44 protein-coding genes and 2 pseudogenes (2 of these 46 only partly in view) are annotated in these 57,671 nt (G+C 63.1%); 28 read left to right on the top strand and 18 right to left on the bottom strand.

Annotated features, from left to right (window positions below):
• Together PspTeo4_RS09125 and PspTeo4_RS09130 are read left to right on the top strand one after the other, a co-directional pair.
• A protein-coding gene (locus PspTeo4_RS09125; protein ID WP_322363348.1) for a VCBS domain-containing protein crosses the window boundary here: on the top strand, positions 1 to 9,016 show its 3' portion. It extends 1,517 nt beyond the left edge of the window; the window shows 9,016 of its 10,533 coding nt (coding positions 1,518-10,533); its start codon lies beyond the left edge, outside the window; the stop codon is at positions 9,014 to 9,016.
• A gap of 37 nt (positions 9,017 to 9,053) precedes the next feature.
• The gene (locus PspTeo4_RS09130; protein ID WP_322363350.1) at positions 9,054 to 10,562 is read left to right on the top strand and encodes a TolC family protein; all 1,509 of its coding nucleotides are present in this window, start codon (positions 9,054 to 9,056) and stop codon (positions 10,560 to 10,562) included.
• A 28-nt stretch (positions 10,563 to 10,590) separates the two neighbouring features.
• On the opposite strand, the gene PspTeo4_RS09135 is transcribed toward PspTeo4_RS09130, so the two are convergent.
• Positions 10,591 to 11,259, bottom strand: coding sequence for a response regulator (locus tag PspTeo4_RS09135; RefSeq protein ID WP_322363351.1), 669 nt, complete (start codon positions 11,257 to 11,259; stop codon positions 10,591 to 10,593).
• Positions 11,256 to 12,650 (bottom strand): ATP-binding protein, encoded by a 1,395-nt coding sequence (locus PspTeo4_RS09140; protein WP_322363352.1) that lies wholly within the window; start codon positions 12,648 to 12,650, stop codon positions 11,256 to 11,258. The genes PspTeo4_RS09135 and PspTeo4_RS09140 overlap by 4 nt, the downstream gene beginning before the upstream one ends.
• A 152-nt stretch (positions 12,651 to 12,802) precedes the next feature.
• Between PspTeo4_RS09140 and PspTeo4_RS09145 the strand changes: the two genes are divergently transcribed.
• The 3 genes from PspTeo4_RS09145 to PspTeo4_RS09155 are packed head-to-tail and all read left to right on the top strand — an operon-like array spanning position 12,803 to position 18,511.
• Positions 12,803 to 13,990 (top strand): efflux RND transporter periplasmic adaptor subunit, encoded by a 1,188-nt coding sequence (locus PspTeo4_RS09145; protein ID WP_322363353.1) that lies wholly within the window; start codon positions 12,803 to 12,805, stop codon positions 13,988 to 13,990.
• 10 nt (positions 13,991 to 14,000) lie between these two features.
• The gene (locus PspTeo4_RS09150) at positions 14,001 to 17,138 is read left to right on the top strand and encodes an efflux RND transporter permease subunit (protein WP_322363354.1); all 3,138 of its coding nucleotides are present in this window, start codon (positions 14,001 to 14,003) and stop codon (positions 17,136 to 17,138) included.
• Positions 17,138 to 18,511, top strand: coding sequence for an efflux transporter outer membrane subunit (locus PspTeo4_RS09155; protein WP_322363355.1), 1,374 nt, complete (start codon positions 17,138 to 17,140; stop codon positions 18,509 to 18,511). The genes PspTeo4_RS09150 and PspTeo4_RS09155 overlap by 1 nt, the downstream gene beginning before the upstream one ends.
• Positions 18,512 to 18,523: 12 nt before the next feature.
• On the opposite strand, the gene PspTeo4_RS09160 is transcribed toward PspTeo4_RS09155, so the two are convergent.
• Positions 18,524 to 19,015 (bottom strand): GNAT family N-acetyltransferase, encoded by a 492-nt coding sequence (locus tag PspTeo4_RS09160; protein WP_322363356.1) that lies wholly within the window; start codon positions 19,013 to 19,015, stop codon positions 18,524 to 18,526.
• A 440-nt stretch (positions 19,016 to 19,455) separates the two neighbouring features.
• Between PspTeo4_RS09160 and PspTeo4_RS09165 the strand changes: the two genes are divergently transcribed.
• Positions 19,456 to 20,124 carry a class I SAM-dependent methyltransferase gene (locus PspTeo4_RS09165; protein WP_322363358.1) on the top strand — a complete coding sequence of 223 codons (669 nt, stop codon included), beginning with the start codon at positions 19,456 to 19,458 and terminating at the stop codon, positions 20,122 to 20,124.
• An 87-nt stretch (positions 20,125 to 20,211) separates the two neighbouring features.
• Here PspTeo4_RS09165 and PspTeo4_RS09170 read toward each other — a convergent pair whose 3' ends face one another.
• Complete coding sequence (locus PspTeo4_RS09170; RefSeq protein ID WP_322363360.1) at positions 20,212 to 21,093, bottom strand: hypothetical protein; 882 nt, start codon at positions 21,091 to 21,093, stop codon at positions 20,212 to 20,214.
• Positions 21,094 to 21,310: 217 nt separating this feature from the next.
• Here PspTeo4_RS09170 and PspTeo4_RS09175 point away from each other — a divergent pair, with 217 nt between their 5' ends.
• The 4 genes from PspTeo4_RS09175 to PspTeo4_RS09190 all read left to right on the top strand — a co-directional run bounded on the left by PspTeo4_RS09175 (position 21,311) and on the right by PspTeo4_RS09190 (position 25,336).
• The gene (locus PspTeo4_RS09175) at positions 21,311 to 22,291 is read left to right on the top strand and encodes an aliphatic sulfonate ABC transporter substrate-binding protein (RefSeq protein WP_322363361.1); all 981 of its coding nucleotides are present in this window, start codon (positions 21,311 to 21,313) and stop codon (positions 22,289 to 22,291) included.
• 16 nt (positions 22,292 to 22,307) lie between these two features.
• The gene (locus PspTeo4_RS09180) at positions 22,308 to 23,699 is read left to right on the top strand and encodes an LLM class flavin-dependent oxidoreductase (protein ID WP_322363362.1); all 1,392 of its coding nucleotides are present in this window, start codon (positions 22,308 to 22,310) and stop codon (positions 23,697 to 23,699) included.
• 106 nt (positions 23,700 to 23,805) lie between these two features.
• Positions 23,806 to 24,642: a bifunctional allantoicase/(S)-ureidoglycine aminohydrolase gene (locus PspTeo4_RS09185; protein ID WP_322363363.1), complete on the top strand. Its 837-nt coding sequence runs from the start codon at positions 23,806 to 23,808 to the stop codon at positions 24,640 to 24,642.
• Between the two features lie 88 nt (positions 24,643 to 24,730).
• Positions 24,731 to 25,336 (top strand): START domain-containing protein, encoded by a 606-nt coding sequence (locus PspTeo4_RS09190; RefSeq protein WP_322363364.1) that lies wholly within the window; start codon positions 24,731 to 24,733, stop codon positions 25,334 to 25,336.
• A gap of 21 nt (positions 25,337 to 25,357) precedes the next feature.
• On the opposite strand, the pseudogene PspTeo4_RS09195 reads toward PspTeo4_RS09190, so the two are convergent.
• The 5 genes and pseudogenes from PspTeo4_RS09195 to PspTeo4_RS09215 form a co-directional block, all read right to left on the bottom strand.
• Positions 25,358 to 26,105, bottom strand: a pseudogene (locus tag PspTeo4_RS09195) (ABC transporter permease).
• On the bottom strand, positions 26,105 to 27,310 hold the full coding sequence (locus PspTeo4_RS09200) for an ABC transporter substrate-binding protein (protein ID WP_322363366.1): 1,206 nt from the start codon (positions 27,308 to 27,310) through the stop codon (positions 26,105 to 26,107). Before PspTeo4_RS09200 ends, PspTeo4_RS09195 begins: the two are co-directional and overlap by 1 nt.
• Positions 27,297 to 28,118 carry an ABC transporter ATP-binding protein gene (locus tag PspTeo4_RS09205; RefSeq protein WP_322363368.1) on the bottom strand — a complete coding sequence of 274 codons (822 nt, stop codon included), beginning with the start codon at positions 28,116 to 28,118 and terminating at the stop codon, positions 27,297 to 27,299. Before PspTeo4_RS09205 ends, PspTeo4_RS09200 begins: the two co-directional genes overlap by 14 nt.
• The gene (locus PspTeo4_RS09210; protein ID WP_322363369.1) at positions 28,115 to 29,179 is read right to left on the bottom strand and encodes an acyl-CoA dehydrogenase family protein; all 1,065 of its coding nucleotides are present in this window, start codon (positions 29,177 to 29,179) and stop codon (positions 28,115 to 28,117) included. Before PspTeo4_RS09210 ends, PspTeo4_RS09205 begins: the two co-directional genes overlap by 4 nt.
• A 48-nt stretch (positions 29,180 to 29,227) precedes the next feature.
• Positions 29,228 to 29,788 carry a carboxymuconolactone decarboxylase family protein gene (locus PspTeo4_RS09215; RefSeq protein ID WP_322363370.1) on the bottom strand — a complete coding sequence of 187 codons (561 nt, stop codon included), beginning with the start codon at positions 29,786 to 29,788 and terminating at the stop codon, positions 29,228 to 29,230.
• 102 nt (positions 29,789 to 29,890) lie between these two features.
• Between PspTeo4_RS09215 and PspTeo4_RS09220 the strand changes: the two genes are divergently transcribed.
• Positions 29,891 to 30,802, top strand: a complete 912-nt coding sequence (locus PspTeo4_RS09220) for an AraC family transcriptional regulator (protein ID WP_322363371.1) — start codon at positions 29,891 to 29,893, stop codon at positions 30,800 to 30,802.
• 509 nt (positions 30,803 to 31,311) lie between these two features.
• The gene (locus tag PspTeo4_RS09225) at positions 31,312 to 31,926 is read left to right on the top strand and encodes a hypothetical protein (RefSeq protein WP_322364824.1); all 615 of its coding nucleotides are present in this window, start codon (positions 31,312 to 31,314) and stop codon (positions 31,924 to 31,926) included.
• Positions 31,927 to 32,008: 82 nt separating this feature from the next.
• Here the strand turns inward: PspTeo4_RS09225 and PspTeo4_RS09230 are convergent.
• The 3 genes and pseudogenes from PspTeo4_RS09230 to PspTeo4_RS09240 all read right to left on the bottom strand — a co-directional run.
• A pseudogene (locus PspTeo4_RS09230) lies at positions 32,009 to 32,170 on the bottom strand (chorismate mutase); the annotation flags it as partial.
• A 20-nt stretch (positions 32,171 to 32,190) separates the two neighbouring features.
• Positions 32,191 to 33,366 carry a M20 aminoacylase family protein gene (locus tag PspTeo4_RS09235; RefSeq protein ID WP_322363373.1) on the bottom strand — a complete coding sequence of 392 codons (1,176 nt, stop codon included), beginning with the start codon at positions 33,364 to 33,366 and terminating at the stop codon, positions 32,191 to 32,193.
• Between the two features lie 3 nt (positions 33,367 to 33,369).
• The gene (locus tag PspTeo4_RS09240; RefSeq protein WP_322363374.1) at positions 33,370 to 34,689 is read right to left on the bottom strand and encodes an MFS transporter; all 1,320 of its coding nucleotides are present in this window, start codon (positions 34,687 to 34,689) and stop codon (positions 33,370 to 33,372) included.
• Between the two features lie 381 nt (positions 34,690 to 35,070).
• Between PspTeo4_RS09240 and PspTeo4_RS09245 the strand changes: the two genes are divergently transcribed.
• Entirely contained in the window at positions 35,071 to 36,204 is a 1,134-nt protein-coding gene (locus PspTeo4_RS09245; protein ID WP_416196914.1) for a porin, read from the top strand.
• Here PspTeo4_RS09245 and PspTeo4_RS09250 read toward each other — a convergent pair.
• The 3 genes from PspTeo4_RS09250 to PspTeo4_RS09260 form a co-directional block, all read right to left on the bottom strand.
• A complete protein-coding gene (locus PspTeo4_RS09250) occupies positions 36,201 to 37,100 on the bottom strand; it encodes a LysR family transcriptional regulator (protein ID WP_322364826.1) in 900 nt (299 codons plus the stop codon). The two genes, PspTeo4_RS09245 and PspTeo4_RS09250, sit on opposite strands and share 4 nt — an antisense overlap.
• Before the next feature lie 351 nt (positions 37,101 to 37,451).
• Positions 37,452 to 38,306 carry an alpha/beta hydrolase gene (locus PspTeo4_RS09255; RefSeq protein ID WP_322363375.1) on the bottom strand — a complete coding sequence of 285 codons (855 nt, stop codon included), beginning with the start codon at positions 38,304 to 38,306 and terminating at the stop codon, positions 37,452 to 37,454.
• A gap of 46 nt (positions 38,307 to 38,352) precedes the next feature.
• Positions 38,353 to 39,333: an MBL fold metallo-hydrolase gene (locus tag PspTeo4_RS09260; protein ID WP_322363376.1), complete on the bottom strand. Its 981-nt coding sequence runs from the start codon at positions 39,331 to 39,333 to the stop codon at positions 38,353 to 38,355.
• A gap of 231 nt (positions 39,334 to 39,564) precedes the next feature.
• Between PspTeo4_RS09260 and PspTeo4_RS09265 the strand changes: the two genes are divergently transcribed.
• Positions 39,565 to 40,440: a LysR family transcriptional regulator gene (locus tag PspTeo4_RS09265; RefSeq protein WP_322363378.1), complete on the top strand. Its 876-nt coding sequence runs from the start codon at positions 39,565 to 39,567 to the stop codon at positions 40,438 to 40,440.
• 130 nt (positions 40,441 to 40,570) lie between these two features.
• On the opposite strand, the gene PspTeo4_RS09270 is transcribed toward PspTeo4_RS09265, so the two are convergent.
• Complete coding sequence (locus PspTeo4_RS09270; RefSeq protein ID WP_322363379.1) at positions 40,571 to 41,290, bottom strand: tellurite resistance TerB family protein; 720 nt, start codon at positions 41,288 to 41,290, stop codon at positions 40,571 to 40,573.
• Between the two features lie 312 nt (positions 41,291 to 41,602).
• On the opposite strand from PspTeo4_RS09270, the gene PspTeo4_RS09275 reads away from it, so the two are divergent.
• Both PspTeo4_RS09275 and PspTeo4_RS09280 read left to right on the top strand, forming a co-directional pair.
• The gene (locus PspTeo4_RS09275) at positions 41,603 to 42,196 is read left to right on the top strand and encodes a GNAT family N-acetyltransferase (protein ID WP_322363381.1); all 594 of its coding nucleotides are present in this window, start codon (positions 41,603 to 41,605) and stop codon (positions 42,194 to 42,196) included.
• The gene (locus PspTeo4_RS09280) at positions 42,193 to 42,552 is read left to right on the top strand and encodes a cupin domain-containing protein (protein WP_322363382.1); all 360 of its coding nucleotides are present in this window, start codon (positions 42,193 to 42,195) and stop codon (positions 42,550 to 42,552) included. The genes PspTeo4_RS09275 and PspTeo4_RS09280 overlap by 4 nt, the downstream gene beginning before the upstream one ends.
• A gap of 20 nt (positions 42,553 to 42,572) precedes the next feature.
• Here PspTeo4_RS09280 and PspTeo4_RS09285 read toward each other — a convergent pair whose 3' ends face one another.
• Positions 42,573 to 43,070: an HIT family protein gene (locus PspTeo4_RS09285; protein ID WP_322363384.1), complete on the bottom strand. Its 498-nt coding sequence runs from the start codon at positions 43,068 to 43,070 to the stop codon at positions 42,573 to 42,575.
• A gap of 72 nt (positions 43,071 to 43,142) precedes the next feature.
• Positions 43,143 to 43,685: an Rrf2 family transcriptional regulator gene (locus PspTeo4_RS09290; protein WP_322363385.1), complete on the bottom strand. Its 543-nt coding sequence runs from the start codon at positions 43,683 to 43,685 to the stop codon at positions 43,143 to 43,145.
• A 278-nt stretch (positions 43,686 to 43,963) separates the two neighbouring features.
• Between PspTeo4_RS09290 and PspTeo4_RS09295 the strand changes: the two genes are divergently transcribed.
• The 12 genes from PspTeo4_RS09295 to PspTeo4_RS09350 form a co-directional block, all read left to right on the top strand.
• Complete coding sequence (locus PspTeo4_RS09295) at positions 43,964 to 45,166, top strand: NAD(P)/FAD-dependent oxidoreductase (protein ID WP_322363387.1); 1,203 nt, start codon at positions 43,964 to 43,966, stop codon at positions 45,164 to 45,166.
• 245 nt (positions 45,167 to 45,411) lie between these two features.
• Positions 45,412 to 47,022 (top strand): methyl-accepting chemotaxis protein, encoded by a 1,611-nt coding sequence (locus PspTeo4_RS09300; RefSeq protein ID WP_416196945.1) that lies wholly within the window; start codon positions 45,412 to 45,414, stop codon positions 47,020 to 47,022.
• 533 nt (positions 47,023 to 47,555) lie between these two features.
• Complete coding sequence (locus PspTeo4_RS09305; RefSeq protein WP_322363390.1) at positions 47,556 to 48,617, top strand: 3-deoxy-7-phosphoheptulonate synthase; 1,062 nt, start codon at positions 47,556 to 47,558, stop codon at positions 48,615 to 48,617.
• A gap of 78 nt (positions 48,618 to 48,695) precedes the next feature.
• The gene (locus PspTeo4_RS09310; protein WP_023380733.1) at positions 48,696 to 48,977 is read left to right on the top strand and encodes a peptidylprolyl isomerase; all 282 of its coding nucleotides are present in this window, start codon (positions 48,696 to 48,698) and stop codon (positions 48,975 to 48,977) included.
• A 16-nt stretch (positions 48,978 to 48,993) separates the two neighbouring features.
• Positions 48,994 to 50,838, top strand: a complete 1,845-nt coding sequence (locus PspTeo4_RS09315) for an extracellular solute-binding protein (protein ID WP_322363392.1) — start codon at positions 48,994 to 48,996, stop codon at positions 50,836 to 50,838.
• A complete protein-coding gene (locus tag PspTeo4_RS09320) occupies positions 50,835 to 51,893 on the top strand; it encodes a microcin C ABC transporter permease YejB (protein ID WP_322363394.1) in 1,059 nt (352 codons plus the stop codon). Before PspTeo4_RS09315 ends, PspTeo4_RS09320 begins: the two co-directional genes overlap by 4 nt.
• On the top strand, positions 51,893 to 52,909 hold the full coding sequence (locus tag PspTeo4_RS09325; RefSeq protein WP_322364827.1) for an ABC transporter permease: 1,017 nt from the start codon (positions 51,893 to 51,895) through the stop codon (positions 52,907 to 52,909). Before PspTeo4_RS09320 ends, PspTeo4_RS09325 begins: the two co-directional genes overlap by 1 nt.
• Before the next feature lie 171 nt (positions 52,910 to 53,080).
• Positions 53,081 to 54,463 carry a sigma-54 interaction domain-containing protein gene (locus PspTeo4_RS09330; protein WP_322363396.1) on the top strand — a complete coding sequence of 461 codons (1,383 nt, stop codon included), beginning with the start codon at positions 53,081 to 53,083 and terminating at the stop codon, positions 54,461 to 54,463.
• Between the two features lie 278 nt (positions 54,464 to 54,741).
• Positions 54,742 to 56,133 (top strand): GntP family permease, encoded by a 1,392-nt coding sequence (locus PspTeo4_RS09335; protein ID WP_322363397.1) that lies wholly within the window; start codon positions 54,742 to 54,744, stop codon positions 56,131 to 56,133.
• Positions 56,134 to 56,143: 10 nt separating this feature from the next.
• Complete coding sequence (hbdH, locus tag PspTeo4_RS09340; RefSeq protein ID WP_322363399.1) at positions 56,144 to 56,914, top strand: 3-hydroxybutyrate dehydrogenase; 771 nt, start codon at positions 56,144 to 56,146, stop codon at positions 56,912 to 56,914.
• A gap of 57 nt (positions 56,915 to 56,971) precedes the next feature.
• Positions 56,972 to 57,451, top strand: coding sequence for a serine protease inhibitor ecotin (gene eco, locus PspTeo4_RS09345; RefSeq protein ID WP_322363401.1), 480 nt, complete (start codon positions 56,972 to 56,974; stop codon positions 57,449 to 57,451).
• Positions 57,452 to 57,594: 143 nt separating this feature from the next.
• Positions 57,595 to 57,671: the 5' portion of an acetoacetate--CoA ligase gene (locus PspTeo4_RS09350; RefSeq protein WP_322363403.1), read on the top strand. It continues 1,882 nt past the right edge of the window; 77 of the gene's 1,959 nt are visible here — the first part of the coding sequence; the start codon lies at positions 57,595 to 57,597; the stop codon falls past the right edge of the window.

Here is a 57,671-nt window from a genome sequence, read left to right on the forward strand (position 1 = left end):
GGCCAACCCGGATGCCTTCATCAGCAGCTACAGTATCCATTACGACACCCTCAGCGCCGCCAGCAATACCCAGGTCAGCTTCTACGTACCCGAGATCGACGCCAATGGCCGGCCAGTGATCGACCCGGCCACCGGCAACCCGGTCACCATCAGTTTCGGCACCGCCACCGTGACCGGCGACTGGAACCCGCTGGACCCACGCGATCGCCCGACCGACCCGGATGGCTACCCGTTCAGCGAAACCGGCAACGGCCAGGGCATCACCTTCGTGGCCAAGTCCATCACCCTGCTCAAACAGGTGAACCTGCAAAACGACGTGGGCACCCCTGGGCTGACGCCCGGCGACACCCTGCGCTACATCATGGACGTGGCGATTTCCGACTTCTTCGCCTTCGGCGAGAACATCCTCGAGCAAGGGCGCTTCACCGTCACCGACCTGCTCAGCGATGGCCAGACGTTCAGCCTGGGCAACCCGCCGACCATGGTCATCCAGGCCAATGGCGTGTCCCAGAGCATTGCCTTGATCTACACCCAAACGGCCAACGCCGACGGCAGCACCACGCTGGTGTTTGACATCGCCGAGTCCATCCGCCGGGCCACTTCAGGCGCTGGCGTCTCGGCCTTGTTCGGCGACCTGTACGGCAACGACACGCAACAAAACGGCGCCACCCGTTTGAGCATCGTCTACGACGCGGTGATCGACACCACCTATACCACCGACCATCCGCCCCACGACCAGCTCAACGAAGGCGACAGCATCGGCAACAATGCCACGGTGGCCGCCACCGTGTTGCGGGATCCTCTCAACCTCGGCAGCCAGCAAACCGACGGTTCGAGTACCACCAGCACCATCGACACGTCCAACGTCGACATCGAGCTGACCCGGGTCAATGGAACCAACCCGCCCGCCAATGGCGAGCTGCGCCCCGGCGATGTGGTGACGTTCACCATTTCCTACGACCTGCTGGTCGCCGACTACGAGAACTTCACCCTCACCGCCTACCTGCCACTGCCGCTGCTCAATGCCAGTGGCATTACCTGGAGCAACGGCACAGGCATCGGCCAATGGAGCCTGGGCAGTGGCAACACCATTGGCGATGTGCCCGACAGCGTCACCACCGGGCCCGGCAACTCCATCGTGTTCAACTTCGGCAACTTCGTCTCCAATGGCCTCAATGGCGGCACCGTGCAAGTGCAGTTCACCATGGTGGTGGGTGACCAGCCGTTCGCCGACCAGCGCGCACTTGACGTGTTGGCGCAGTCGAGCCAGACCACCACGGTGGACAAGACCGTGCTCACCTCTTCGGACGTGGCGGTGATCGAGTCGGTCGCAGAGCCTGTGCTGGACATCAAGCACGGCGTGGTATCGAGCAGCAACGGCACGGTCACCGGCACCACCGGCACCTGGACCGCGCCGGGCACCAGCGGCAGACCGTTCAGCGGCAGCGTCACCAGCCTTGCGGCGGTGGACGGCAATGTCAGCGGCATCGACGGCGCCGACCGCCTGCGCCTGGCCACGGCGCTGAAGAACAGCGGCGGCGGCGGCGCCTACGACGTCAGCACCAGCATCACCCTGCCCGCCGGCCTGTCCTTCGCCGGCGGCAGCCTGACAGCGGCCAACCTGCAGATCTACCGCGGTGACGGCACCCTGCTGGTACGGGGCACCGACTACAGCGTCAGCGGCAACACCATCACCTTCCTCGACGCCAATGGCCAGGCCACCTTGCTGGCCGGCCGCAGCGGCACGGCCAACGACCTGTCCGGTGCCAACGTGGTGGTGATCACCTATGACGTCACGGTAAGCAATTCCATCCTGGCCTCCCGCACCTTGCAAAGCAGCGCAGCGCTGACCCACTACGCCAGCGTCAACGGTGGCCAGGACTTCACCCCCACCGACCTGGTGGAAACCGCCAACCAGCAAATTGCCGCCCCCACCATCACCAAGACCTACAAAAACGGCAGCCTGAGCAACGACGATTCCAGTGCCGCGCACACCAGCGGCAGCAACCTGGTGATCGGCGAAAGCATGACTTACGACATCGTGGTCACCCTGCCCGAAGGCTCCACCGCCAGCTTGCGCATCAACGACCTGATTCCCCCAGGCCTGCGCCTGGACCCACGGTTCAACGGCAACCTGGGTTACCAGATCATCACCACCACCGCAGGCAGCGCGGCGTTGGCGGCGAACTTCAACGGCAGCCTCAGCGTCAACCCACTCACACCCAACGGGGCCGACGGCGCCGACCTGATGCTGGTGTTCAGCAGCGCCGGGGCCACGGCCGACAACGTCGTCGGCAACAACAGCTTCGTGATTCGCCTGGTTCTGGTGGCCAGCAACGTCACCGGCAACCAGCAAGGCACCACGCTCAACAATGGCGCACAGCTGGTCTACAGCGACCCGGACGGCAATACCCCCAATGGCGCCACGGCGCTGGACCGCACCGTCAACAGCGGCCAGCAGCCCAGCGTGACCATCGTCGAACCGACGCTCACGGTGACCCAGCAGATCACCTCGACCCCGGTGTTCGGCGGCTATGAAGATGGCGACGTGGTCGACTTCGAGATCGTCATCAGCAATACCTCGGGTACCGATGCATTCGACATCAGCCTGCTCGACGGCCTGCCCACCGAACTGAGCAACATAACACTCCGGAATGTGATCAACAGCGGTGGTGCAAGCTCGAACGGTACTGCGGACTTCACCATCCAGAACGGCCAACTGACCAGCATCAGCGGGGCCAACATCGACATCGCCAACGGTGGCAGCATCGTCCTGCAGCTCAGAGGCACCGTGAATGCGAGTGCAGCCGGTGAAGCGGCGTTCCCCAATGCCGTGGATGTGCGCTGGACCAGCCTCAACGGCAGCAACAGCACGGTCGATACAACCAATGGCGAGCGCAGTGGCGCCGACGGCGTGCTCAACAGTGGCGTTTTGAATGACTATCGCGTCACATCGCTGCTGGTGTTCCCGGTCAGCAATGGCGTGCGTATCTCTCGGGTCGGTGGCGTTGCCGACACCGCACCGGCCACCAACAGCAGTGGCGGCACCGACACCAGTGGCGTCAGCGAAAACGTGGTGATCGGCGAAATCGTGCGTTATCGCGTCGCGGTGCTGGTGCCCACCGGCGACAACCCCGACTACCAGATTCGCATCGAGCTTGCCGCAGGCCTGGAGTTCATTCCCGCCAGCCTCAATAAAATTCTCATCGCCTTCGTCTCCAACACCGCCTCGGGGCTGACCACCGATGCGAGCAACCTGATCAGCAGCGGCACCTTGAGCATGCAGGGCAACGAGTTGAGCGACGTGGCCCTGGGCATTCGACCGGACCTGTCCGGGGCGGTGCCAACCGGGGTCTTCGACATCAACAACGGGCGCCTGGTGATCACCACCAACGCCGACGGTAGCCAGACCGTGACGTTCAGCCTCGGCAACGTGACCAACAACGAAATCAACGACCCCGACATCGAAGGCGTGGTGCTGGAGTTCAACGTACGGGTCAGCAACGTTGCCAGCAATCAGGCCGGTACCAACCTGGGGGTTTCCGCCCACGAGCATGTCGGTATCAATGGCGGCGTGGACCGTGGCAAGAGCGACACGCTGTTCGAGCGCGTGGTCGAGCCGAACTTCACCAAGCCGGACAAAACCGTCATCGACGTGACACCAGGCGCCGGAACAACCAACGCCACGGTATCGGTGAGCTTCACGCAGAATGGCGACATACCAGCCTACAACACCCACCTGACCGACCAGTTTCCCAATGGCAGCAACTATCAGATACAAAGCATCCTGCTCAACGGCACGGCGCTGAACCTGAACAGCTTGCCTGCCGGCGTCACGTTTACCCACGGCACGTCGATTACTGTCGACTTCGCCCGGCTGGCCCCCACCGACAAGGTGCAGGTGATCTACACCGTCACCGTGCCCAATGTCACCATCGCCGACAATGCCGCCAGCTCCGCCGTGCTGACCTGGACCAGCCTGCCCACCAACTTCGAAACCAACGGCTGGGGCGGTTCGGTGCCCGGCAGCGCTGGTGCAGCCACGGGTGAGCGCACGGGCCAGGATGGTGCCAGTGGCTTGAATAACTACATCCTCAGCGACGGCGCTGGCATGGGGGTGATCCAGGGCACACTGTGGGATGACACCAAATCGGCCAACAGCAGCATCACACCCGACGGCCCCGGGCTGAATGGCATCGCGGTCAACCTCACCTGGGCAGGCGCCGATGGCCTGTTCGGCACGGCCGATGACAGGACGTTCAGCACCGTGACCGCCAGCGGCGGCCAGTATCAGTTCGCCCTGCTGCCCTCGGGCAGCTACCTGGTCGTGGTGGCCCAGGACCACCAGGTCGCCGCCAACAATCGCTTCCACATTCGCATCGATACCGACACCGGCACCACGTCCGCCGGCCTTGGCAGTATCAACCTGTCCCTGGGCGAAGGCTCCACGGGAACGGCCAACGCCGGCTACGTGCATCTGAACGAGGCACCGGTCAATACCGTTGCCAACCAGCAAGGCCAGGAAGATACCGTGCTGCACATCACCGGCCTGGGCGTCAGCGATGTGGACGTCAACGCCGGCAACGCCAATGGCGTCATGAGCATTACCCTGACGGTGGTGCATGGCGTGATCTGGCAAACCGCTACGGCCCCTGGCGCCAACGCCACGCCACCGGCCGGTGCTGGCCGCAGCCTGGTGCTCACCGGCACGCTGCAGCAACTCAATGCCCTGCTCGGCCAGCTGTATTACAAGGGCGACCAGGACTTCAACACCGCCAAACAGCCAGAAACCCTGACCATGGTCACCAACGACCAGGGCAACTTCGGCGACAAGCCCGTCAACGGCGATGGCATTCCGGGGCAGAACCCCAGCGATGCGCTGACCGACACCGATGTCATGAACATCGTCCTCACCCCGGTCAACGATGCCCCGGTCGCCCACAACGACCAGGCCATCGCGGTTGAAGCGGGTGGCTTCAACAATGCCGACCCCGGCGTGAACCCCACGGGCAATGTGCTGAGCAACGATGTGGATGTGGACATCGCGACCAACGACGATGTGCTCACCGTCACCCGAGTCGCCAGCAGCGTCAGCCCGGGTGGCGTCACGGTTCTCGCCAATGGCGTCACCGTCGTGCAGGGCACGTACGGCACCTTGTTCATCACTGCCACCGGCGGCTTCCGCTACGTGGTCGACAACGACAACCCGGCCGTCCAGGCGCTGCGTACCGCAGGCAATTTCGTCAGTGATGTGTTCGTGTACAACATCGTCGACAGCGGCGGCCTGACCAGCAGTGCGCAGTTGCTGGTCAATACCCACGGTGCCAACGACACGCCCGTGGCCAGGGGTGACACCGGTACCGCCATCGAGGCCGGTGGCACCAACAACGGCACACCCGGGCGGGATGCCACCGGCAATGTGCTGACCAACGATACCGACGTGGACTCGGTGGCGCTGGGCGAAACCAAGCAGGTCAACTCGGTGCGTTACGACGGGCCCGGCGGCGGCAGAATTCTCCCGGTCGCCAGCGGCCAGGCGGCCAACGTGCAGGCTGCATACGGCGCACTCACCATCAATGCCGATGGCAGTTACCGCTATGTGGTCAACAACAGTAACGCCGCCGTTCAGGCGCTTTCCCCGGGCGACACCCTGGTCGAGCAGTTCACCTACCAGATGAACGATGCCGGTGGCCTGAACTCGGTGACTGTGCTGGTCATCACCATCCAGGGCGCCAACGATGCACCGGTTGCCGTGGACGATCGCGGCAGCGCCACCGCTGGCGCCAGTGACGGCAGCCCGGCCCCGGTCAACGCTACGGGCAATGTCATCACCGGCAACGGCGGCATAGGTGCTGACACCGACGTCGATAATGCCGACCACCCCACCGCCACCCAGCTGAAAGTCGACGGTGTACGCAGCGGCCTGGAGGCCAGCGGTGGCACGCTCAGCCCGGTGACCAGTGGCGTGCCGGCCTCCATCGTCGGTACCGTCGCCCGCCTGGCCGACAATCGCCTGATCAGTGGCAACTTTGGCCAGCTGACCCTCAACGCCGACGGCACCTACACCTTCGTGGTCAACAGCGCCGACCCGGCCATCCGTGCGCTGAGCGCCGGGCAAAGCCTGAACGTGATCTTCACCTACCGAGTCCACGACAGCGGCGGGCTCAGCGACCAGGCCCAGCTGGTGATCACCGTCACCGGGGTCAATGACCCACCCGTGGTCAACCCGGTGACCGTCGATGCCATCGAGGCAGGCGGCCTGAACAATGCCGTGCCGGGCCTGAACCCCAGTGGCAGCATCCGTTCGGCCTACAGCGACCCGGATGGCGATACCCTGACCATCACTGGCGTGATCAGCCCGGGCGGAACCGCCGGCACCGTCGGCCAGAGCCTGGCAGGCAACTACGGCAGCCTGGTGCTCGACGCCCAGGGTAACTATCGCTATGTGGTCAACAACAGCAACAGCGCGGTACAGGCGTTGCGCACCGACGCCGACCGGCTTACCGAGGTGTTCCAGTACAGCGTCAGCGATGGCAACGGCAAGACTGTCACCACCAGCTTCACCGTGGTCATCCACGGCCGCAACGACACCCCCATCGCAGTCAGTGACAGTGCCACTGCGATCGAGGCCGGCGGCGCCAACAATGGCACGCCCGGCCAGGCCGGCAGCGGCAATGCACTGACCAACGACCGCGACGTCGACGCCGGCGACAGCAAGAGCGTCGATGGCATCTACCTGGGCACCCTCGCCGCCGGCGGCACCTTCATCCAGGTCAATGCAGGCGCCACCGTGGTTGCGGGCACCTACGGCACCCTGCGCATCACGGCCAACGGCAACTATGTCTATACCGTCAACGACAGCCTGGCGGCCGTACAGGCACTCAAGGCCGGCGAGCGCCTGAGCGAAACCTTCAGCTACCGCATGCACGACACAGCGGGCGCCAGCTCCCAGGCGCAGATCCTGATCACCATCGAGGGCCGCTACGACACCCCGGTGGCACACGACGATTTCGCCTATGCCGTGGCCGTGGACGACGACGGCAACGGCGGGCGCAACCCCACCGGTAACGTGCTGACCAACGACACCGACGTGGATGCCAATGACACCAAGACAGTCACCGCCGTGGGCGTGGGCGCCGAAAGCAGCAACCCGCTTTTGGACCCGGTCACCGGCAGCAGGACCGTCACCACCAACTACGGCACCTTGACCCTCAATGCCGATGGCAGCTACCGCTTCGTGGTCAACTCCAACGACCCCGACATCATTGCCCTGGGGCCGTTGGGCTTCGTCATCCAGCGCTACACCTACCAGGTCACCGACGGCGGTGGGTTGAACGACACCGCCACCCTGACCATCTTCATTCGCGGCGAAAACCAGCCACCGGTCGCCGGCCCTGACCAGGCTCAAGCCATCGAAGCCGGCGGCCGCGACAATGCAGTCCCGGGAAGCAACCCCAGTGGCAACGTGATGGACAACGACAGCGACCCGGACAGCGTCAACATCCTGTTCCCGGAAACCCTGGAAGTGCTGGCGTTCTGGAGCGGCAACGGCCCGCTGCCGAACGATGCGAGCCAGGTCGGACAGACCTTGCGCGGCCAGTACGGCGACCTTACCTTGAACCAGGACGGCACCTGGAGCTATGTGCTGGACAACAGCCTGGCGGCGGTACAGGCCCTGCGCATCAGTGGCCAGACCCTGGTCGACAACTTCACCTACCTGCTGTCCGACCTGTGGGGCGGCACCGCCAACGGCTCGCTGAGCATCACCATCGATGGCCGCAACGACTTCCCCTTGGCCCACGACGACAGCGCCACCGCAGTCGAAGCCGGCGGCGTCAACAATGGCACAGCCGGGGTCGACCCCAGCGGCAATGTGCTGGACAACGACACCGACGTCGATGGCGCGCAGTACGGCGAAACCAAGACGGTGGTGCAATACACCGGCGAGAACGGCCGCAGCGCAAGCGCCGGCCAGCTGCTTCAGGGGCTTTACGGCACGCTGCTGATCAAGGCTGATGGCAGCTACCTGTATCGGGTCGACAACGACAACCCCACCGTGCAGGCCATGCGCAGCGCCGGCGAAACCTTGAAGGAAGTGTTCACCTACCGCATGCGCGACACCGCTGGCGTCACCTCGGATGCGCGCCTGACCATCACCATTGAAGGCGCCAACGACAACCCGGTGGCCCGCGACGACAGCAACACCGCCAGCGACCAGGTACCAGCGCCGCACACCAGTGGCAACGTGCTACCCAACGACAGCGATGTGGACGGTGGCGACGGGCTGAGCGTAACCGGCGTGCGCACCGGCCAGGAAAACACTGGCGGCACTGCCGGCGTCATCGGCCAACCCATCGCCGGGCGCTATGGCACCCTGGTGCTCAATGCCGACGGCAGCTACACCTACACCATCGACCTGAGCAACCCCGAGGTGCTCGCCGCTGCAGGACTGGGGCAAGTGCTTCAGGACCATTTCACCTACACCATCAGCGACCTGGCCGGCGCCACCGACCAGGCCTTGCTGACCATCACACTGGATATTTCCAGCCCTTACATTCCACCAGGCCCTTACCTCGACCGCGACGGCAACAACGCCTACAACGGCGCACCGCTGCCCAACGTCACCCCGGCGATTTTCGTGGCGCCGGTTGTCGAGCGCGTCGACCAGACCCTGACCCTGTCGGCGTGGAGTGCCGACGGCAGCAACATGCACCTGTTCGCCACGCCGGAAATCCAAAGCCAGTCGCTCGGCAGCCAGCTCGGCCAGATCACCGGCCAGTTCGTGGCCCATGCGGTAGAAGAAAGCCAGCGCGGCAGTGCGCAAGACAAGAACTGGGTCGACGGGCGCCACGGCGTCATCACCCTGACGGCCGACGGGTTGCTGCCAGACCCGTCGCTGTGGGCACCGCTACCTGGCGACATGGTGCCCACCGATGAAGTACCCCCGCAGGCGGCAAAGGGCTTCCGTGCGCAACTGCGCGAAGCCGCCCAGCGACGCGGCAGCAACACCCCATGAAGCCGATGCCTTTCTACGGATGGACCAAGGACTGCACATGCCTGCACACACACTGAAATGCCTGAGCACCTTCACTGCCGTCAGCCTGTTGCTCGGTGCCTGCTCGGCCTTTGAGCCCAAGCCCTACACCGAGGACGAAATGCGCCGCCGGGTCGTCGACGACCAGGCGCGCATGTACAAGGAACAAGAACCCGTCAACGGGCCAATCACCTTCTACGAAGCGTCGGCGCGCGCCCTGAAGTACAACCTCGACTACCGCCTCAAGTTGCTGGAAAGCGCCCTGGCGTCGGACCTTCGTGACGTGTCCAGCCACGAAATGCTGCCGCGCCTGGTGGCTTCGGCCGGCTATGCCGGGCGTAACAACGACTCCGGCGGCACCTCGATCGGCATCGAGGACCGCCAGGTCAGCTTGCGCCCATCCACCTCCGAAGAGCGCTACCGCATGCTCTACAGCCTCGGGCTGTCGTGGAGCCTACTTGATTTTGGCGTGGCCTATTTCCGCACCCAGCAAAAGAACGATCAGATCCTCATGGCCGAAGAGCGCCGCGAGAAAGTGGCGCAGAACGTTTTGCAGGACGTGCGCAATGCCTACTGGCGCGCCCTGGGCGCGCAGCGCCTGCTGCCTGAGGTGGACGGCCTGCTGATGCGCACGCACCGCGCCCTGACCTCGGCCCGCGAGGCTGAAAACAAAGGCCTGCTGCCTCGCCAGGACATTCTGGCCTACCAGCGCGCCCTGCTCGACTCGGTGTACATGCTCACCGTGCGCCGACAAGACCTGGAGTTCGCCCGCGCCGAACTGGCGGCCCTGATGTCGCTGCCACCGAACACCCGGATGGTACTGGCCGACAGCAGCGAACAACCCCTGCCGCTGGTGACCGGCAACATCGAGCAACTGGAGCGGCTGTCCCTGGAACGTCGCCCCGAGATCATGGAAGAGTGGTACCGAAAACGCGTCAGCATGAACGACCTGAAGATCGCCAAGGCCCAACTGTGGCCCAACGTGAGCTTCAACTACGGCTATGAATACGACTCCAACAAGTTCCTCTACAACAGCGACTGGAACCAGACCGGCATCAACGTCTCGATGAACCTGCTGCGGCTGTTGCAATACCCCGACATCCAGGCCGCTGAACAAAGCCAGGAAAAGACCGACGACATGCGCCGCACCGCGCTGTCGATGGCCATTCTCACCCAAGTGCGCGTGGGCCTGTTGCGTTACCAGTTGGCACGCCAGGAAGTGGACTTTGCCGATGAAAGCCTGCGGGTGGACCAGAGCCTGCTCAATTACGCCCAGTCGTCGCGCAGCGCGGCGCTGGGCAGCGAGCTTGAACTGATTCGCGCCGAAGGCCGGTTCCTGCTCTCACGCTACCAGCGCGAAGCCGCCTACTCCGACGCCCAGGCCGCCTGGGGCCGGCTGTACAACTCGGTAGGCTTTGAAGTGATGCCCAAGGAAATCGGGCAGCACGACGTAAAGACCCTGGCCCGCGAGATCCAGCGCACGATCGAGCAGCAAACCCACGACAACCTGCTGGCGACGGGGCAATGAGGCCGCCGCCGTGCTACACGGCGGCCGGTCATTCGAACTCCAGGCTGTAACCCACCCCATACACCGACCTGATCGGGTCATGCCCCGGCGTGACCCCGGTCAGTTTGCGCCGCAGGTTCTTCACATGGCTGTCCACCGTGCGGTCGGCCACCACCCGATGATCCTGGTAGATGTGGTTCATCAACTGATCCCGCGACAGCACTTGCCCCGGGCGCGCCGCCAGCGCGGCAAGCATGCGGAACTCCACCGGCGTCAGCTCCAGCACCACGCCCTGGTAGCGCGCCTGGAACGAGCGGGCATCCAGTTCCAGTCCCTGGTTCGGTGACTGTGCCCCGCTACGGCGCAACACCGCCTTGACCCTGGCCACCAGTTCGCGCGGCGAGAAGGGTTTGCAGATGTAGTCATCGGCGCCCAACTCAAGCCCTAGCAGCCGGTCGATCTCGTCGACGCGGGCGGTCATCATGATCAATGGCATGTGGCTGAAACCGCGCAGTTCACGGCAGATATCCAGACCATTGCGGCCAGGCAGCATGAGGTCGAGCAGCAGCAGGTCGTACTGGCGCAAGCGAATCGCTGGTATCACCTCCAGGCCGTCGGCCAGGTGATCGACACTGTAACCGCCTGCGCGCAGGTAGTCGGCGACCAATGCGGCCAGCTTGGGTTCGTCTTCCACCAACAGGATATGCCCTTGGCTCATGCGAGTTCTCCCCCTGCAGGCAGCGCCAATTCCAGCAACAAGCCGCCCATGGCGGAGGCCCTGGCGGTGAGCTTGCCGCCGTGGACTTCGGCGATTCCACGGCAAATGGCCAAGCCCAGGCCGGTGCCGCCACTGGCGCGATTACGCGAGCGTTCGGCGCGATAGAAGCGTTCGAACAGCCGCGCCAGCGAGGCCTCATCAACGCCGGGGGCGGTGTCTTCACATTGAACCAGCACCTGGTCTTCCTCCTGAAATGCCCGCAGCACCGTGCGGCCACCGGCATCGGTGTAGCGGCGGCTGTTCTCCAGCAGATTGTGCAGCAACTGGCCCAGGCGCGACTCATCGCCCATTACCCACAAGGGCTGCGTGGGCAACTCAAGGGCCAGCGAAAGGCCGCGCTCGGCAAAACTGGCGCCGAAGGCATCGACGACAACAGGCAACAGCACCCGCAGGTCGATGCGTTCACGTCGGTAAGTGGGGCCGCCGACCTCGGCCAGTGACAGATCGAAGAGGTCGTCCACCAGCTTGCTCAACGCCCCTACCTCACCCTGCAACGAGCGCAACGCATTGCCGTCGAGCGGGCGGATACCGTCCTCCATGGCTTCGAGCTCGGCGCGCATCACCGCCAGCGGCGTGCGCAATTCGTGTGAGATGTCGGCCATGAAGTCGCGGCGCATGCGCTCGTTACTGGCCAGGGTTGCCGCCATGCGGTTGAAATCGCCAGCAAGCTGCCCCGCCTCGTCGTTCGAACGCACGGGCAGCTGGATGGCGTAGTCACCCGCGGCCAGGCGGTGGGTGGCGTTGGCCACTTCACGGATGGGCCTGAGCAAGGCCCGGCTCAGCCACCAGGCGATCACTGCGGTGGCCAACAGGCAAGCCAGGCCGATCAGCAGGCTGGAGCGCAGCTGGTTGAGCTGAAAGCGCCGGTCACCGACGCTGGTCACCGACTGCAAGGGCGCCAAGGCCATCCAGCCAACCACCTGGCCCTGATGCCGCAGGGGCCGCAGCAGCATGTCGGCTTCGGCGGCCTGGTAGCCGATGATCGGCTCACGCCGGGCATCCAGCAGGGCAAAGCGCACGAAGGCACCGGTCAGGTCGGAGACCGTCAACTGGCTGGGGTCGAAGGCTTTGTCCGGCTGCACATCATCCGGGCGCAACAGCTCGAACCACTGCTCCTTGTCCTGGCGGATGAAGTCCCAGCTGCCATGCCGGGCATAAGCCTGCTCGATGCGCGGCACGATACGGTCCATGCGCTCTTCGGCCTGCTGGTTGAGGTAGCCGAGAAAACCGTACTTCAGGCTCAGGTACGCCGCGAACACCATGCCGATCACGGCAAATGCGCAGACCGCGAGCATGGCGCAGAAGAACTTGCGGGAAAGGCTGAATTTCATGGTGGCATCGGCATTGGGGGAATGCCGTCATTGAACCCCGTGGCCTGTGGCCTCGCAAGGCGTGCACGGCAATCTCCCAGATTTCTGCACATTGGCTGCACAATTGCCCAGCACTCTGGCGCCATGACCTGTTCTGGCTCGGAGGCCTTCGGATGCCGACTTTATTCCATACCCTGCTTCTCACCCGCTCGCCCCTGGGCCGCGCCCTGTTGCTGGGCGCCGGCCTGATCGTGATCGGCGGCTGCCGTGACGGCCAGCCCAGCGCGCCCCCTGCCATTACGCAGGAAGTGGCCGTCTACAATGTGACCGCGGCGCCCCAAGCGTTGAGCACCACCCTGCCGGGACGCGCCAGCGCGCACCTGGTTGCCGAAATCCGCCCGCAGGTGGGCGGTATCGTGCAAAAACGTCTGTTCAATGAGGGGGATACGGTCAAGGCCGGCCAGGCGCTGTACCAGATCGACCCACAACCTTACCAAGCCACGCTGGCCCAGGCCGACGCGACCGTCGCCTCGGCCCGTGCCACGCTCAAGGCCGCCGAACTCAAGGCCAAGCGCGACGCGCAACTGGTCAAGATCGACGCCATCAGCAGCGAAGACAACGAAAGCGCCCAGGCCGCGCTGCTTGAAGCCCGCGCCAGCCTGCAGTCGGCCCAGGCCTCGCAACGCACCGCCCGCATCAACCTCGACTACACACGTATCACCGCGCCCATCGCTGGCCGCACCGCGACCTCGTCGGTCACCCCTGGCGCGCTGGTCACCGCCGAGCAGACCACCGCCCTGACCACCGTGCAGCAGCTTGACCCGATCTACGTCGACTTCACCCAGCCCAGCAGCACGCTGCTGCGCCTCAAGCGCGAACTGGCAGAAGGCAAACTGGCCCCGAGCGATCAGAAGGATGCCACCCGCATCAGCCTGACGCTGGAGGACGGCAGTACCTACGCCCACGACGGCACCCTCACCTTCAATGGCGTGAGCGTCGATGAAAGCACCGGCAGCGTCACCCTGCGCGCCATCGTGCCCAACCCCGATGGCCTGCTGATGCCGGGCATGTACCTCAAGGCCACCGTGCAGGAAGGCGTGCAACCGGACGCCATCCTGGTACCGCAACAAGGCGTGAGCCGTGACGAGCGCGGCGGCGCCACCGCGCTGGTGGTGGTCGACGGCAAGGTCGAGCAGCGCCAGCTGACCCTGGCCCGTGCGGTGGACAACCGCTGGTGGGTCAGCGAGGGCCTGGCCGAGGGTGACCAGCTCATCGTCCAGGGCCTGCAGAAGGTTCGCGTCGGTCAGCAAGTCCAGGTGCAGGACAGCACCCTGACCGCCCACAACGACAGCAGCAACTGAGGCAGTTCCCATGGCACGTTTCTTCATCGACCGGCCGATCTTCGCCTGCGTCATCGCCATTCTGGTGATGCTCGGCGGGGTACTGGCCATCAACCAGCTGCCGCTGGCGCAGTACCCCACCATCGCCCCGCCGCAGATCACCCTCAGCGCCACCTACACCGGCGCTTCGGCCAAGACCATGGAAGACTCGGTGACCCAGGTCATCGAGCAGCAGATGACCGGCCTCGATGGCCTCATCTACATGTCTTCGAGCAGCAGCTCGGCGGGTAGCGCCTCGATCACCCTTACTTTCGAGGCCGGTACCGACATCAACACCGCGCAGATGCTGGTGCAGACCAAACTCGAACAGGCCAAGGCACGTCTGCCGGAAACCGTGCAGCAACAGGGCATCGAGATCCGCAACTCGGCCAGCGACTTCCTGATCATCCTGTCGCTGGTGTCGGACAACCCCAGTGTCAACGCCACCGATATCAGCGACTTCATCTCCAGCACCCTGTACGACCAGATCAGCCGGGTCAGCGGTGTCGGCCAGGTGACCACCCTGGGTTCGAGCTACGCCATGCGCATCTGGCTCGACCCGGACAAACTCAAGCAGTATTCGCTGATGCCATCGGATGTCAGCACCGCCCTGCAGGCACAGAACGTCGACACCTCCGCCGGCCAGCTGGGCGCCCTGCCCGCTCGCGCTGGCCAGCAGCTCAACGCTACCATCAGCGCCCGCAGCAAGCTGCAGACCGCCGCGCAGTTCCGCGAACTGGTGCTCAAGCACGCCAGCTCCGGTGCCGTGGTAACCCTGGCCGATGTGGCGCGGGTGGAACTGGGCAGCGAAAGCTATGACGTGGTCGCCGAACACAACGGCCAAGCGTCCGGCGGCATGGCCATCAGCCTGGCCACCGGGGCCAACGCCCTGGACGTGTCGCAGGCGGTACAGGCCAAGGTCGCCGAGCTCGAGCAGTTTTTCCCCAGCCAGCTGCAGCTGCGCACCGAGGTGGCCTACAACACCGCGCCGTTCGTGAAGATCTCCATCGAGGAAGTGGTCAAGACGCTGTTCGAGGCCATCGCCCTGGTGGTGCTGATCATGTACCTGTTCATGCAGAACCTGCGCGCCACGCTGATTCCTGCCATCGCCGTGCCAGTGGTGCTGCTGGGTACCTTTGGCGTGTTGGCGGTGCTGGGCTACTCGATCAACACCCTGACCATGTTCGGCATGGTGCTGGCCATCGGCTTGCTGGTGGACGACGCCATCGTGGTGGTGGAGAACGTCGAGCGGATCATCGCCGAAAAAGGCCTGTCGCCACGTGAAGCCACGCGCCAGTCGATGGGCGAGATCAGCGGCGCGCTGATCGGCATCGCCGTGGTGCTGTCGGCGGTGTTCGTGCCGATGGCGTTCTTTGGCGGCTCCACCGGGGTGATCTACCGGCAGTTCTCGGTGACCATGGTCGCGGCCATGACCCTGTCGGTGCTGGTGGCCATGACCCTGACCCTGGCGCTGTGCGCGGTGCTGCTCAAGCCCAGCGACAACCATGGCCAGGCCCGTGGTGGGTTCTTTGGCTGGTTCAACCGCAGCTTCGACCGCACCTCGCAGCGCTACCGCAGCGCGGTCGGCAAGGTGCTGGCGCGGCCCCTGCGCGGGCTGCTGGTGTACGGCCTGGTGCTCGCTGGTGTGGCCTTGATGTTCCACAAGCTGCCCACCGCGTTCCTGCCCGAGGAAGACCAGGGTATGCTGATGATCCAGATGACGCTGCCGGTTGGCGGCACCGACGAGCGCCTGCAGACAGTCACGCGCCAGGTGCAAGAATACATGCAGCAACAGCCGGAGGTTGCCTCGGTGCTGACCGTGCGCGGCCTGGGTAACGGTGGCAACGCGCAGAACGCCGGGCGCGGCTTCGTCAAGCTCAAGGACTGGAGCGAGCGCCAGGGCGCCGAACACAGCGCGTCGGCCGTGGCACAGCGCGCCAACCTGGCGCTGTCGAAAATCCTCGACGCCAATGTGTTCGTGATCGCCCCGCCGGCCATCCAGGGTCTGGGCCAGAGCTCCGGTTTCGAGGTGCAGTTGCAGGATCTCGGCGGTCTGGGCCATGCCCAGTTGCTCAAGGCCCGCGACCAGTTCATCGCCCTGGCGGCCAAGGACCCGCGCCTGGCCAATGTGCGCGCCCAGGGCCTGGAGGACACCCCGCAGCTGAACATCGACATCGACGACCGCAAGGCCGGCGCCATGGGCGTGGCCGCCAGCGACATCAACGACACCCTCAGCACCGTGATGGGCGGCAGCTACGTCAACGACTTCCTCGACGCTGGCCGGGTGAAGAAGGTCTACCTGCAGGGTGAGGCCGACAAACGCATGCAGGCCGAAGACATCGGCGACTGGTACGTGCGCAACGACAGCGATGCCATGGTGCCGCTGTCGGCCTTCACCAGCACCTACTGGACCACAGCCTCGCCGCTGCTGGAGCGCTTCAACGGTTTCGGTTCGTACGAGCTGGTGGGCGAGCCTGCGCCTGGAGTCAGCTCGGGTGTGGCCATGGACGCAGTGGTCGAGATCATGGCGCAACTGCCTGAGGGCATCGGTTACGCCTGGACCGGGCAGTCCTATCAGGAGCGGATGGCCGGCAACCAGGCGCCACTGCTGTACGCGATCTCCATCCTGTTCGTGTTCCTGTGCCTGGCGGCGCTGTACGAAAGCTGGTCGGTGCCCTTCGCAGTCATGCTGGTGGTACCGGTGGGTATTCTCGGTGCGCTGGTACTGACGGGCCTGCGCGGGCTGTCCAACGATGTGTATTTCCAGGTCGGGCTGCTGACCACCGTGGGCCTTGCGGCGAAGAACGCGATCCTGATCGTCGAGTTCGCCAAGGAAGGCTACGAGCGCGGCCAGGACCTGTTGAGCGCGACGCTGGAAGCGGTGCGCATCCGCCTGCGCCCGGTGTTGATGACCTCGCTGGCGTTCATTCTCGGTGTGCTGCCGCTGGCCGTGAGCAGCGGTGCCGGCGCGGGCGGCCGACAAGCCATCGGCACCGGTGTACTCGGTGGCATGCTGGCCGCCACCGTGCTCGGCCTGTTCTTCATTCCCCTGTTCTATGTGCTGGTTCAGCGCCTGGCCGCTCGCCGCCGCCACGCACCTGCAACCCTCACCGCCGAAGGAAAAGCCTGATGCGTCTGTCTCCTCTCCCCCTGCTGCTGGCACTGGCGCTGGCCGGCTGCGTCAACCTGGCCCCGGATTACCAGCGCCCTGACGCGCCACTGGCCAATGATTGGCCGACCGCCACCAGCAACGGCCAGGCCAGCGCCGATATCGCCTGGAAGTCGTTGTTCATCAACACCCGCTTGCGCGACACCGTCGCCCTTGCCCTGGATAACAACCGCGACTTGCGGGTGGCGGCGCTGAACGTCGAATACCAGCGTGCGCAGTACCGCATCCAGCGCGCCGAGTTGTTCCCATCGGTATCGGCCACGGCCGACGGTAGCCGCCAGCGCTCGGTCTCTGACGGCAGCAGCGCGGTCAGCAGCCAGTACAGCGTCGGCCTTGGAATCAGCAACTACGAGCTGGACCTGTTCGGCCGCCTCAACAACCTCAAGGACGCCGCGCTGGAAGACTACCTGTCGCTGGAGCAGACCCGGCGCAGCACGCAGATCAGCCTGGTGGCGGAAGTCGCCAGCGCCTGGATGACCCTGGCCGCCGACCAGCAACTGCTGAAGCTGGCCAACGACACCTATGCCAGCCAGCAGAAAACCTATGCCCTGGTGCAGCAGAGTCATGGGCTCGGCGGCGAGTCCGGGCTGAGCCTTGCCCAGGCGCTGAGCACGGTGGAGTCGGCCCGGGCCGAAGCGGCCAACTATGCCAGCCAGGTCGAGCAGGACCGCAATGCCCTGGAATTGCTGGTCGGCCAACGCCTGGATGACAGCCTGCTGCCCGAAACCGCCAAGCTGGACGCTGCGCTGTTGGTGAGTGTGCCCGCCGGCCTGCCCTCGACGCTGCTGCAGCGCCGCCCGGACGTGCTGGCCGCCGAACATACGCTCAAGGCCGCCAATGCCGACATTGGCGCGGCGCGTGCGGCCTTCTTCCCCAGCGTGACCCTGACCGCCAGCAGCGGCAGCGCCAGCAGCGACCTGTCCGGGCTGTTCAAGTCCGGCAGCCGCGCCTGGAGCTTCGCCCCGTCGATCAACCTGCCGATCTTCAATGCCGGCAGCAACCGCGCCAGCCTCGATGCGGCCAAGGTGACCCGCGAAATTGAAGTGGCCACCTACGAGAAGACCCTGCAGACCGCCTTCCGTGAGGTGGCGGATGCGCTGTCGGTGCGCGCGCACGTGAACGATCGGCTGGACGCCCAGCGCAGCCTGACGGCGGCTCTGGACAAGAGCTACAACCTGTCGCTGGCCCTGTACAAACAGGGCTCGGACAGCTTCCTGGAGGTGCTGGATGCCCAGCGTTCGCTGTATTCGGCGCAGCAGACGCTGATCAGCCTGGAGCTGACCGAGCAGGTGAACCGGGTGACGCTGTACAAGACGTTGGGAGGTGGGTGGTAAACACCCAATGACTCAGAGCGCCATCACCATCTCATGCCAGGCCATGCCGCCGTGGTCGGATGGCGATGGCCGCACGTAGGCGTACCCCATCTTCTGGTACAGCGCCACATGCTGCTCCTTGCACATCAGGTGAATGCTGGTCTTGTGCATGTCACGCATGCGTTGAACGAACTCGCGCATCAAGCGGCCCGCATGGCCCTTGCCCTGATGGGCTGGGTCGACCACTACGGACATGATCACCACATTCGACGCCTCGGCATCATGGCCCACCAGCGATTTGAACTCTTCGTCGGACATCACCACATCGAAGGCACAGCCACTGTTGATGAAACCGATAATCTCGCCCGCTTCTTCCAGGATCAGAAAGCCTTCGGGGTACTGGGCAATCCGCGTGGTGATTTTCTCCAAGGTCGCCGCTTCGTCGCCTTCATAAGCCGTCGACTCGATTTGGAAACAGCGGGCGGCATCGGCAATGACGGCGGTTCGGAAGGGTGCAGTGCTCATCGGGTTCCTCGGGGTTGGCAGGGCGCGAAAATGCCTTAGTTTACCGGTTTTTTTGGGGGGGGCAGTGAGGTGCTTGTCATGACATATTCGGCGCTTTGTAGATCGAGCGCCGCCCGCGCGGCGCATCGCGAGCAAGGCTCGCTCCTACGTTTGTTTCGGGCCAATTATCCCTGTGAGATTTTCGCGCGACCGCTTTTTGCGCATGGCGCGATATCGAGCCGCACAAACAAGGCGGTCGCGCGCGCCTGCCACAGGCGTTACTGGCCTTAAACAAACGTAGGAGCGAGCCTTGCTCGCGATGCGCCGCGCGGGCGGCGCTCGATATCCGCATCACCTCCGCACCCAAGACAGGCACTTCGCCGCCCCGCTCCCAATATTCCGTGAAAAGCCGTTTTATTGCCTATGCTAGAACCGCCCTCCCCCGAGCAGCGGACCCTGCCATGTCATCACCCGAAGACGACCTGCAATCGAGCTGGCAACATAACGCCCAGGCCTGGATCGACGCCGTGCGCAGCGGCGCCATCGAAAGCCGTCGGCAAGTGACGGACCAGGCGATCCTGCTGGCCGTTCTTGGTCGCCAGCCCGAACGTGTATTGGACCTGGGCTGTGGCGAGGGCTGGTTGCTGCGGGCGCTGGCCGAGCGCGGCATCGAGGCGGTGGGCGTCGATGGTGACCAGGCACTGGTCGAGGCCGCACGTGCGGCGGGATCGGTGGAAGTGCACCTGGCCAGCTATGAGCAGCTGGCCGAGGCCGAGCTGGACGTTGGCTCAGGCTACGACCTGATCTGTGCCAATTTCGCACTGCTGCATCAGGACATCATCCCGCTGCTGGCGGCCATGAACACGCTGCTTGCGCCGTCCGGCGCGCTGGTGATCCAGACGTTGCATCCCTGGAGCGTGGCCAACGGGGTTTATCAGGATGGTTGGCGGGAAGAGTCGTTCGCGGGGATGGCCGGGCAATGGCAAACGATGCCGTGGTATTTCCGAACCTTGTCCAGTTGGTTGAACGCGCTGGACATGGCAGGGTTCAGGTTGGTGAGCCTGCAAGAGCCGCAGCATCCGCAAAGCGACATGCCACAGTCGCTGCTAATGATTGGGGAAAGGCGCTGAAGCAGCTGGCCCTATCGCCGGCAAGCCGGCGATGAGGCCTGAAAGCCGGACACCGCGGCCGGTCGCCTGGTGATTCTGTGTTGACACTCACTGGCGTTGCGCGGTGACGGGCTCCACCGGCGGACGCAAATGCAGCACGCGGTTCCGGCCACCTTCTGCCACCAGGTAACCGCCCTTGCCATCCGCCACGATCGCCTGCGGCGCCTTGAGGAACGACAACACGGTGTGCTGTTCCCCTTGGGCATCGATGCGTAGCAACCGCGCTCGGTGGGTGTTGTCTTCACTGATCCACAAGCCACGCTGGTCACAGAACAGGAAGGTTGGGTTGCGCAGGCCGTCGACCACCACCGGGTCCTGGCCATCGTCGCTCAGCGCACGCACCTTGCCAGCGGCTTTTTCGGTGTACAGCAGGCGCCCATCGCTGCACCGGGTCAGGCCTTCGGTTTCGCTCAGGCCCGAGCGCAGGACTTCGAGCTGGCCACTTTGCCAGTCGTAACGCATCAAGCGGCCATTGCCCTTGCGGTCTTCGATGGCATAGAGCTTGTCGCCATCGTTCCACAGCCCCTGCACACTCTCGCCCTCGAACAGCGCGGTCACCTGGCCATCGCGGGCCAGGCTCACAGGGGCGCGCCCGCCCTCCTGGCTGAACACCCACCCGCCATCCGCGGCAACCATGCCGTCGGGCTTGGACAAGTTGTCGACCACCACAACACGGTCACCCTTGGCAGTAATCTTGAGGATGCTGCCTTTGCCATCGTCCAGTTCGCGGCTGACCAACAGGCTACCGTCGGCCTGGGGCAGCAACGAAGCCGCTTTGTCGACTTGGCGATGCAGCACTTCGACGTCCCAACCCTTGGCGGCCTGCACCGGGTAGAAGCTCTGCCAGGCAAAGAAACCCAGGGCAGCGGTGAGCACGCTGGCGGTGGTGGTCAGGGCGATACGCGTGCTGCGCTGGCGCAGGATGGGCATGAATCGGGCTCCTTGAGTGAATTTTCGATGCTAGCAAGGCAATGTGAAAAAAATGTCGTGACCAAAACGTAGACGGTGCTCAATGCAGCCACTCAACAAAAAGGATATAAAAATAAGAAAACAATCTAACTAAAACGAATAAACAAATTGAAAGGTTCAGGCCGCCTCCTTAGGCTGGGTTCACGGTTTCCCTACAAGAACTCAAGGAGCGTCCGCCATGCCAAAACGTACTTTCTCTCCCCTGCGTCGCCTGTTGCTCGGCGGCTTGCTGGCCGGTGTCGCCAGCGCCCTGCTGCCCTGGTCCAACGCCCTGGCCGAAGAGGCCAAAACCCTGCGCATCGGCTACCAGAAGTTCAACAGCATCAACATCCTCAAAGGCAGCGGCGCCCTGGAGAAAGCCCTTGCGCCGCAAGGTGTGAAAGTCAGTTGGCATGAGTTCGCCGCCGGCCCGCAACTGCTCGAAGCCCTGAGCACCGGCGCCATCGACCTGGGCCACGCCGCCGATGCGCCCTCGGTATTCGCCCAGGCCGCCGGCAAGCCGGTGGTGTACCTGGCCGCCGAACAACCCTACCCTCGTGGCATCGGCCTGGTGGTGCGCGAGCAGGACCACCTGGCTTCGGTGCAGGACCTCAAAGGCAAGCGTGTGGCCACCGGCCGTGGCTGGAACGCTCAATACCTGCTGGCGGTGGCCCTGGAACAGGCCGGCCTGAGCTACAAGGACATCACCCCGGCCTACGTCAACAACGCCGCCGATGCCGTGGCCGCCTTGCAGTCGGGCAGCGTACAGGCCGTGACCCTGTGGGACCCGTTCCTCGCCGCCGCCGAAAGCCAGCCGGGCCTGAAGAACCTGCGAGATGGCAGCGGCCTGTCCAACAACCGCACCTTCTATCTGTCCACCGCCGCGTTCGCCGATCAGCACCGCGACCTGCTCAAGACCTTCTTCAGCGAACTTGGCAAGGTCAGCCTGTGGGCCAACGCCAAGCCGGGTGAAGTCGCCGCCTTGCTGGCACCGCAGCTGGGCATCGACGCCAGCGTGCTGGAAGTGGCCAGCGAGCGGCGCAACTACAACGCCGTGGCCATAACCCCGCAGATCGTTGCCGAACAACAGAAACTGGCCGACACCTTCCAGGGCCTGGGCCTGATTCCGCACAAGCTGCAGGTGGCCGATGCGGTCTACCCAGCCTCCGTGCTGCCTTGAGCGGAGCTTGCCAGCCATGCCACGCCCGATCCGCTTCAACGCCTTCAGCATGAACGCCGCCAGCCACCAGTCCCCCGGGCTGTGGCGCCACCCACGCAACACCAGCGTGGCGTTCAACCGCCTGGACTACTGGACCGACCTGGCCCGCCTGCTGGAGCGCGGCCTGTTCGACGCGCTGTTCATCGCCGATGTGCTAGGCATCTATGACGTGTACCAGGGCGGGCCGCAGGCGGCCTTGCGCGGTGGCGTGCAGGTGCCGGTCAACGACCCGCTGCTGCTGGTGCCGGCCATGGCCGGGGTGACCGAGCACCTGGGCTTCGGCGTGACCTTTTCCCTGACCTACGAGCACCCCTACCCCTTCGCCCGGCGCATGTCGACGCTCGACCACCTGAGCAACGGCCGGGTGGGCTGGAACATCGTCACCGGCTACCTGGACAGCGCCGCGCGCAACCTGGGCCTCGCCCGCCAACTGGGTCACGACCAGCGCTATGACCTGGCCGAAGAGTACCTTCAGGTGCTGTACAAGCTCTGGGAAAAAAGCTGGGACGACGACGCCGTGGTGCTTGAGCGTGACAGCGGCCGTTACATCGAGCCGTCCCGGGTGCACGCCATCGGCCATGCCGGCGAGCACTTCCAAGTCCCCGGCATGCACCTGTGCCAGCCATCGCCACAGCGCACCCCGGTATTGTTCCAGGCCGGAGCTTCGGCACGCGGCCAGCAGTTTGCCGCACGCCACGCCGAATGCGTGTTCATCAGCGGGCCAACGCCCACGGTGCTGCGCCGCTATGCCGACGGCATCCGCCAGGCCAGCGAAGCCGAGGGGCGCGGGCGCGATGAGGTATTGATCTACGCCCAGGCACTGCTGATCGTGGCGCCAACGCGGCACGAGGCCGAGGCACGCTTTGCCGAGTACCGCCGCTATGTCGACCTGGACGCTGCCCTGGCCCTGCTTTCGGGCTGGACCGGCATCGACTTCGCAGGCCTCGACCCGGACGCCCCCATCGAGTACGTCGAGAACGACGCTGGCCGTGCAGCCCTGGCCGCCTTCACCGCTGCCGACCCGAACCGCCGCTGGACCGTGCGCGAAGCCGCCGAGTTCGTCGGCCTGGGCGGGCGCGGCCCGGTGCTGGTCGGCACGCCCGGCGAAATTGCCGACCAGCTGGAAACCTGGCTTGACCAGACCGGTATCGATGGTTTCAACCTGACCTACGCCGTGCAACCGGACGACCTGACCCACGTAGTGGACCTGCTGGTGCCCGAACTGCAACGCCGTGGCCGCTACCCCACGGCCTATGCCGACGGCACCCTGCGCCACAAGTTGTTCGGCCAGGGCGCACGGCTGCCGCAGGAACATGCCGGCCGCCAGGTTCGCATTCAGCCGGCAAATACCGGGTATTCCAACATTTAATTTGTGGATGGCACTGACTCGCCCCTATGCTGTTCAAGCATCCCCTGCGCCGCACCGGCCGGTGCGGTTCACGGCACGGGGAGAGAACAACAAGTCGAGATTGTCCATGTCGAATCATTCGTACTTCGCCCCCCACGGTGGGCACCCGGCTCAGACCGAGCTGTTGACTGACCGTGCCATGTTCACCGAAGCCTATGCCGTCATCCCCAAAGGCGTGATGCGTGACATCGTCACCAGCCACCTGCCGTTCTGGGACAAGATGCGCATGTGGGTCATCGCCCGCCCGCTGACCGGCTTTGCCGAGACCTTCTCGCAGTACATCGTCGAAGTTGCCCCGGAAGGCGGCAGCGAGCGCCCTGAGCTGGACGCCAACGCCGAAGCCGTGGTGTTCGTCGTCGAAGGCGAAATCGATATCACCGTCGAAGGCAAGCACCACACCCTGGGCCAGGGCGGCTACGCCTTCCTCGCCCCAGGCGCCGAATGGAGCCTGCGCAACAACAGCAAGGCCAACTGCACCTTCCACTGGCTGCGCAAGCACTACCAGAAGGTCGAAGGCCTGGACGTGCCGGAGTCGTTCGTCACCCACCGCGACAACGCCACCGTCATCGAAATGCCGGGTACCGAAGGCCGCTGGGTCACCACCCGCTTCGTCGACATGGCCGACATGCGCCATGACATGCACGTCAACATCGTGACCTTCCAACCCGGCGGCGTGATTCCGTTCGCCGAAACCCACGTCATGGAACACGGCCTGTACGTGCTCGAAGGCAAGGCGGTGTACCGCCTGAACCAGGACTGGGTCGAAGTGGAAGCCGGCGACTTCATGTGGCTGCGCGCCTTCTGCCCGCAAGCCTGCTACGCCGGTGGCCCAGGCAAGTTCAGCTACCTGCTGTACAAAGACGTCAACCGCCACGTGCACCTGACCCTCAACCCGAAGCGTTGAGTTCAGGCTGAAGTCACGAAGCCCGCCCTTGTGGCGGGCTTTGTCTTTGCCGCGCATACTGCAACTCCACCTTTGCGCGGTGTCCATCATGCTCCGCTACCGCCTGTTCGCCGCCCTGCTGTCGCTGTCACCGGCCTACCTGCTGGCCGCAGACGACTGGCAGCTGGCATACGACCGCGAAGGCATCAAGGTGTACCTGAGCGCTGTCGCCGACTCACCCTACCAGCAGTTTCGGGGCATCAGCCGCATGAAAGCCAGCGTGCGCACCCTCACCGACCTACAGGAGAACCTGCGGGTAGCCTGCAAATGGCTGTATACCTGCGACCAAATGCGCCTGGTGGAGGTGGAAGGCGACAGCACCTGGGTCTACCTCACCACCAACCTGCCCTGGCCGACGATGCCACGGGACATGGTGCTGAAGGTGACCACCGAACGCCTGGACGACGGCACCCTGCACCGCCATTTGAGCGCCGACCCGGGCAAGCTGCCCGAGGTGCCGGGGCTGATACGGGTGCAACGGCTCAGTGGCGAGTGGATCATGAAACCGCTGGGCGAGCGCTATACCGAAGTGACCTATCAGCTGAAGGCAGACCCTGCCGGGGATGTGCCAGGCTGGCTGGCCAACCGCTTCGTGGTGGACGCGCCGGTGGTCACCTTGCGCACCTTGCGGGCCGTGGCCGAGCGCCAGCGTTGAAGCCTGGCCCGCACAGGTTGTTCAGGCGTGCACCCAGCGTCGGTGCAGGCCCCGGGCCAGGGCGTCGAGCATGAACCCCAAGACCCCGATCAGCAGCACCATCGCCATCAGCTCCGAGTAGGCCAAGCGGTCACGGGTATCGAGAATGAAGTACCCAAGCCCGGCACTGACCCCGAGCATTTCGCAGGGCACCAGCACGATCCAGAGAATCCCGATGGCCAGGCGCACCCCGGTCAGCACATGGCCGATCACCCCAGGGACTATCACCTTGCACAAGGTCTCCCAGCGTGTGGCGCTGAGGCTGCGGCTCAGCTGCAACCAGCGCGGGTCGAGCTGTCGCACGCCAGCGGCTGTGTTGAGCAGAATCGGCCACAAGGCGGCGAAGGCCAACAGGAAGTAGATCGGCTGGTCGCCCACGCCCATCAACATCACCACCACCGGCATCCACGACAGCGGCGAGATCATCCGCAAGAACTGGAAGGCTGGCGTGGTCGCCGCTTCCACATGCCGGTAGCTGCCCACCAGCAGGCCAAGGGGCACACCGACCAGCAAGGCCAGCAACAGCCCGACCAGGATCCGCTTGAGGCTCACCCAGACATGCCCGTAGACCTCACCCTGCCCCAGCAGCTCGACCAGGCTGGCCAGGGTCGCCTGGGGCGAAAAACGCGCCGATAAGCCATCGGCTTCGCCGAACACCTGCACACCACAACAGCAACAGCCCCAGCAACCCGGCCAGGCCAAGGCCGACGTTCAGCACATGCCTTCGCATCAGACCGCGAACTCCTCGCTGCGCTCGAAGCTTTCGGCGATGCCGAAGGTCGAGGGGCCGCCGACTGTGGCGATGGCGTTACGCACGAAACGATCATCGACCAAGTCACGGGCAGTCTGGGCAGGGTCGAGGCCGGCGAGGAAGCCGCTTTCACCTTCGATAAGCGTGTGCTTCAGGCGCTTGACCAGTTCCTCGGTGTAACTGGGGAACGGATACGGCTGGAAGTCGATGCGCCTTTCCTCCCACTGCTGGTGCTGAATGGCACCACTGGCAATGTAGCCGGCACGGTCCTCAGCGGACGGGGCCAGGACCTTGGCCAACACCGCCGGCTCATGCGGGGTGTACTTGTTGGGGCCGGCCTTGGACAGCAGCGCGGCTGCCTCGGCGCGGTGTTCGCGGGTCCAGTGCTGGGCCTTGACGATGGCGTTGACCACCTTCTGCGACCACTCGGGGCGGTTGTTCAGATCATGCTCGTGCATGAACACCACGCAGCAGGCATGGTTGCGCCAGACGTCCCCGGTAAAGCGTTGCACACGGCCGACCTTGAGGTTTTCGGCCAGGGCATTGAACGGCTCGGCGACGATATACCCGGCGATCCGCTTGCTGGCAAGGGCCGGCGGCATGTCCGACGGCGGCAGCACCAGCAGGTTGACTTCGTTGGCCGCAAGCACCGCGCTGGCAGGCTTCGAGACCGGCGTGAGGCCGTTGTCGCTGAGCATTTGCTGCACCACCACGTTATGAATCGAGTACCAGAACGGAATGGCCACGGTCTTGCCACCGAGCTGCTTGATGTCGGTGATGTCCGGGGCCACGGTCAGGCCCGAACCACCGACATGGTTCCAGGCCACCACCTTGGCAGGCACCTTGCTGCCGTAGCGCGCCCACACCGTCATCGGCGACAACAGGTGAATGACATTGACCTGGCCAGAGATGAACGCCTCGATCACCTGCGCCCAGCTACGCAGCAGCACCGGGCGCTCGGCCTTGATGCCTTCGGCTTCGAACAGGCCATTGTTATGGGCCACCAGCAATGGCGTGGCGTCGGTGATCGGCAGGTAGCCGATGCGCACCGGCGCGTCCGGCTCGGCAGCGGCGCGGGCCTGCAAGCTGGACAACAGTGGCACGGCACCCGCTGCGGTCAGCATGGCACTGAGCTTCAGAAAGTCGCGGCGCGAGGTCGCGGAACAGCAATCATCCATGCACATGGACAGCCTCCGAGGGCAAGGGGGTTGGGGAAGGTTCAGCTGTGCGGCTTGCCCGCCGAAGGGTTTTGAGAATGTCGATACGCAGCGCGCCCAGTTCCTCGACCCGTTGCGCCCGTGGCTGCGGCAGGTCGATGGGCCATTGGCCGAGGACCTGCGCTGGGTGGTTGCCCAGTAGCAGGACCCGGTCGGACAACAGCAGGGCTTCGTCGATGTCGTGGGTAATCAGCACCGCAGCAGTGTTGTGCGTGGCGATCAATTGCAGCAGCAGTTGCTGCATGTCGGCGCGGGTGACCTCATCCAGCGCGCCGAACGGCTCGTCCAGCAACAGCACCTCGGGTTGGCGGGCCAGGCAGCGGGCCAGCGCGGTACGCTGGGCCATGCCTCCGGACAACTGCGCCGGGTACTGGTTGCGGGCGTGGGTCAGGCCCACGGCGGCGATGGCGTGGTCGATACGCGCACGGCGCTCGCTTGCGGCCAGCTTGGGCTGGCGCGCGAAATCCAGGCCGAAGGCGACGTTCTTCTCCAGGCTCAGCCAGGGCAGCAGGCTGGGGTCCTGAAACGCCACCGCCAGCCTCGGGTGCGGGCCCTGCAACGCCTCGCCGTGCAAACTCACGCTACCGCCTTGCGGCGGCTGCAGGCCGGCCAATACGCGCAACAGGCTGGACTTACCGACACCACTGGGGCCGAGGATGCTCACCACCTCACCGGGCGCCAGGCGCAGGTCGAAACGGGCCAGCACCGCCTGCCAACCGCCGTCGCGCGGGTAGCCCAGGCTGATTTCGCGGGCTTCGAGCAACACGTGGCTCATGCCGCGTTCGCCTGGCGTTGCAATTCGGCGCGCAGCTGCACGAGGCTTGGCGTGACGATCGGCACGAAGGCCGACTCGCGCCAGCGGCGGGCGAAGCCTTGGCCGTACTCGTCGAGGTAGGCTTTGCCACCGCTGGCCTGCAGTTCCAACTGAACGGCATCGGCGGCGCTTTCGGCGAGGATGATGCGCAGCTTGAACAAGGCCGCCGGCTGCTTGAGGAAGCGGCCATCCAGCAGCCCCTGCTTCAGTTCATCCACGGTGTTTTGCAGACGCTCCCCGAGCACCTGGCGCGCCTCTTCGAGGAACGACGCCCGGCCGTGCAGATGCACTTGTACTTCGTCCAGCGCACGACGGGCCAGGCCGATGGCCATGCCGCACTGCAGGGCCAGGAACGCCGGGCGTACGTTGGGCAGGAACTCGCGGGCGTTGTCATGCAGCAACCACTCCTGCCCAACTTCGACCTGATGGAACGCCAGCGCCGCGGTATTGCTCGACTGCAGGCCCATCAGTTGCAGGTCGTCGGAACGTTCCAGACCACCGCTTTCGGATGGAATGGCCAGAACGAAAGGCGCGCCCCCCGCCTCGTCTTCAATGGCCGCCGCCACCACAAAGCCGCTCTTGCGCAGGTTGGTCACCCAGTGCAGGCGGCCTTCCAGGGCCCAGCCCTGAGCCTCGGGGCGTCCACGCACCTGCAACGCCTCGATGCCGGAAAGAAACTTCATGGCGTTGGACAGGCCCGTGGCACCGGCCAACTCACCCGTCAGCAGGCGTGGCAGCAGACGCTCACGCAAGGCCTGATTGGGGCTGTGCAGCAAATACTGAATGAAGGCGCGCTGCCCCCAGCAAACGAATGCAGCCGCCAGCGAACGGCTGGCGATGGCAGCGATGGCTTCCACCGCATCGCCTACGTCGCCCCCTGTGCCGCCCAGGGCCGGGTCGATGCCGATGCGCAGCAACTGCGACTCGGCAATGTGCGCCAGTACCAGGTGCGGGTCGCAGTGCCCCTGGTCGATTGCCTCGGCATTGGCATCCAGCCATTGTCGAAAAGCGGAATCAAGCATGTCCCTACTCCTTTTGAAAACGCCGGCAGCGCCGGCACCGGATGCGGATTACGCAGAAGGCTGCCAGCGGTACTTGCTCAGCTCGTCGTTGAGCGGCGTCTGGGCAAACACATTAGCAAAGTTGCACAGGGTTGCGAGGCTCACCCCCAGGATCACTTCCAAGGCGTTGCCTTCACTGAAACCTGCGTCGCGAAACGCCTGGTAGGTGGCCTCGCTGACATTGCCACGGGTGGCGATGACTTCGCGGGCGAACGCGGCCAGCGTCTCGTAACGGGCATCGGGCAGTTCGCCACGGGCGCGCAGTGCCTCGACCACTTCGGCAGGCAGTTTGGCTTTGTTCAGGGCTACGGCAGTGTGGCCGGCGACGCAGAAATCGCAGCCATGCTGGGTGGCGGCAATCAGTTGAACCACTTCGCGCTCGGCCAGGCTCAGCTCGGACTTGCCATTGAGTTGCGACACGGTCACATAGGTTTCCAGCGCCGCCGGGGCGTTGGCCAGCACGCCCAGCAGGTTGGGGATGAAGCCAGAGTTCTTCTGCGCGTTCTCAAGGAACGGGCGCGCCGCTTCCGGGGCGCTCTGCAGAGTGTGTAGAGTAATGCGCGAGGACATGGAGTGGACTCCTTCGGTGTGTGTCCATACAGTCTGTTGGTTATAAGAATTACCCTCCATATTCATCAGTCGCCTTTCCTTGCTCCTGAGTCTTTGCATTAGATGATTTCGTCCAGCCCACTTGTCGATTGGTTATTAGAAGGCCTCGAACTCGATGCCAGCCTGTTCCATGTGGGGCGCTACTGTGGCGGCTGGCACGCCAGCACCCAGGGAATGGGCCGGGCAAGCTTTCACCTGGTGGTGCAGGGTCATTGCTGGCTGCACCTGGATGGCCAGGCCGAGGCGCTGCGGCTGGAAACCGGGGATGCGGTGTTTCTGCTGCGCGACCTGGGTTATCGATTGTCTGGCGACCAGGACCCGGTCAGCGCCTGCGCCCAGCCCCGTCAGGCCATGCAGGCACTGGACAGCGAGGCGAGCGACGGTGTCGGACTGGTGTGTGGTTTCTTCCATTTCCGCCCTGGGTTGTCGTCGCTGATCGTCGAAGGCCTGGCCGACTGCATCCTGTTGCGCGCCAACGACCCGACCGCGCACGCGGCGCGGGCCTTGTTCGAGCTGATTCTGCAGGAGTGCCAACGCGTGCCTGCGCCCTCGCAGACACTGCTGGAGCGGCTGACGCACTTGTTGTTCCTGTATGTGCTGCGCCAGCAGGTGCATGTGGGGCAGCCTCTTGGGGGCCTGGTCGCCCTCGCCCGCCAGCCGGCCTTTGCCGGGTTGCTGCAGCAGTTGATCGAACAGCCTGGCCAAACCTGGACACTGGAAAGCATGGCGGCTTGCACAGGGTTGTCGCGCTCGGCGTTCTTCAAGCGCTTCAACGAACTGGCCGGGCAGTCGCCGGGCCAGGTGTTGCTGGCCCTGCGCATGCGCCATGCCTGCCAGTTGCTGCAAGGGGGCAAAACGGTGGAACAGGTGGGGGCGCTGGTGGGGTATCAGTCGGTGGCGGCGTTTACCCGGGCATTTGCCAAGGCGGTTGGGGTGCAACCGGGGGCTTATCGCAAGCGGCATGAGGGTCGGTAGTTGAAGCGCTGTGAGGGTATTCACTGCTCTGGCGCAGATTAAACCGTCGCCGAAAAATCTTTCCACTCGGTCAACTTACAACCACTTAGCAGACTAACTAAGTTTACCGCTTATCGGTGTTCCAGATCGAAAAATGAACGATTCAAGCGACCGCGGTTCCTATTTGCCAGCAGGTGCATTGCTCGATTATTCGTAGGCACCTCGCGCCTTTCTCCCCAGAAGTAATGGACGTTCAACCTCATCTGCATCGCAGGGATGCACATGGGGATTTTTTTTAACTGAACGATGGAGTAACAACATGCCTAAAGCAGGCTCGCCGGGTGAACCCCCGCGCGTGTGAAATAACTATTCGCTGTTTCAACTTTAAGATATGAATTTGGTCTTGCAGTTGCGGCCCCGTCGTTCGCACGCCTGTTGCAAGACCCTCTAGCGCTAACGCTAACGCCTTACGTGGAGACGTCGTCGTGGAGATTAATACAATTATCAGCCTGTTCGGGCAGAAAGAATCCATGGAGCTTGTGCGGTTGTCGGTGGTTTATATTCATTTGCTGGCCTGCTGTGTCGCCATCGGCCTGGTATTGGCCAGTGATGCCGAGATGGTCAGGGACTTGTTGAAAGGTAATAAAAACACCGGGCATGACAGTACCCATATGGCGCGTTTGCAGAAGTCCGTGACCAATGCCTTGATATTCTTGTGGCTGACGGGGGCCGCAGTAATCGGTATTGACTACCTTGAAAAAGGCATGAACTATTTTTCCAACCCAAAACTTCACGCAAAGATAATTATTGTCCTGTTGTTGACGTTCAACGGCATGTTGTTGCACCGCTATGTATTGCCTGCCTTGCTTAAAGCGGGCTCTTTGCTCGACCTGAATATCGGTGTGCGGATGTTCGCGTTGTTCTCCGGCGCGCTGTCGGGCGTTTCCTGGTTGTATGCGGCGATGCTTGGCGTCGGTCGGCCGCTGGCCTGGAAGTATTCGCTGACCGAGTTGCTGCTGGCTTATCCGGTCATGATCGTGCTCGGCTTTGCCCTGATGGTCATCCTGACCCAGTGGGCGCGCAAGCGCAGCCTGGCCGAACCTGCTCCAGCGCCTGTCTGGCGGCTGGCGGGCATTCCTTGCTGATAGCGGCGTTGAACCAGGGATAGGGGCGGGATAAAACGGCGGGGCTATGGATGAGCCCCGCGTTGTCATCAAGCCTCTGACGCTTGTTGGCCAGCATCGCATGGGTGCTCAGCTCTTCAGCGATGAAGGCCGAGATCATCGCCCGATAGCACTGCTCCACTACCAAAGTAGAAGCACCGACTTCGTCAGCGATTTCACGAACCTTCTTGATGACTTGCTCGACCCGTGCGGGCGATCGTTGATCGCCACGCACGCGACGCCAGCCTAAACCAGGAAATCACTGGCCAGCTTGTACCAGCAGTCCGCGCCCAGGCGGATCAGTTCGTCATTGAAGTCATAGTGTGGGTTGTGCACCGAGCAGCCGTGAAACTCACCTTCGCCGTTGCCCAGCATGAAGTAGCAGCCCGGCACCTGCGTCAGCATCCAGGCAAAATCCTCCGTGCCCATCACCTTTGGCCCCTGGCTGTGCAACTGCCCCGTTGCGAACAGTGGCGCCAGGCTTTGCCGAACCCACTCTGTCTCGGCGGTGTGGTTGATCAGCGCAGGGGCCAGTTGGGTGAAGGTCAACGCGATGCCGACACCGAACGCTTGCTCATGGCCATGAACGATTTCGGCCAGGCGCTGGTTGATCTTCTGCTGGGTCTGCGGGGTGTCGGTGCGCACGCTGATCAGCATGCTGGCCTCATCCGGGATGATGTTGTACACGCTACCGGCCTGCAGCATGCCGATACTGACCACGGCGTATTCTTCTGGGCCAAGGTTGCGTGATTTGATGGTCTGGATGGCGTTGATCAGGCTGGCCACCACTGGCAGAGGGTCCACGGCCAGTTCCGGCATGGCGCCGTGGCCACCTTTGCCGGTGATGTGCACCTGCACCCGTTCCGAGGAAGCCATGGTCGGCCCTGCCTGCACTACCGCGCTGCCCACGGGTGCACCAGGCATGTTGTGCAAGGCAAAAATGGCATCGCACGGGAAACGCTCGAACAGGCCGTCGTCGATCATCGCCTTGGCGCCGCACAGGCCTTCTTCGTCAGGTTGGAATATCAGGTTCAGCGTGCCATTGAACGGGCACTTCGCCAGGCGATAGGCGGCCGCGAGCAGAATTGCCGTGTGGCCGTCGTGGCCGCAGGCGTGCATGCGCCCGGGAATCTGGCTGGCATGGGCAAAGGTGTTTTTCTCTTGCATGGGCAGTGCGTCCATGTCGGCACGCAGGCCGATCCGGCGCGTGCCCTGGCCCTTGCGCAGCACACCGACCAGCCCATGCCCGCCGATCCCTCGATGCACCTGGTAGCCCCATTGCTGCAACTTGGCAGCAACCAGCTCAGCGGTGTGCGGGGTGTCGCCGCCAAGTTCGGGCGCCGCATGAATCTGGCGGCGCAGGGCCGTGAAGGCGTGCAATTCGGTATCGTTCAAGGCAGTGCAGGTTTGTTGAGCATCCATGGTTCAAGCCCTTCCGATGTTTTCCGGGAACAGTTTCAGGCAGGCAAGGCTGATTGCCCCACCGGCCAGCAGATAAAAGGCGGGTGCCAACGGGTCGCTCAGGGTCGACGTCAGCCAGGTGGCGATCAGCGGCGAGAAGCCACCAAACAAGGTGACACCGAAGCTGTAGCTGACCGAGGTCCCCAATGCGCGCTGAGGCTTGGCGAAGCCCTCCATGATCAATGCGAAGAACGCCCCCGAGCCAACGCACCCTGGCAGTACCAGCAGCGCCACGATCAGCATTGCGGCATATAGATCCGTGGTGTGCGACAACAGCCAGAACGCCGGCCATGCGCTGATCACCGGCAGGGCAACGGTCCATGCCAGGAGTTTTTTGCGCAGGCGATGGCGGTCGGCGTAGCGCCCGGCAATCGGGCTGATGATCGCCAGGCATGCAGCAGCGACACAGGCAATCGCCATGGCGCTGCGCTGCGGATAGTGCAGCGTGGTGATGAGGTACGAGGGCATGTAGAAGATGAACAGGTACATACCGATGGTTGCGCTCGCCATCAGCCCGGTTGCCAGCATGGTGTTGCGCAGGTCGATCACGCTGCGCCAGTCAGGTTTGGCGGTGGCTGTGTGAGGCGTGCGGGGCGCCTGCTGCTCGAGCGTTTCGGGCATGCAGCGACGAATGTACCACCCGACCGGGCCAATCAGCAGGCCGATCAGGAACGGAATGCGCCAGCCCCAGCCCTCGAGGTCCGGCGTGCTCATGACGCTGCTCAGCAGCAGGCCTATGCCAGCCCCTACCAAGGCTGCATAACCTTGGCTGGCGGCTTGCCAGCTGACGCTCGCGCAACGACTGCGGGGAGTGGTAGATTCCATCAGCAACACCGATGCGGTGCCGATTTCACCCCCTGCGGAAAACCCTTGGGTCAGGCGCCCGATCACCAGCATCACCGTGCCGAACACGCCCGCTTGCTGATAGGTGGGTGCGAAGGCGATGAGCGCGGTGCCCAGGCACATCAGCCCTATGGTCAGGCTCAGTGCCGCCTTGCGGCCCTTTCGGTCAGCCAGGCGGCCGATGACCATGGCCCCCACCGGGCGCATCAGAAAGCCAACACCGAAGGCGGTCAGTGACATCAGCAACGATGCGACCGGTGACTGTGCCGGGAAGAAGTTTTTCGCAATGATCACGGCGAAAAAACTGTAGATGGTGAAATCGTACATCTCGAGGGCGTTGCCTAGTGCACACGCCACGGTGGCGCGTCTGGAGCCGACGGCAGGTTTTTCGACAGGTCGTGTGTCGGTCGCCAGGCGGGTATCCGGGTGCAGGGTCGTCATGGGCTCTCTCCGAGTCATTCGTGTTGTGGACGAACTATCGAGTAACCCGGGCGCTGAATCACTTGCGCTTTTTGCAAGCACATTACCAATGGTTAACAAGCTGGTCGGTTGCGGGATAAAAGCGCACCAATTGGATGCAAAGGCGAGCTTTTCAGCCAGGCCTTTGCACAGATTGCTTGCCCTGCCGGTGAGTGATATTGGCCAGCAAATCCCCATTTGCCGTCATCTACGGCATTACTCGGCGTCTGACGCGACGGTGTTATCCCGTTTTGCATGGGGCCAATTAACAAAAAGGCATAGCCTTATCAAATTGGCGATTTCCGAGCATTTTTATTTTCGTGGAGGCTGCGAACCCGTACACACTTGCACGGAGAGTCTGCAATGGGGGCGTTCGCTACACGTACTGGGTCGCTGGCCGTCATGTTCGTTGGGCTCGGGCTGCCATTGGCAGGCGAGGCCGAGGGGTTTCCCTCGATAGGGCGGGTTGCATCGGGCTTTGGTTATTACAACGTGGATAAAGGTTACGACGACAAGCTCAAGGTGTATGGCACGGTCGATGCCTTCGTGAATTATCAGGACTCCGGCCATTACTCGGGCTACAAGATCGCCGGAGGCGGTGCCTGGACGAACAAGCTGGGGTTGTACATGCGCAAGGCACTCGGCCCGGACACCGTGCTCGAAATGGACGTCGAAGAAGGCTTCAACGTCAACGGCCAGGCATTTTCACAGCACTGGAAGCAGATTGGCGGGTTGCGCCTGGCAGTGGTCGCGCTGCGGTCGCGCAGTTACGGCAAACTGGAATTCGGCAAGACCTACGGCATGGGAACACCCACCTACGCCGACCCCTTCCTGGCCACCTACGGGTCACCCTACACCTACCTGACCAGCCCACCCGCGGGCAACGGTGCGTTCTACCTCGACATGCGGCCCAAGCATACCTTGGCCTACACCACCCCCAAATTCGCGGGCATCAGCGTGGGCAGCGCGGTGAGCTTCGGCTGGAACGACACCGCCAGTTCAGGCAAGACCCTGCGCGGCAAGGGCGTGAGCGTGCAGTACAGCAACGCGCAGTGGATTGTGCTGGGGTCTTACAACGATTACCTGAGTGACCCCTGGGGTGATGACAATCGGCAAACCCACAACTACTTCAAAAGTGCGTCGGTCTTCCGGGATTTCGGGCCGGTGGCTGGCAGCCTGACCTGGCAACGCCAGGACGTGGACAATCACGCCACGCCCAGCATGCAGGCGTGGACCCTGGGCTTCAGTGCACCGGTAGGCAAGGCTGATGTCGCTCGCCTGGCGCTGGTCAAGCGCGACATCGAGTTCGGCGACAAGGATGCCTACGGGATGATGCTCGGCTATGACCACTTCCTGCGACCGCAGTGGGCGATCTACGGCCGATTGGCGCTGATCGCCAACCGCCGCGACTCCGCTGTCAGCTATGCGGGGATACCGCTCGAACAGAGCGGCGATGACCCGCAGAATGTGGCCATCGGCATGTATTACCACTTTTAGCGCTGCAGCCTGACGCGCAGGCTATGGAACAACTCCCTGGCCGGCGACGTCAGCGCGTGCCGATCGACACTGACCAGATAGATGGGGTATTCGGGGATGATTTCCTCCACCTCGACCCTGGTCAGTTTTGCAGCCGGCCCCGTCGTAAGGGCCGTGGCTGCAGCAAAATCACTGAGCGTCATGAACGCGTTCGCATTCGCCGCCAAGCCCAAGGCCAGCAGCAAGGACGAGCATTCGATGACGTTTTGCGGCGGGTTGACGTCGTTCACCTCGAACATTTGATAAAACTGCGAGGAGCGATCGTCAACCGCATCCAGGCTGATCCAGTTGGCGTATTGCAGCTGACGCAGTGAGCGCGCATGGCGCAGCGGGTTGGCGGGGTTGCAGAACACATTGCCCTGGATGCGTTGCACGGCCTCCCAGTCCAGGTTCAGCCGTTGCGTGTTTTGTTGTGAGGTGAGGGCGAAGTCCAGGGAACCGTCGCGTAGCCGCTGAACGATGTGGCTTGGCCGCTGCTCGGTAAGCTTGAGCCTCACACGCGGGTTTTTCGCCTGAAAATCACTGATGCACGGCCCGAATTCTGGCAGCACCGCCGTCAGCGACGTGACGCCGATGGTCACTTCACCGACCGCGGCATCATGAATGTTGTCAGCCTCGATCTGGAGCCGGCGCATGCTCTCGACCGCCATCTGCGCGTGGCGAAGGATGCGCCGGCCTTCTTCGGTCAGCGACATGCCCTTGTAGGTGCGCTGCATCAAGGTCAGCCCCAGTTCACGCTCAAGTTCCTTGATGGAGCGGCTCAACGCTGGTTGAGTCACATGCAGCCGTTGCGATGCTTCATTGATGCTGCCACATTGGTCGACCGCGACCAGTGCTTTGATTTGGTGGAATTTCACGCTACCCGACTCTTGTTGTTGATTGACGAGGTACTGCAAGACTTCAGCCAACATCCTGCAGTTGCGTCAGCGCCAGGATGAGTGATGTAGATCCGCATTGATTCCTCAGTGCCGAACAGTACGCCCCCTCGCCCACGAGGCCGAGGTGCTTCGGCCTGGATGAACTCAGTGCGCAAGCATCGCCATGTTCAGGTCATTGGGTCGCGCGAACGGAGCATCTGGACACCGCGGACGAGGGGCTGCGCAAGGTTTTTGGCGAGGACGAACCGATGAGCAGGGGCCGTGGGAGATGCGCCATCTCGAAACCAACAATTTTCATATGGCACTTCGGTTTTTCAACAGCATAAAGCATCAACCACGCCAAGTGCTCAAGAAGTTCATAAGCAACTGATTGACTACTTCCGGCTGTTCCTCCTGAGGCAAGTGCCCACATTGCTCAATTGCATGAGCCTGCAGGTCATCCGCCATTTCAGACCAAATGCTTTTCATGTCGAACAGCTTTCCGACAGCATGAAAATCAGCGCCCCATAACGACATGACAGGGCAAGCAATTTTCACATCTGCGTCTTCAAGGTCTTGAGCAACATCCTGAGCGTTGGCTCGGTAATCCGACATTGCACCTCGAACCGCACCGGGGGCTTGATAAGATTTCACATAGGTGTCGAATGCTTCGCCGCTGATCGTCGAGGGGTCGTAAGTCCAGTCCGAAAAGAAGTGGCGTAGCCAGATGTGTTCCCGACCTGCGATAAGCGCCTCGGGGAGGTCAGGAACCAAGTGGAACAGGAAGAACCAGTAAGCTTTGGCAATTGAAGCGTTCAGTTCCCGTGCAACGATACGGGTCGGAACGTTGTCCATCACCACCAGGCGGTCAACAAGTTCCGGGTAGTCCTTGGCAAATCGAGTGGCCACACGTGCGCCACGGTCATGACCTACCAATGCGACTTTCTGAATATCGAGTGCGCGCATCAATTCGCGAATATCACGCGCCATGTTTCGCTTATCGTAGCCAGAGGCTGGTTTATCCGTTTCGCCGTAACCACGCAGGTCTGGCGCAATCACGCGAAACTGTTTAGAGAGTTCAGGCATCTGATGCCGCCAGGCATAGTTCGTCTCCGGAAACCCATGCAGAAGAATAACCGGTGCTCCCTCCCCTTCTTCAATGACGAACTGCCGAATGCCATTGGCTTGAACCGTATAGCTTTTCATAACCCACCTATTCGATTGAACACGTTAATCCGTTCTGCCGCACAACTCACTTCAACAGAGGAACTTCGTCAGCTCGCGTGTACGGGCCGTACAAGGCGGGAGCCCAATTGAACTTCTTACCGTCCTGTGTGACATGACCGATACCAGGGAATGGCAAGTGCGCGGCGGCCAACCATTCGCCATCCGATGCCAGCTTTGAAAACACTTTCTCGCGTGACGCCGTTGCCTTTTCAGGATCGACATCGAAGCGAATGGCGACTTCGGGGTGATCGAACTGTACGGCTGCGTTATGAATCAGATCACCGATAAACGTGATCGCCGAGCCCTTGGATGCAAACCGATAAACCGCACTTCCTGGTGTATGCCCCACTGCGTAAGAGGCCTCGACTTCTGGAATCGGAGATGCCGGCGGGACAAATGTCTTCAAGCGCCCACTTGCCTTGTAGGGTGCGAGTGCGTTCTGGGCAATTTCAAAGTATTCTTTGGCGTTATCTGGCGCTGTCGCTTTCTTCTCAGGGTCCAGCCAGAAGTCAGCTTCCGCCTGGGCCAGGTAAACCGTTGCATTGGGGAAAAGCGCTTTTCCTGATGCATCGACAAGACCACAAACATGGTCCAGATGCAGGTGTGTCAGGAAGATCGTATCTACCTGTTCTGGCTGATAGCCAGAGGCCTGGATATTTGGCACCAGTTGCCCGGCTGTCTGTGGAACACAATGCCCGGCGCCACTATCAACCATCACCAGATGCTTTCCTGTATTGACCAGAAACGCATTGAAGGTGGTTGGCATCCGATCCGGGCCGATTGCCTGGCGCGCCAGAAGCGCACGAACTTTCTCCGCGGACAGCCCTTTCAACAGACTTGGGGCCAAGTCGTTATATCCGTCAAACAGAGCAGTGACCTCGAAGTCCCCCACCGCCAGACGGTAGTACCCAGGAACCTGCTGGCGTATCTGGCTTGGTGCATCGGCCATGGCATGAGCCATGAAAGCCATGCCTGCAACGCCAAGCACTTTCGCAAAACCTTTCATTAGAATCTCCTTCCTTTAAATTAAAGGCGTGCAGAGGCTCACCACCCCACTAACGGCAAGCATCGAAGTTTAAAAAATATCTTTATCGGTGTTTTGTTCGGCCATGTTGCGTGCCCAACAACTGAATTGCGCAACTCCGAGGAGGTCGCGACTTGAGACAAACTATGGCGCTATCACATAAAAACGTGTAGATGTGTATTCTGTTACGGCAATCTAACGGAAAACGAGATAATGAAGCTTGAGGATGTCGAAGTCTTTGTCGAAGCCGTGCAGGTTGGCAGCTTGGCAGGCGCTGCCCGGCGGCTCTCGCTTAGCGCGATGGCGGCCTCCAGGAGCTTGAGCAATCTCGAAACGGAGCTGGGCGTAAGGCTTGTGCACCGCACCACGCGGGCGCTCTCACCCACCAGTGACGGCGAGACGTTTCTCCCCCACGCAGTGGCTTTGCTGGAGGGACGAGCCAATGCCTTGGCAGATCTTCGCCCGCAAGGAAGCGCCCTCACCGGGCATCTGCGAATAACCACGTCGGCAGCATTTGGCAGGAAGGTCGTGGCGCCCATGCTGCCCGCATTCATGCTTCAGCACCCCGCGCTACGCGTGGACTTGATCACCACTGACGAGCAGGTAGACATCGTTGCCCAAGGCATCGATGTTGCAATACGCATCGCACCGCTGCGAGATAACCGGTTGGTCGCTCGACGACTGGCTGACAATCCACGGGTGCTTTGCGCGGCCCCGTCCTATGTGAGCGCTCATGGCTCACCGAAGTCGATGGCTGACCTTTCATCCCATAGCTGTCTGGCCACCATCGGCACATCGCACTGGTCTTTCTTGTGTGGAGAAAAAAGTGTTCGCCAGAAGGTGGCCGGGCGCTTCTGCGCAAGCTCTATCGAAGCCATTTACGAAGCATGCGCAGCAGGCCTTGGTATCGCAAACCTCTCGCGATGGTATGTTCAACCCTTTCTCGAGGCAGGGCTGGTCAAGCAGGTGGACCTTGAGGATGCCGAGCCGGAACCGCTGGGCATCTGGGCGGTTTATCCAACGTCCAGGCTTGTTCCCTTGAAGGTACGAATGTTCGTTGAAACGCTCGCGCTTCAACTGAATCGCTAACCACTGAAGTGATGGAATTGCCGGGCTGCCATGCAGCGGGCAACCCATCACAGATGAGCGTGCATGCAATCACTCGGGCCTTGCCTACGCTGGCTTCAGATCGACGAGCAGCACAGGCACATCAGCCCGGTCAGCCGGCGCCTTTGGCTTGCTGTTCAAGGTGCACCTGCAATGCAGGGTCGATTTGCAGTGCGCTGGCCAGTTCGTCAAGGTAGGCCCGCTCTGCGGCCTGCTGGTCATCCACCAGCATCACGCTGGCCAAGTACATTTCCGCGGCCATGGCCGGGTCCTGGGCCGACTGTGCCACCTCGGCAGCATCGAGTGGCTTGCTGACTTCCTCATCCAGCCATTGCTGCAGTTGCGGGTCACTGGTTTGACGTTTGATTTCGGCGTAGATCATCACTTCTTCTTGCTTGTCGATACGGCCGTCAGCCTTGGCTGCGGCAATCAGCGCGCGCAAGATCGCATGGCTGTGATCTTCAGCCTCGGGGCCGGACAATTGATCGACAGTGCGCACGGCCTGTTGCGGGGCTGCCGCCTGGCTGCGCTGCCAGCTTTGATAGGCCTGGAACGCCATCATGCCCAACGACGCCAGCGCCGCGTAGTTAGTGCCACCCGCGGAACGCCCCTGGGTAAAGCCGCCAGCGCTGCCGCCGCCACCGCCCAAAAGGCCACCCAGTAGACCACCAAGGCCACCGCCGCCCGCCGAACTACCGCCGCCCAGCAGCCCTCCCAGCAAGCCGCCCAAACCGCCCAGGCCGTCTTGCGCAGACATGCCGCCGCTGCCTTGTTGCGCTTGCGAAGCCTGCCCGGCCCGAAGTAACTGTTCCAGTAAATCACTCGTGTTCATGGCACCGCCCTCGGTCGCTAGTCGTTGCCCAGACAAGCAACGATAGTCCCCTCAAGACGAACCGCCATGACCGTCTGGCTGACCAGTAATCCGGGGCTTACCGAGCAGACAGGTAAATAGCATGCCCCTGCGGTTTGCCTTCTCTCCACGAACGGGGAGCGGCCATTCTTTGGGCATGAGGGCAGGCGTCGCACGCAATGCTGACGGTGTCGCGTAGAGCATGCTGGGAACTGTTAAAACCGCCTAGCCTGCCCCCCTGTGAAAGGCGTAATCCATAAAAACCATCCACCCGACCCAATGGGAGCACTGCACATGCCTCTCGACTTCAGGCCCGCTCAAGCCTCGGACGCGCAAGATATTGCGCGCTTCTTTCAACTGACATCGGAGGGCATGGCCGATTACATATGGAGCAAGCTCGCCGCACCCGGAGAAACATTGCTGAGTGTCGGTGCGTCTCGCTATGCCAGAGAGCAGGGCGACTTTTCATACAAGAACTGCCTGATGGCCACTTTCGAAGGGCGCGTCATCGGCATGATGCATAGCTATCCCTTGAGCGCGTCCGCTGACAGGCCTGTCGAGACCGACCCCGTCCTCGCGCCTTATTCCGACATGGAAATACCCGACACCTTGTACATATCCAGCCTGGCACTGGATGAGGCCTGGCGGAACCAGGGGCTGGGCGTCCAATTTCTTCGCCACGCCCAGCAGCGCGCTGATGACGCTGGCCTGGATGGACTGTGCCTGATCGACTATGCAGAAAACCACGGCGCACGCCGCTTCTACGAACGTCACGGTTTTCAGATTGTTAAAACCTGCCAGATCGTTGCGCACCCGATGCTGGGCGTAACCGGTGAAGCCTATTTAATGTATCGCCCTACTCACACTCTGCTCGAGAAAAAACCATGAACAAGAAACTGACCGTGTTCCGCGAACTGGATATCCAGCCGCTGCGCGACCTTCCCTTTTTTGAAGAGGTCGTGGAAGGTACCCCTCACACGCTAACTTCCAAGTACTATCACGATGAACAGCAAGGTCGCATTTCCGGAGAGTGGGAGGCCAGCACCGGGGCGTGGCGCATCCACTACAAAGTTTGGGAGTTCTGCCATGTTCTGAGTGGATGCTGCGTCATTGAGCTTGAGGGCTGCGACCCGGTGACACTGACCGCTGGCGACACGTTCATTATCGAGCCGGGCGCCAAGGGCAAATGGACCGTACTAGAAGACATGAAAAAGAACTTCGTGATTCTCTTGCCCGCGAACTAGGGTCGTGGATGCGACTTCGATCAACCCACACGCTTAAAACCGAAGTCCAAGCGCAAAGCCTCTATGACATGATCGATGGAAGGCCCTTGTATCGGTGGAGGGTCAGGCCGTTCACAGAACTCTCTCCAGACATACAAAGTCAGTTCCGCGCCATCGGTCTGAGACAGGGTGCTGTCGGATGAGCCAAAGGTTTGCAGCACTCTGTACCTGTCGTCGCGCCAGAACATCGCCTCTACCCAGTGGTAGACAGGGATGAAATGGAAATGGATGGAGTACCCCGCGGCATGACCGAAGCGGCCGATGTAAAGCCGTTTGGGCTGCAGGTGCGTTTCGAGGGAAGCCTGGATGCGCGCCTGCAATACACCCAACTCTGCCAACGCGTCGCTCGATAATGCCGACAACGCGTTTGTCATCTGCTTGGCACTTAGCATCAGATAGCCAGGCAACGCGCTGTCCATGCGGTGGTTGATCACCCAATGCGGGGATTCATGGATGATGAAACGAGGCGATATGTCCATATGATGGCCTTGAGTGATGTGTTGTCCGGGCCGGTTTCATTACCGGCTAACGTTCAGCGCGACAAGTGAACGCTACACCTGCGTCACCGCTATCTCCCCAGCCCCACCCTTCCCTTCGCGCCGCTCACTGATCCACTCATTGACCTGCTGACCAAAGGTCGCCGGCGCCTTGCGCCCGAAGCGGCGGGCAAGGTCGAGGATGGTCTGCTGCGCAAGCGCCTCTTCCATGCGTTTTTGCGCATTGAGCATCACCGCATGGATCGCACAGGTGCCCTCGGTCGCCCAGCTGGGTGGCGAGCCCGCAAAAATCGTGCAGCGTTCGCGGATTTCCCGGCAGTCGAAGATTTTCTTCGGCCCGTCGATGGCCGTGACGATGTCCAGCACGGTGATTTCATCCGATGGCCGCGCCAGGCGAAAGCCGCCGCGCACGCCTTCGGTTGCCGCCACCAGCCCGGCGCGGGCCAGCTTGGTGAACACCTTGGCCAAATACTCCTGCGGCACGCCCTGCAACTCGGCCAGGTCGCGGACGCTGGACTCACGGGTGTCACCGCGCTCGTCCACCAGGTACAGCAGGCAGTGAATGCCGTATTCGACGCCAGCACTATAGAGGGACATATCAATCTCCGACCAATCTTGTCGCAAATATTACGCCTTCGTCAGCGTAATAGCAAAGCAGCCGGTATCCGTTCGTCGATCAGACAACCATCGCCTTAAGCCTGAAAACCAGTATTTTCAGGCCTTTCATCCGCGTCGACCACTGACTGCCGAGGGCACGATGAAAAAAAAAGCTTGCGGGATCAAACTACGATCAATACAGTCGTAGTTATTCGAGCGACACACCTGACGCCTTCGAAGCCCTTCAGACCTCACGAACAAACCCTGTGGAGCCCCTCATGAAATCCAACATCCTGATCATCGGTGCCGGCTTTGCCGGTGTGTGGAGCGCCCTGAGCGCCGCTCGCCTGCTCGACCAGGCTCAACGTGACGATGTGCGCATCAGCGTGCTTGCCCCCCAGCCTGAGCTGCGCATTCGCCCTCGTTTCTACGAAGCCGATGTACACAGCATGAAGGCCCCGCTTGGCGACCTGTTCGAAGCCGTTGGCGTCCATTTCATCCAGGGCAGTGCCGACGCCATCGACGCCGAAGGCCGCAGCGTCAGCTACACCGACAGCCACGGCCAGCCGCAACAGATCCACTACGACCGCCTGGTGCTCGCCGCAGGCAGCCATGTGGCCCGTCCGGCCGTGCCGGGGCTTGCCGAACACACGTTCGACGTCGACCAGATGGAATCGGCCGTGCACCTGGAACAGCACCTGGCAAGCCTTGCCGCGCGGCCTGAATCGCCGGCGCGCAACACCGTGGTGGTGTGTGGTGGTGGTTTCACAGGTATCGAGACGGCGACTGAAATGCCAGCCCGCCTGCGTGCGGTACTGGGCGAAGCTGCTTCGTTGCGTGTGCTGGTGGTCGACCGTGGCACCCAGGTGGGGGCAGCCCTGGGCGCGGGCATCACCCCATCGATCGTCGCTGCCAGTGAACAAGCGGGCGTAGAGTGGCTGACCGGTACCTCGGTGGTCGCGGTGGATGCCGGCGGCGTTACCTTGGACAACGGCGAGTACATCGCCAGCCATACGGTGATCTGGACAGTAGGCGTCAAGGCCAGCCCGCTGACCGCGCAAATTGCCGGCGAGCGCGACAACTTTGGCCGCCTGCGCGTCGACGACCACCTCAAGGTGATCGGCCAATCGCACATCTATGCCACCGGCGATACCGCCTGGGCTGCAGTGGACGAACTTGGCAACCACGCGCTGATGACCTGCCAGCACGCCATCCCGATGGGCCGCCACAGCGGCAACAACGCGGCAGCCGACCTGCTGAACCTGCAACCGGTCGCCTACCGCCAGCCCAAGTACGTCACCTGCCTCGACCTGGGCGAATGGGGTGCGGCGTTCAGCGAAGGCTGGGAGCGTGAGCTCAAGTTGCAGGGCCAGGAAGGCAAGAACCTCAAGCGCCAGATCAACTCGGTGTGGATCTACCCGCCTGCAGCGGACCGCGCCCAGGCTCTGGCGGCAGCCGACCCGATGATTGCGATTGTCTGACAATCCGAAAGCTGACAAGTCCGTCAAAAAAGGCGGACTTGTCTTTTTGCATTGTTAGATTGAATGACTGTTCAACAATGATGGCAACATGTCATCATCCAAATAAAAAAGAAATGAGGGTGAGGAAAACACACTTAATTCGCAGCGCATCGAGAGCCTGGCACTCCACCGGTGACCCGGCCATCCGCCCATGCTTTTGACGCCTGCACGCCACCGTCAAGGAGCATTCCATGCAGTTACGGAATATGAAGATCGGCATTCGCGCTGCCAGCGTGTTCGCCCTGTTGGGCATCCTGGTTCTGGCCATGGGCCTGATCGCGCTGTTCGAAACCCGGCAAATGGACAAGGCCACGGATGAAATCCGCGTGACCTGGATGCCTGCCGTGGTCGCACTGAGCGAAATCAGCACCAACCTCGGCCGCGCCCGGGCCGTCACCCTGCGCACCGCGCTGGATGACAACGACAGCGAACGCAGCCGCAACATCGAACTGCTCAAAGGCATCAACGAGCAGCTGCAGAGCGGCCTCAAGGACTACGAGGCAACCATCATCGCAGCCGATGACCGCGCCCTTTTCACCACCTTCACGACGGCTCACCAGCACTACCTCGATGGCCAGGCGCTGGTGCTCCAGGACCTCAGTGCCGGGCGCTTCGATGAGGCCAAGCAACGCATCAGTGGCCCGCTGACCCAACATGCCGACGCCATGATGAAAGCCATGAGCGCGCTCATCACCTACAACGGCAAAGGTGCCGACGACGCTTCCCAGCGCAGCAGCGACATGGCTGACGAAGCCTTCCTCGCCATCACCGTTTCACTTCTGGTCATCATGCTCGCCCTGGTCGCCATCGCCACTCTGCTTACCCGCAGCATCGTCGTGCCCTTGGGTGCGGCCGTGACCGTGGCCGAGCGCGTCGCCACCGGTGACCTGACCCAGCCGATCAAGGTCGTCGGACGCGACGAACCCGCCCTGCTGCTGGGCGCAATGAGCCGCATGCAAGAGAGCCTGCGCGATACCATTCGCAAGATTGCCGCGTCCTCCGACCAGCTGGCGTCGGCCTCCGAAGAGCTGCACACCGTCACCGAAGACACCAGCCGCGGCCTGCATCAGCAGAGCGCGGAAATCGACCAGGCCGCCACAGCGGTCAACCAGATGACCGCTGCGGTGGAAGAAGTGGCCAACAACGCGGTGAGCACCGCCGACGCCTCCAAGGGCGCCGACCGCACCACCCGTGATGGCCGCGACCAGGTCAACCAGGCCCTGGACTCGATCCAGCATCTGGTGCAGGACGTCACCGGCACCTCGCAAGAGATCGAACAACTGGCCAGCAACGCCAACGAGATCAGCCGTGTGCTAGACGTGATCGGCGCCATCGCCGGGCAGACCAACCTGCTGGCGCTCAATGCCGCCATCGAGGCTGCCCGCGCCGGTGAAGCAGGCCGTGGTTTTGCCGTGGTGGCCGACGAAGTCCGCGCCCTCGCCCACCGCACCCAGCAGTCCACCGCCGAGATCGAGCAGATGATCTCGGGCATTCAGTCGGGTACCGAGCGGGCGGTATCGGCCATGCACAGCAGTCAAGGCCGGGCCAACGGCACCCTGGAGGTGGCGCAGTCGGCGGGCCAGGCGCTGGAAGTGATTGCCGAGGCCATCGCCTCGATCAACCAGCGCAACCTGGTGATCGCCAGCGCGTCCGAGCAGCAGGCGCAGGTGGCACGGGAGGTCGACCGCAACCTGGTGAACATCCGTGACCTGGCGATGCAGACCTCGGCGGGCGCCAACCAGACCAGCGCGGCGGCCCAGGACCTGTCGCGCCTGGCCGTGGACCTGAACGGCATGGTGGCGCAGTTCAAGGTGTGATCGGGCCGATAGCATTTATCCATTGAACACCGCGCTTGACCTGAAGTATGCTCGGGCTCATTCACTGGAGAGCAACATGCCGAAACACACCTGCAACCACGCCAACCACACCGGTCGCACCGCGCGCCCTGTGCTGGCCGTTGCCGGCTGCGAGGCTGTCGCCAGCTTTTATTTTGGGTATTGGTTTAGCCACTAGGCGCCGCTGATACCCACACGGCGCCCACCTTCGAGGGGCCGCCGAACATGAGAATACTCAAACCCCCGGTCGGCTCCCCGACCGGGGGTTTTGCTTTTCAGGCCATCGACATTACCGATTCACACTGAGGACAGATTCATGAACTACGCCACTTATTACTACGCAAACACCTATGCCTGGCGATTTAGCCAATCCCGTTCGGGCCAGCCTGCCGCCTCCGTACGGTCGATCTCCGGTGGCAATGCCGCACAAGAACCGAATTTGACGATCTGTCGAACACCTCGATAGGGCCGACCACGCGGGCCAGAACCCGCCGTCCGCCCAGGGATACCACGCCATGCAAGCTTCCAACCTCGCCCTGCCCCTGACCCAGCCTCAAGCTGCCAACACCACTGTCAGCAAGCGCCTGCCCAGCCCACACCTGCTCAAGCAGCAGATGCCGCTGTCTATCGAACTCGCCCAGCAAGTCCAGGCCCACCGTCAAGCGATCCGCGCCATTCTCGAAGGCCGCGATGAGCGCCTGCTGGTGATCGTCGGCCCGTGCTCGATCCACGACCCGCGCTCGGCCCTGGAATACGCCGACCGTCTCGCCGCGCTAAGCCGTGAAGTGGACGACAAGCTGCTGCTGGTGATGCGCGCCTACGTCGAAAAACCCCGGACCACGGTCGGCTGGAAAGGCCTGGCCTACGACCCGCACCTCGATGGCAGCGATGACATGCACTCCGGCATCGCCCTGTCCCGTGGCCTGATGCTCAACATGATCGAGCGCGGCCTGCCGATTGCCACCGAACTGCTGCAGCCGATGGCCGCCAGCTACTTCGACGACCTGCTGGGCTGGGCCGCCATCGGCGCTCGCACCACCGAGTCGCAGATTCACCGCGAGATGGTCAGCGGGCTGGAACTGCCAGTGGGCTTCAAGAATGGCACCGACGGTGGCGTCGGCATCGCCTGCGACGCCATGCGCAGCGCCGCCCACCCCCATCGCCACTTCGGCATGGATGCGCAGGGCTACCCGGCGATCATCGAGACCTTGGGCAACCCGGATACCCACCTGGTGCTGCGCGGTGGCCACAAAGGCCCCAACTACGATGCGCAGAGCATCGCCCAAGCCCGTCAGGGCCTGGCCAAGGCTGGGCTCGATGCACGGATCATGGTCGACTGCAGCCATGCCAACAGCGGCAAGGACCCGGCACGTCAGCCAGCGGTGTTCGAGGATGTGCTGAGCCAGCGCCTGGGCGGTGACCGCTCGATCGTGGGGGTCATGCTCGAAGGGCATCTGTTCGACGGTTGCCAGGCGCTGGGCAAGGGTGCGCTGAAGTACGGCGTGTCGATTACCGATGGCTGCCTGGGCTGGGCGTCGACCGAAACGCTGCTGCGTGATGCAGCAGCTCGCTTGTAGGAAACGTACCGCAAGCCTTGCGAGACATATCCCAGACAAGTGCGTTAGGCTTGCTTTTTTACCCAAGGAGTAGTTCCCATGGCACGTGCCACTGCCCGCCACATCCTGGTCAGCTCGGAAGAGAAATGCAACGAGCTCAAAGCCCAGATCGAAGCCGGTGCCGATTTCGCTGAAGTCGCCAAAGCCAATTCCACCTGCCCTTCCAGCCGCCAGGGCGGTGACCTGGGCTCGTTCGGCCCAGGCCAGATGGTTCGCGAATTCGATACCGTCGTGTTCAGCGCCCCGCTGAACGTTGTCCAAGGCCCGGTGAAGACCCAGTTCGGTTACCACCTGCTGGAAGTGACCAGCCGCCAGGACTAAGCCACCGTTGCCGGTGATGTTCCTTAAGGGAGCAGGCTTGTGGGGGCTGGCACTGTTGTGCTTGTCCCTCACTTGCAACGCGGCCCCCACCCACGCCCTCACCGTCTACGGTGAAGCGCCACGCTATGGCGAAGCCTTCCGCCATTTCGACTACGTCAACCCTGACGCCCCCAAGGGCGGCAGCATTCGCCGTTCGGCCATCGAGATCGGCCAGTTCGACCATATCCTGCCCTACATCGACAAAGGCATTGGCGTCTCCGAGGTCGATGGCTGGCTGTATGCGCCGCTGGCGGTACGCTCATTCGATGAACCCTACACGGTCTACGGCCTGATCGCCCGAAGCATGGAGCGCGGGCCTGACGATGCCTGGCTACGCTTCGAGATCGACCCGCGCGCCACCTTCGCCGACGGCAAGCCGGTGCGTGCCGAGGACGTACGTTTTACCTACGAGCTGCTCATGAGCAAGGGCAGCCTCAAGTTCCGCACCCAGTTCGCTGAGGTGACCGGCGTCACGGTGGAAAGCCCTCATCGCGTGCGCTTCGACTTCAAACAACCCCACGGCCGGACCCTGGCCCTGGACCTGGCCAGCCTACCGGTGCTGCCCGAACACGACTGGCAGAACCGAGACTTTGCCAACGGCGCCGGCTTCGACAAGCCGGTCGGCAGTGGCCCGTACCGCATCGGGCGCATCGACAACGGTCGCAGCATCACCTTCGAACGCGACCCGCATTGGTGGGCCAAGGATTTGCCGGCCAGCCGTGGCCGCTACAATTTCGACCAGATCCGCATCGAGTACTTCGGCGATACCGAAGTGGCACGGCAGGTACTCAAGGGCGGTGGCTACGACTACAACCGCGAGTTCTCCGCCACCGCCTACACCCTGGGCTACAACGGTGCGCAGCTGGACGACGGCCGCCTGCAACGGGCCCACCTCGGCCCGGCCAAGCCGCAAACGGCCCAGGGCTTCGTGTTCAACCTGGACCGCCCGCAGTTCAACGACCGCCGCGTACGCCAGGCCCTGGCCATGCTCTGGGATTTCGAGTGGAGCAACCGGCAGATGATGCGCAGCATGTACATCCGCCAGCAGAGCGTGTTCTCCAATACGCCGCTGGCCGCCCGCACATTGCCGGATGCCAGCGAGCTGCAGGTGCTCGAGCCGCTAAGGGGCAAGATCCCCGACGAGGTGTTCAGCCAGGTGTATAGCGCGCCGGTCACCGATGGCTCCGGGATCATCCGCCCGCAGCAGCTGCAGGCACTGGCCTTGCTGCAGCAGGCCGGCTGGCACCCGCAAGGCGACCAACTGGTCAATGCGCAAGGTGAGCCACTGGCGTTCACCTTCCTCAACGGCCAGTCCGGCATGGAACGCCTGCTGCTGCCGTGGAAGCGTAACCTGGCACAGATCGGCATTACCCTGAACATCCGCAACGTCGATTCGGCCCAGTACGTCAACCGCCTGATGGCCCGCGACTACGACATGATCGTGACGGGCTACCCTGTCACGCTGTCGCCCGGTGCCGAGCTGTACAACTATTTCGGCTCGGCGGCCGCCAACGACCCCGGCTCGAACAACCTGATGGTGCTCAAGGACCCGGCGGTGGACGTGCTGATCGACGGCCTGGTCCGTGCCAGCACCCAGGCCGACATGCTGCGCCACGCCCACGCCCTGGACCGCGTGCTGCAATGGAACTACTACTGGATCCCCAACTACTACCCACCCGGCAGTTCCACCGCCTGGTGGAACCGCTTCGGCCTGCCCAAGGTCCAGGCCGCCTACGATGAAGGCCTGGACACCTGGTGGGAAATCAGCCCCACTGCGCTGACCAACGCGCAAATGGCCGAGCGCCGGAAGAAGTCGCCATGACTGCCTATATTTTGCGTCGCCTGTTGTTGATCATCCCGACCCTGCTGGCGATCCTGCTGGTCAACTTCGTCATCGTCCAGGCTGCACCGGGCGGCCCGGTCGAGCAGGCGGTGGCCAGGCTGCAGGGCCTGGGCGGCGCTGCGCCGGGGGCGCGGGCCGAGGCCGTGCATGGCGAGTCCCGCGCCAGCCGTGGCCTGGACCCGAAGATGATCGAAGAGATCAAACGCCAGTACGGCTTCGACAAGTCCGCCCCCGAACGGCTGTGGTTGATGCTCAAGCAGTATGCCCGGCTGGATTTCGGCCAGAGTTTCTTCCGTGGCGCCAAGGTGACCGACCTGATTCTGGAAAAGCTGCCGGTGACCCTGTCGCTGGGCTTCTGGGCGACGCTGATCACTTATCTGGTCTCGATCCCGCTGGGTATCCGCAAGGCCGTGCGCCATGGCAGCCGCTTCGACGCCTGGAGCAGCGCGCTGATCGTGATCGGTTATGCCCTGCCCTCGTTCCTGTTCGCCTTGCTGTTGATCGTGCTGTTCGCAGGCGGCACCTCGCTCAACTGGTTCCCCGTGCGCGGGCTGGTTTCGGAGAACTTCGACCAGCTCAGCCTGCTGGGCAAGGTTGCTGACTATTTCTGGCACCTGGTGCTGCCGGTTGGGGCGCTGGTGATCGGCGGCTTTGCCACGCTCACCCTGCTGACCAAGAACGCGTTCCTCGACGAGATCTCCCGCCAGTACGTGGTCACGGCCCGGGCCAAGGGCTTGAGCGAACGGCGGGTGCTGTACGGGCATGTGCTGCGCAATGCCATGCTGCTGGTCCTGGCCGGCCTGCCCCAGGCACTGATCACGGTGTTCTTCGCCGGTTCCCTGCTGATCGAGGTGATCTTCTCCCTCGATGGCCTGGGGCGCCTGAGCTATGAAGCGGCGGTGTCGCGCGACTACCCGGTGGTGTTCGGCACGCTGTTCATCTTCACCCTCGCGGGCCTGCTGTTCCGCCTCATAGGTGACTTGGCCTTCACCGTGCTCGACCCGCGCATCGACTTCGACACGAGGGCGCAATGATGCTGTCGCCGGTTTCGCGTCGTCGCCTGCAGCGTTTTCGCCGCAACCGCCTTGGCTGGATCTCGCTGTGGCTGTTCGCCGGGCTGCTGGTGCTGAGCCTGGGCGCTGAACTGGTGGCCAACGACAAGCCGCTGCTGCTTGGCTACAAGGGCGATCTGTATGTGCCGGCTCTCAAGCGTTACAGCGAGCAGCAGTTCGGCGGCCAGTTGCCGTTCCAGCCGGATTACCGCAGTGCCTATGTGCGTCAGCTGATCGAAAGCCAAGGCGGCTGGATGCTGTTCGCGCCCATTCCGTTCAGCGCCGACACGCCGAACTACGACCTGCAGGTTCCCACCCCTAGCCCACCAAGCCCAAGCAACTGGCTGGGCACCGACGACCAAGGGCGCGACGTGCTGGCCAGGGTGCTGTATGGCACACGGGTGTCGCTGCTGTTCGCCTTCGCCCTGACCGTGGTCAGCGTGCTGATCGGCGTGATTGCTGGCGCCTTGCAGGGGTACCACGGTGGGTGGGTCGACCTGCTCGGGCAACGGTTGCTGGAGGTGTGGTCGGGGTTGCCGGTGCTGTACCTGTTGATCATCCTCAGCGGCTTCGTCGAGCCAGATTTCTGGTGGCTGCTGGGGATCATGGCACTGTTCTCGTGGCTGACCCTGGTCGATGTGGTGCGCGCCGAGTTTCTCCGTGGGCGCAACCTTGAGTACGTGAAGGCCGCCCGCGCCTTGGGGCTGCCGGACAGCCAGGTAATGCTGCGGCATATCCTGCCCAATGCGATGAACGCCACCCTGACCTACGTGCCCTTCATGCTCACCGGCGCCATCACCACCCTGACGGCATTGGACTTTCTCGGGTTCGGCATGCCGGCCGGCAGCGCTTCGCTGGGTGAACTGGTGACCCAGGGCAAGCAGCATCTGGAAGCGCCGTGGCTGGGCTTTACCGCGTTTTTCGCGTTGGCAGTGATTCTGTCGCTGCTGGTGTTCATTGGTGATGCCTTGCGTGAGGCGTTCGACCCTCGGGGGTAGGTTGGCTGTGGCGGCCTTATCGCCGGCAAGCCGGCTCCCACAGGTACTGCGGTGATTTCAGAGTCGGCGCGGTCCCTGTGGGAGCCGACTTGCCGGCGATAGGGCCGCCGATGTCTTCACCAAACCCAGGCCCAGCGCCATAATCCGCTACCCCATCACCAGGCCCCTTCCATGCACGACAGCGACAGCCTCAAGGACTACCCCCAGGTACGGCAACTGGCGATCCGCTCGCTGTTCGAGATCATCGAGCAATCCAGCGAAGGCACCGTGATCGTCGACCGCCAGGCCCGCATTGTCTGGATGAACGAGCGCTATGCACGGCGTTTTGGCCTGGCCGATGCCGCCAGCGCCATTGGCCAGCCGTGCGAGGCGGTGATCCCCGGCAGCCTGATGCGCGAGGTGGTCAGCAATGGCCGACCCATTCTGCTGGACATGCTCGATACCCCCAACGAGCCGCTGGTGGTCATGCGCCTGCCCATCCACGATGACCAGGGTGCGCTGATCGGGGCCATCGGTTTTGCCTTGTTCGATGAGCTGCGCAGCCTGTCACCACTGCTCAAACGCTACTCGAGCATGCAGCAGGAGCTGGCCTCCACCCGCTCGCAGCTGCGGGCACGCCAGGCCAAGTACAGCTTCGCCCAGTTCGTCGGCAGTAGCACCGCGAGCCTTGAGGCCAAGCGCCGGGCGCGGCGTGGCGCGGGCAGTGATTCGCCGGTGTTGCTGCTGGGCGAAACCGGTACCGGCAAGGAGTTGCTGGCCCATGCCATTCACGCCGCCTCGGCACGGGCGCACAAGGCGTTCGTCAGCATCAACAGCGCAGCCATTCCGGAAACCTTGCTGGAGGCCGAGTTCTTCGGCACCGCCCCCGGGGCCTTTACCGGTGCCGACCGCAAAGGCCGCAGCGGCAAGCTGCAATTGGCCGAGGGCGGCACGCTGTTCCTGGACGAGATTGGTGACATGCCCCTGGCCCTGCAGAGCAAGTTGCTGCGCGTGCTGCAGGAAAAGGAATACGAGCCCGTCGGCTCCAACCAGATGCTGCGCAGCGATGTGCGCATCATCGCCGCCACGTCCATCGACCTGCAGGCTGCCATGGCGCGCGGAGCGTTTCGGGCCGACCTGTATTACCGCTTGAACGTGCTGCCCATCGAGGTGCCGCCCCTGCGTGAGCGCAGCGAAGACTTGCCAGCGCTGTGCGAGGCTATTCTGGCCGAGCTGGGCAGCCAGTACGAACTGGAGCCTGAAGCGCTGCAACTGCTGGCCCGGCATGCCTGGCCGGGGAATATCCGCGAGTTGCGCAATGTGCTGGAGCGGGCGACGTTGTTGGCCGACCAGCCAAGGTTGGGGGCTGGCGAGCTGCGAGCGGCGCTGGGGCCATTGAGCCCGGTGGCGGCACCGGTGATGCGGCAGACGTATCGGGAGGCGTGTGAACAGTTCGAACGCAAGCTGATTGCCGATGCGCTGCTGGAGTGTTCGGGCAATGTGCCGGAAGCCGCGAAGTCGCTAGGGCTGGGGCGGTCTACCTTGTACAAGAAGATGGTGGCGCTGGGGCATTAGTCTCATTTTAGAGACTAATGTTTCCATATGTAGATTGCAGCGAGGGCTTTGCCCTCGATCGCCGGCAAGCCGGCTCCTACAGGGAGGCGTGCTGTCTTTGTGGGAGCCGGCTTGCCGGCGATTGGGCTGCACAGCAGCCCCGACAGTCTCAACCCAGAGACAGCCACGCCAAGACTTCAAATATAATCCTTTTAAATCAACAACTTATATAATTGGCACGATTCCCGCTATCCCCTGGTCACCGATAAAAACAAGACTCACCCAGGAGATTTACCCCGATGACCGTGCTCATCGCAATGGCCGCCCTGGCCCTGCTGATGCTGGCCGCCTACCGCGGCTACAGCGTAATCCTGTTCGCCCCCATCGCCGCCCTCGGCGCGGTGCTGCTCACTGACCCAGCCGCCGTGGCCCCCGCATTCACCGGGGTGTTCATGGAGAAAATGGTCGGCTTCATCAAGCTCTACTTCCCGGTGTTCCTGCTAGGTGCGGTGTTCGGCAAGCTGATCGAGCTGTCGGGCTTCTCGCGCTCGATCGTCGCGGCTGCCATTCGCCTGCTCGGCACCCGTCAGGCGATGCTGGTGATCGTGCTGGTCTGCGCCTTGCTCACCTACGGCGGCGTGTCGCTGTTCGTGGTGGTGTTTGCGGTCTACCCGTTCGCCGCCGAAATGTTCCGCCAAAGCGATATTCCCAAGCGGCTGATTCCGGCGACCATCGCCCTGGGCGCGTTCTCATTCACCATGGACGCGCTGCCAGGCACCCCGCAGATCCAGAACATCATCCCCAGCACGTTCTTCAACACCACCGCCTGGGCAGCGCCCTGGCTGGGCCTGATCGGCACGTTGTTCGTGTTCTGCACCGGCATGCTCTACCTGCAACGCCAGCGCAACAAGGCCCAGCGTGCCGGCGAAGGCTACGGCAACGACCTGCGCAACGAACCGGAAACCGCCGCCGACCTGACCTTGCCCAACCCTTGGCTGGCCCTGTCGCCGCTGGTGCTGGTGGGGGTGATGAACCTGCTGTTCACCCACTGGATTCCACAGTGGTACGGCCCCAGCCACACCCTGCAACTGCCGGGCATGAGCGCACCGGTCAATAGTGACGTGGCCAAGCTCACGGCGATCTGGGCGGTGCAGGCAGCGTTGCTGGTGGGCATCGTGATGGTGCTGGTGTGCGCCTTTGGCGCCATCCGCACGCGCCTGGCCGAGGGCACCAAGAGCGCGGTCGGTGGCGCACTGCTGGCGGCCATGAACACTGCCTCGGAGTACGGCTTCGGCGCGGTGATCGCATCGCTGCCAGGCTTTCTGGTGCTGGCCGACGCCCTGCGCGCCATCCCCAACCCGCTGGTCAACGAAGCCATCACCGTCACCCTGCTGGCGGGCATCACCGGCTCGGCCTCCGGCGGCATGAGCATTGCCCTGGCGGCCATGAGCGAAAGCTTCATCGCCGCCGCCCACGCCGCCAACATTCCGCTGGAGGTGCTGCACCGGGTGGCCGCCATGGCCAGCGGCGGCATGGACACCCTGCCGCACAATGGCGCGGTGATCACCTTGCTGGCGGTGACGGGCCTGACCCACCGCGAAGCCTATAAAGACATCTTCGGCATCACTTTGATCAAGACCCTGGCGGTATTCGTGGTCATCGCCACGTTCTACGCCACCGGCATCGTTTAAGGAGCTTTACATGACGCTCAACGGCAAGACTGCACTCGTCACCGGTTCCACCAGCGGCATTGGCCTGGGCATCGCCCAGGTACTGGCCCGTGCTGGCGCCAACATCGTGCTCAACGGTTTCGGCGACCCAGCGCCCGCCCTGGCGGAGATCGGCCGCCACGGCGTCAGGGTGGTGCACCACCCGGCGGATTTGTCCGATGTGGCCCAGATCGAAGCGCTGTTCGCCCTGGCCGAACGCGAATTTGGCGGCGTCGATATTCTGGTCAACAACGCCGGTATCCAGCATGTGGCGCCGGTGGACCAGTTCCCGGTGGAAAGCTGGGACAAGATCATCGCCCTGAACCTGTCGGCGGTGTTCCACGGTACCCGCCTGGCACTGCCGGGCATGCGCCAGCGCGACTGGGGGCGGATCATCAACATCGCCTCGGTGCACGGGCTGGTCGGCTCTACCGGCAAAGCCGCTTACGTGGCGGCCAAGCACGGCGTGGTCGGGCTGACCAAGGTGGTGGGCCTGGAAACCGCCACCAGCAACGTCACCTGCAATGCGATCTGCCCCGGTTGGGTACTGACACCACTGGTGCAGAAGCAGATCGACGACCGTGCCGCCAAGGGCGGCGACCCGCTGCAGGCACAATACGACTTGTTGGCCGAGAAACAACCTTCATTGGCCTTCGTCACTCCCGAGCACCTGGGTGAACTGGTATTGTTCCTGTGCAGCGAGGCCGCAAGCCAGGTCCGCGGCGCCGCCTGGAATGTCGATGGTGGCTGGCTGGCCCAGTAAAGTGGGCGGCCTGGGCCTGGCGGTGGTCTTGCACCCGTTCGATTGCAAGGAGGCCGTATGCGCCATACCCGTCTGTTCGCGATGTTTTCCCTGACCCTGACCATGGCCGCACCGGCGATGGCCGCCAAACTCGAAGATGTCGCGCCCTACCCCGAAGCCGAAAAAGGCTTCACCCGGCAGGTGATCCACCTGCCGGCCCAGCCCGATGAATCGGCCCACACCCTGGAAATCCTGGCGGGCAAGACCCTGCAGGTGGACTGCAACCGCCAGCGCCTGGCAGGCAGCCTGGAAGAAAAAACGCTGCAAGGCTGGGGCTACAGCTACTACCGCCTGGAAAAGGTCGGCGGCCCGGCCAGTACCCTGATGGCCTGCCCGGATGGCAAGAAGACCGAAGCCTTCGTGCCGGTGGTCGGTGAAGGCTTCATGGTCCGTTACAACAGCAAGCTGCCGGTGGTGGTGTATGTGCCGGAAGGTGTCGAGGTGCGCTACCGCGTATGGTCGGCATCGCCGGACGTACAAAAGGCTAAAGTGGAGTAAGAGGACCACAGTCGGGGCCGCTTTGCGGCCCAATCGCAGGCTTCGCCAGCTCCCACCGGTTAAGTTGTAGCGCTGTAGGAGCTGGCGAAGCCTGCGATGGACTGCAAAGCAGTCCCATTACCCGATCGCAGCGGAGGTTCGGCATGAACGATGTGCTCTGGCGCCCCTCCACGGCGCAGATCGAGGCCAGCCGGATGGATGCATTCCGCCGCCGGGTCAA

The sequence above is a fragment of the Pseudomonas sp. Teo4 genome (assembly GCF_034387475.1).
In the GTDB taxonomy this organism is placed as follows: Bacteria; Pseudomonadota; Gammaproteobacteria; order Pseudomonadales; family Pseudomonadaceae; genus Aquipseudomonas.

What these genes read in the sequence shown, in the direction of transcription:
- PspTeo4_RS09130 (WP_322363350.1), top strand. Translation starts at nt 9,054, where the DNA reads ATGCCTGCACACACACTGAAATGCCTGAGCACCTTCACTGCCGTCAGC.
- PspTeo4_RS09135 (WP_322363351.1), bottom strand. Translation starts at nt 11,259, where the DNA reads ATGAGCCAAGGGCATATCCTGTTGGTGGAAGACGAACCCAAGCTGGCC.
- PspTeo4_RS09140 (WP_322363352.1), bottom strand. Translation starts at nt 12,650, where the DNA reads ATGAAATTCAGCCTTTCCCGCAAGTTCTTCTGCGCCATGCTCGCGGTC.
- PspTeo4_RS09145 (WP_322363353.1), top strand. Translation starts at nt 12,803, where the DNA reads ATGCCGACTTTATTCCATACCCTGCTTCTCACCCGCTCGCCCCTGGGC.
- PspTeo4_RS09150 (WP_322363354.1), top strand. Translation starts at nt 14,001, where the DNA reads ATGGCACGTTTCTTCATCGACCGGCCGATCTTCGCCTGCGTCATCGCC.
- PspTeo4_RS09155 (WP_322363355.1), top strand. Translation starts at nt 17,138, where the DNA reads ATGCGTCTGTCTCCTCTCCCCCTGCTGCTGGCACTGGCGCTGGCCGGC.
- PspTeo4_RS09160 (WP_322363356.1), bottom strand. Translation starts at nt 19,015, where the DNA reads ATGAGCACTGCACCCTTCCGAACCGCCGTCATTGCCGATGCCGCCCGC.
- PspTeo4_RS09165 (WP_322363358.1), top strand. Translation starts at nt 19,456, where the DNA reads ATGTCATCACCCGAAGACGACCTGCAATCGAGCTGGCAACATAACGCC.
- PspTeo4_RS09170 (WP_322363360.1), bottom strand. Translation starts at nt 21,093, where the DNA reads ATGCCCATCCTGCGCCAGCGCAGCACGCGTATCGCCCTGACCACCACC.
- PspTeo4_RS09175 (WP_322363361.1), top strand. Translation starts at nt 21,311, where the DNA reads ATGCCAAAACGTACTTTCTCTCCCCTGCGTCGCCTGTTGCTCGGCGGC.
- PspTeo4_RS09180 (WP_322363362.1), top strand. Translation starts at nt 22,308, where the DNA reads ATGCCACGCCCGATCCGCTTCAACGCCTTCAGCATGAACGCCGCCAGC.
- PspTeo4_RS09185 (WP_322363363.1), top strand. Translation starts at nt 23,806, where the DNA reads ATGTCGAATCATTCGTACTTCGCCCCCCACGGTGGGCACCCGGCTCAG.
- PspTeo4_RS09190 (WP_322363364.1), top strand. Translation starts at nt 24,731, where the DNA reads ATGCTCCGCTACCGCCTGTTCGCCGCCCTGCTGTCGCTGTCACCGGCC.
- PspTeo4_RS09200 (WP_322363366.1), bottom strand. Translation starts at nt 27,310, where the DNA reads ATGTGCATGGATGATTGCTGTTCCGCGACCTCGCGCCGCGACTTTCTG.
- PspTeo4_RS09205 (WP_322363368.1), bottom strand. Translation starts at nt 28,118, where the DNA reads ATGAGCCACGTGTTGCTCGAAGCCCGCGAAATCAGCCTGGGCTACCCG.
- PspTeo4_RS09210 (WP_322363369.1), bottom strand. Translation starts at nt 29,179, where the DNA reads ATGCTTGATTCCGCTTTTCGACAATGGCTGGATGCCAATGCCGAGGCA.
- PspTeo4_RS09215 (WP_322363370.1), bottom strand. Translation starts at nt 29,788, where the DNA reads ATGTCCTCGCGCATTACTCTACACACTCTGCAGAGCGCCCCGGAAGCG.
- PspTeo4_RS09220 (WP_322363371.1), top strand. Translation starts at nt 29,891, where the DNA reads ATGATTTCGTCCAGCCCACTTGTCGATTGGTTATTAGAAGGCCTCGAA.
- PspTeo4_RS09225 (WP_322364824.1), top strand. Translation starts at nt 31,312, where the DNA reads ATGGAGCTTGTGCGGTTGTCGGTGGTTTATATTCATTTGCTGGCCTGC.
- PspTeo4_RS09235 (WP_322363373.1), bottom strand. Translation starts at nt 33,366, where the DNA reads ATGGATGCTCAACAAACCTGCACTGCCTTGAACGATACCGAATTGCAC.
- PspTeo4_RS09240 (WP_322363374.1), bottom strand. Translation starts at nt 34,689, where the DNA reads ATGACGACCCTGCACCCGGATACCCGCCTGGCGACCGACACACGACCT.
- PspTeo4_RS09245 (WP_416196914.1), top strand. Translation starts at nt 35,071, where the DNA reads ATGGGGGCGTTCGCTACACGTACTGGGTCGCTGGCCGTCATGTTCGTT.
- PspTeo4_RS09255 (WP_322363375.1), bottom strand. Translation starts at nt 38,306, where the DNA reads ATGAAAAGCTATACGGTTCAAGCCAATGGCATTCGGCAGTTCGTCATT.
- PspTeo4_RS09260 (WP_322363376.1), bottom strand. Translation starts at nt 39,333, where the DNA reads ATGAAAGGTTTTGCGAAAGTGCTTGGCGTTGCAGGCATGGCTTTCATG.
- PspTeo4_RS09265 (WP_322363378.1), top strand. Translation starts at nt 39,565, where the DNA reads ATGAAGCTTGAGGATGTCGAAGTCTTTGTCGAAGCCGTGCAGGTTGGC.
- PspTeo4_RS09270 (WP_322363379.1), bottom strand. Translation starts at nt 41,290, where the DNA reads ATGAACACGAGTGATTTACTGGAACAGTTACTTCGGGCCGGGCAGGCT.
- PspTeo4_RS09275 (WP_322363381.1), top strand. Translation starts at nt 41,603, where the DNA reads ATGCCTCTCGACTTCAGGCCCGCTCAAGCCTCGGACGCGCAAGATATT.
- PspTeo4_RS09280 (WP_322363382.1), top strand. Translation starts at nt 42,193, where the DNA reads ATGAACAAGAAACTGACCGTGTTCCGCGAACTGGATATCCAGCCGCTG.
- PspTeo4_RS09285 (WP_322363384.1), bottom strand. Translation starts at nt 43,070, where the DNA reads ATGGACATATCGCCTCGTTTCATCATCCATGAATCCCCGCATTGGGTG.
- PspTeo4_RS09290 (WP_322363385.1), bottom strand. Translation starts at nt 43,685, where the DNA reads ATGTCCCTCTATAGTGCTGGCGTCGAATACGGCATTCACTGCCTGCTG.
- PspTeo4_RS09295 (WP_322363387.1), top strand. Translation starts at nt 43,964, where the DNA reads ATGAAATCCAACATCCTGATCATCGGTGCCGGCTTTGCCGGTGTGTGG.
- PspTeo4_RS09300 (WP_416196945.1), top strand. Translation starts at nt 45,412, where the DNA reads ATGAAGATCGGCATTCGCGCTGCCAGCGTGTTCGCCCTGTTGGGCATC.
- PspTeo4_RS09305 (WP_322363390.1), top strand. Translation starts at nt 47,556, where the DNA reads ATGCAAGCTTCCAACCTCGCCCTGCCCCTGACCCAGCCTCAAGCTGCC.
- PspTeo4_RS09310 (WP_023380733.1), top strand. Translation starts at nt 48,696, where the DNA reads ATGGCACGTGCCACTGCCCGCCACATCCTGGTCAGCTCGGAAGAGAAA.
- PspTeo4_RS09315 (WP_322363392.1), top strand. Translation starts at nt 48,994, where the DNA reads ATGTTCCTTAAGGGAGCAGGCTTGTGGGGGCTGGCACTGTTGTGCTTG.
- PspTeo4_RS09320 (WP_322363394.1), top strand. Translation starts at nt 50,835, where the DNA reads ATGACTGCCTATATTTTGCGTCGCCTGTTGTTGATCATCCCGACCCTG.
- PspTeo4_RS09325 (WP_322364827.1), top strand. Translation starts at nt 51,893, where the DNA reads ATGCTGTCGCCGGTTTCGCGTCGTCGCCTGCAGCGTTTTCGCCGCAAC.
- PspTeo4_RS09330 (WP_322363396.1), top strand. Translation starts at nt 53,081, where the DNA reads ATGCACGACAGCGACAGCCTCAAGGACTACCCCCAGGTACGGCAACTG.
- PspTeo4_RS09335 (WP_322363397.1), top strand. Translation starts at nt 54,742, where the DNA reads ATGACCGTGCTCATCGCAATGGCCGCCCTGGCCCTGCTGATGCTGGCC.
- hbdH (WP_322363399.1), top strand. Translation starts at nt 56,144, where the DNA reads ATGACGCTCAACGGCAAGACTGCACTCGTCACCGGTTCCACCAGCGGC.
- eco (WP_322363401.1), top strand. Translation starts at nt 56,972, where the DNA reads ATGCGCCATACCCGTCTGTTCGCGATGTTTTCCCTGACCCTGACCATG.